Annotated in this window: 48 protein-coding genes and 1 other RNA gene (1 of these 49 only partly in view); 25 read left to right on the top strand and 24 right to left on the bottom strand. The window is 69.0% G+C overall.

The genetic code is table 11. From position 1 onward, the window contains the following. Positions 1–502: 502 nt before the first annotated feature. Positions 503–1486 carry a mechanosensitive ion channel family protein gene (locus tag V8201_RS03145; protein WP_037532708.1) on the bottom strand — a complete coding sequence of 328 codons (984 nt, stop codon included), beginning with the start codon at positions 1484–1486 and terminating at the stop codon, positions 503–505. Between the two features lie 52 nt (positions 1487–1538). After that, positions 1539–3212 carry an SLC13 family permease gene (locus tag V8201_RS03140; RefSeq protein ID WP_373276455.1) on the bottom strand — a complete coding sequence of 558 codons (1674 nt, stop codon included), beginning with the start codon at positions 3210–3212 and terminating at the stop codon, positions 1539–1541. Positions 3213–3528: 316 nt separating this feature from the next. Between V8201_RS03140 and V8201_RS03135 the strand changes: the two genes are divergently transcribed. After that, complete coding sequence (locus tag V8201_RS03135) at positions 3529–3753, top strand: DUF2171 domain-containing protein (protein ID WP_037532707.1); 225 nt, start codon at positions 3529–3531, stop codon at positions 3751–3753. A gap of 159 nt (positions 3754–3912) precedes the next feature. On the opposite strand, the gene V8201_RS03130 is transcribed toward V8201_RS03135, so the two are convergent. The 7 genes from V8201_RS03130 to ssrA form a co-directional block, all read right to left on the bottom strand. After that, the gene (locus V8201_RS03130) at positions 3913–5319 is read right to left on the bottom strand and encodes a DUF2254 domain-containing protein (protein ID WP_271299279.1); all 1407 of its coding nucleotides are present in this window, start codon (positions 5317–5319) and stop codon (positions 3913–3915) included. 482 nt (positions 5320–5801) lie between these two features. Next, positions 5802–6287 carry a response regulator gene (locus tag V8201_RS03125; protein WP_271299280.1) on the bottom strand — a complete coding sequence of 162 codons (486 nt, stop codon included), beginning with the start codon at positions 6285–6287 and terminating at the stop codon, positions 5802–5804. After that, positions 6245–8488 carry a PAS domain-containing protein gene (locus tag V8201_RS03120; protein ID WP_336544452.1) on the bottom strand — a complete coding sequence of 748 codons (2244 nt, stop codon included), beginning with the start codon at positions 8486–8488 and terminating at the stop codon, positions 6245–6247. The genes V8201_RS03125 and V8201_RS03120 overlap by 43 nt, the downstream gene beginning before the upstream one ends. A gap of 523 nt (positions 8489–9011) precedes the next feature. Then, positions 9012–9365: a hypothetical protein gene (locus V8201_RS03115; protein ID WP_152542165.1), complete on the bottom strand. Its 354-nt coding sequence runs from the start codon at positions 9363–9365 to the stop codon at positions 9012–9014. Then, positions 9362–9697, bottom strand: coding sequence for an isoprenylcysteine carboxylmethyltransferase family protein (locus V8201_RS03110; RefSeq protein ID WP_336544532.1), 336 nt, complete (start codon positions 9695–9697; stop codon positions 9362–9364). The genes V8201_RS03115 and V8201_RS03110 overlap by 4 nt, the downstream gene beginning before the upstream one ends. Before the next feature lie 32 nt (positions 9698–9729). Next, complete coding sequence (locus tag V8201_RS03105) at positions 9730–10929, bottom strand: YihY/virulence factor BrkB family protein (protein WP_336544451.1); 1200 nt, start codon at positions 10927–10929, stop codon at positions 9730–9732. A gap of 314 nt (positions 10930–11243) precedes the next feature. Next, positions 11244–11587: a transfer-messenger RNA gene (gene ssrA, locus V8201_RS03100) on the bottom strand. 42 nt (positions 11588–11629) lie between these two features. On the opposite strand from ssrA, the gene V8201_RS03095 reads away from it, so the two are divergent. Continuing rightward, a complete protein-coding gene (locus V8201_RS03095) occupies positions 11630–12061 on the top strand; it encodes an RrF2 family transcriptional regulator (RefSeq protein WP_037532698.1) in 432 nt (143 codons plus the stop codon). Between the two features lie 7 nt (positions 12062–12068). Here the strand turns inward: V8201_RS03095 and mscL are convergent, their stop codons facing one another. Then, positions 12069–12503, bottom strand: coding sequence for a large conductance mechanosensitive channel protein MscL (gene mscL, locus V8201_RS03090; protein ID WP_037532696.1), 435 nt, complete (start codon positions 12501–12503; stop codon positions 12069–12071). A gap of 110 nt (positions 12504–12613) precedes the next feature. On the opposite strand from mscL, the gene V8201_RS03085 reads away from it, so the two are divergent. The 4 genes from V8201_RS03085 to V8201_RS03070 are packed head-to-tail and all read left to right on the top strand — an operon-like array spanning position 12614 to position 15327. After that, positions 12614–13219 carry a LemA family protein gene (locus V8201_RS03085; protein WP_037532693.1) on the top strand — a complete coding sequence of 202 codons (606 nt, stop codon included), beginning with the start codon at positions 12614–12616 and terminating at the stop codon, positions 13217–13219. Between the two features lie 53 nt (positions 13220–13272). After that, positions 13273–14127, top strand: coding sequence for a TPM domain-containing protein (locus V8201_RS03080; protein ID WP_336544450.1), 855 nt, complete (start codon positions 13273–13275; stop codon positions 14125–14127). Position 14128: 1 nt separating this feature from the next. Then, positions 14129–14800, top strand: a complete 672-nt coding sequence (locus tag V8201_RS03075; protein ID WP_336544449.1) for a TPM domain-containing protein — start codon at positions 14129–14131, stop codon at positions 14798–14800. Further along, positions 14797–15327: an NUDIX hydrolase gene (locus tag V8201_RS03070; RefSeq protein ID WP_336544448.1), complete on the top strand. Its 531-nt coding sequence runs from the start codon at positions 14797–14799 to the stop codon at positions 15325–15327. Before V8201_RS03075 ends, V8201_RS03070 begins: the two co-directional genes overlap by 4 nt. A gap of 374 nt (positions 15328–15701) precedes the next feature. On the opposite strand, the gene V8201_RS03065 is transcribed toward V8201_RS03070, so the two are convergent. Beyond that, positions 15702–15983: an ETC complex I subunit gene (locus tag V8201_RS03065; RefSeq protein ID WP_037532684.1), complete on the bottom strand. Its 282-nt coding sequence runs from the start codon at positions 15981–15983 to the stop codon at positions 15702–15704. Positions 15984–15992: 9 nt separating this feature from the next. Continuing rightward, positions 15993–18479 carry an ATP-dependent helicase HrpB gene (hrpB, locus tag V8201_RS03060; protein WP_336544447.1) on the bottom strand — a complete coding sequence of 829 codons (2487 nt, stop codon included), beginning with the start codon at positions 18477–18479 and terminating at the stop codon, positions 15993–15995. 37 nt (positions 18480–18516) lie between these two features. Between hrpB and V8201_RS03055 the strand changes: the two genes are divergently transcribed. Continuing rightward, a complete protein-coding gene (locus V8201_RS03055; RefSeq protein WP_336544446.1) occupies positions 18517–18837 on the top strand; it encodes a hypothetical protein in 321 nt (106 codons plus the stop codon). 91 nt (positions 18838–18928) lie between these two features. Further along, the gene (locus V8201_RS03050) at positions 18929–19879 is read left to right on the top strand and encodes a cation diffusion facilitator family transporter (protein WP_336544445.1); all 951 of its coding nucleotides are present in this window, start codon (positions 18929–18931) and stop codon (positions 19877–19879) included. A 184-nt stretch (positions 19880–20063) separates the two neighbouring features. On the opposite strand, the gene V8201_RS03045 is transcribed toward V8201_RS03050, so the two are convergent. Beyond that, positions 20064–21074 (bottom strand): polyprenyl synthetase family protein, encoded by a 1011-nt coding sequence (locus V8201_RS03045; protein ID WP_037532676.1) that lies wholly within the window; start codon positions 21072–21074, stop codon positions 20064–20066. Positions 21075–21173: 99 nt separating this feature from the next. Between V8201_RS03045 and V8201_RS03040 the strand changes: the two genes are divergently transcribed. Next, on the top strand, positions 21174–21452 hold the full coding sequence (locus tag V8201_RS03040) for a chorismate mutase (protein WP_037532673.1): 279 nt from the start codon (positions 21174–21176) through the stop codon (positions 21450–21452). A 98-nt stretch (positions 21453–21550) separates the two neighbouring features. Continuing rightward, on the top strand, positions 21551–22195 hold the full coding sequence (tmk, locus tag V8201_RS03035) for a dTMP kinase (RefSeq protein WP_336544444.1): 645 nt from the start codon (positions 21551–21553) through the stop codon (positions 22193–22195). On the opposite strand, the gene V8201_RS03030 is transcribed toward tmk, so the two are convergent. From V8201_RS03030 to V8201_RS03015, 4 genes are all read right to left on the bottom strand, one after another. Next, a complete protein-coding gene (locus V8201_RS03030) occupies positions 22192–22968 on the bottom strand; it encodes an enoyl-CoA hydratase (RefSeq protein WP_037533202.1) in 777 nt (258 codons plus the stop codon). The genes tmk and V8201_RS03030 overlap by 4 nt on opposite strands. 60 nt (positions 22969–23028) lie before the next feature. After that, positions 23029–24522 (bottom strand): alginate export family protein, encoded by a 1494-nt coding sequence (locus V8201_RS03025; protein WP_336544443.1) that lies wholly within the window; start codon positions 24520–24522, stop codon positions 23029–23031. A gap of 9 nt (positions 24523–24531) precedes the next feature. Next, a complete protein-coding gene (locus V8201_RS03020; RefSeq protein ID WP_336544442.1) occupies positions 24532–25881 on the bottom strand; it encodes a dicarboxylate/amino acid:cation symporter in 1350 nt (449 codons plus the stop codon). A gap of 215 nt (positions 25882–26096) precedes the next feature. Beyond that, entirely contained in the window at positions 26097–26594 is a 498-nt protein-coding gene (locus V8201_RS03015; protein ID WP_336544441.1) for a methylated-DNA--[protein]-cysteine S-methyltransferase, read from the bottom strand. A 421-nt stretch (positions 26595–27015) separates the two neighbouring features. Here V8201_RS03015 and V8201_RS03010 point away from each other — a divergent pair, with 421 nt between their 5' ends. Then, positions 27016–28605 carry a DUF5597 domain-containing protein gene (locus tag V8201_RS03010; protein ID WP_336544440.1) on the top strand — a complete coding sequence of 530 codons (1590 nt, stop codon included), beginning with the start codon at positions 27016–27018 and terminating at the stop codon, positions 28603–28605. Between the two features lie 133 nt (positions 28606–28738). Next, the gene (locus tag V8201_RS03005; RefSeq protein ID WP_336544439.1) at positions 28739–31597 is read left to right on the top strand and encodes a TIM-barrel domain-containing protein; all 2859 of its coding nucleotides are present in this window, start codon (positions 28739–28741) and stop codon (positions 31595–31597) included. A 331-nt stretch (positions 31598–31928) separates the two neighbouring features. Here V8201_RS03005 and V8201_RS03000 read toward each other — a convergent pair whose 3' ends face one another. Further along, on the bottom strand, positions 31929–32909 hold the full coding sequence (locus tag V8201_RS03000; RefSeq protein ID WP_373276446.1) for an alpha/beta hydrolase: 981 nt from the start codon (positions 32907–32909) through the stop codon (positions 31929–31931). Then, complete coding sequence (locus V8201_RS02995) at positions 32906–35368, bottom strand: glycoside hydrolase family 3 protein (RefSeq protein WP_373276445.1); 2463 nt, start codon at positions 35366–35368, stop codon at positions 32906–32908. The genes V8201_RS03000 and V8201_RS02995 overlap by 4 nt, the downstream gene beginning before the upstream one ends. Before the next feature lie 255 nt (positions 35369–35623). Between V8201_RS02995 and V8201_RS02990 the strand changes: the two genes are divergently transcribed. From V8201_RS02990 to V8201_RS02975, 4 genes are all read left to right on the top strand, one after another. Then, positions 35624–37120, top strand: coding sequence for a tryptophan halogenase family protein (locus tag V8201_RS02990; protein ID WP_336544438.1), 1497 nt, complete (start codon positions 35624–35626; stop codon positions 37118–37120). After that, positions 37117–38568 carry a tryptophan 7-halogenase gene (locus V8201_RS02985; RefSeq protein WP_271299295.1) on the top strand — a complete coding sequence of 484 codons (1452 nt, stop codon included), beginning with the start codon at positions 37117–37119 and terminating at the stop codon, positions 38566–38568. The genes V8201_RS02990 and V8201_RS02985 overlap by 4 nt, the downstream gene beginning before the upstream one ends. Beyond that, entirely contained in the window at positions 38565–40034 is a 1470-nt protein-coding gene (locus V8201_RS02980; protein WP_037532658.1) for a tryptophan halogenase family protein, read from the top strand. The genes V8201_RS02985 and V8201_RS02980 overlap by 4 nt, the downstream gene beginning before the upstream one ends. A 295-nt stretch (positions 40035–40329) precedes the next feature. Beyond that, positions 40330–42894, top strand: coding sequence for a sensor domain-containing protein (locus tag V8201_RS02975; protein ID WP_336544437.1), 2565 nt, complete (start codon positions 40330–40332; stop codon positions 42892–42894). Between the two features lie 259 nt (positions 42895–43153). On the opposite strand, the gene V8201_RS02970 is transcribed toward V8201_RS02975, so the two are convergent. After that, a complete protein-coding gene (locus V8201_RS02970) occupies positions 43154–43570 on the bottom strand; it encodes a DUF3597 domain-containing protein (protein WP_037532656.1) in 417 nt (138 codons plus the stop codon). Positions 43571–43704: 134 nt separating this feature from the next. Here V8201_RS02970 and V8201_RS02965 point away from each other — a divergent pair, with 134 nt between their 5' ends. Further along, on the top strand, positions 43705–44298 hold the full coding sequence (locus tag V8201_RS02965) for a DUF4142 domain-containing protein (protein WP_336544436.1): 594 nt from the start codon (positions 43705–43707) through the stop codon (positions 44296–44298). Positions 44299–44419: 121 nt separating this feature from the next. Here the strand turns inward: V8201_RS02965 and V8201_RS02960 are convergent, their stop codons facing one another. Together V8201_RS02960 and V8201_RS02955 are read right to left on the bottom strand one after the other, a co-directional pair. Continuing rightward, positions 44420–44713 (bottom strand): CsbD family protein, encoded by a 294-nt coding sequence (locus V8201_RS02960; protein WP_336544435.1) that lies wholly within the window; start codon positions 44711–44713, stop codon positions 44420–44422. Between the two features lie 74 nt (positions 44714–44787). Further along, positions 44788–45159 carry a reverse transcriptase-like protein gene (locus V8201_RS02955; RefSeq protein WP_271300898.1) on the bottom strand — a complete coding sequence of 124 codons (372 nt, stop codon included), beginning with the start codon at positions 45157–45159 and terminating at the stop codon, positions 44788–44790. A gap of 84 nt (positions 45160–45243) precedes the next feature. Between V8201_RS02955 and V8201_RS02950 the strand changes: the two genes are divergently transcribed. Together V8201_RS02950 and V8201_RS02945 are read left to right on the top strand one after the other, a co-directional pair. Further along, a complete protein-coding gene (locus tag V8201_RS02950; protein ID WP_037532651.1) occupies positions 45244–45564 on the top strand; it encodes a hypothetical protein in 321 nt (106 codons plus the stop codon). Continuing rightward, a complete protein-coding gene (locus V8201_RS02945) occupies positions 45561–46628 on the top strand; it encodes a spore photoproduct lyase family protein (RefSeq protein WP_336544434.1) in 1068 nt (355 codons plus the stop codon). Before V8201_RS02950 ends, V8201_RS02945 begins: the two co-directional genes overlap by 4 nt. Positions 46629–46831: 203 nt before the next feature. On the opposite strand, the gene V8201_RS02940 is transcribed toward V8201_RS02945, so the two are convergent. Continuing rightward, a complete protein-coding gene (locus V8201_RS02940) occupies positions 46832–49330 on the bottom strand; it encodes an ABC transporter permease (RefSeq protein WP_336544433.1) in 2499 nt (832 codons plus the stop codon). Continuing rightward, on the bottom strand, positions 49327–49989 hold the full coding sequence (locus V8201_RS02935; RefSeq protein ID WP_336544432.1) for an ABC transporter ATP-binding protein: 663 nt from the start codon (positions 49987–49989) through the stop codon (positions 49327–49329). The genes V8201_RS02940 and V8201_RS02935 overlap by 4 nt, the downstream gene beginning before the upstream one ends. A 17-nt stretch (positions 49990–50006) precedes the next feature. On the opposite strand from V8201_RS02935, the gene V8201_RS02930 reads away from it, so the two are divergent. The 6 genes from V8201_RS02930 to glgX all read left to right on the top strand — a co-directional run. Next, positions 50007–50717 (top strand): arylesterase, encoded by a 711-nt coding sequence (locus V8201_RS02930; RefSeq protein ID WP_336544431.1) that lies wholly within the window; start codon positions 50007–50009, stop codon positions 50715–50717. Between the two features lie 60 nt (positions 50718–50777). Next, complete coding sequence (locus V8201_RS02925) at positions 50778–51023, top strand: glutaredoxin domain-containing protein (protein ID WP_271299304.1); 246 nt, start codon at positions 50778–50780, stop codon at positions 51021–51023. A 467-nt stretch (positions 51024–51490) separates the two neighbouring features. Beyond that, positions 51491–54658 carry a helicase-related protein gene (locus V8201_RS02920; protein ID WP_336544430.1) on the top strand — a complete coding sequence of 1056 codons (3168 nt, stop codon included), beginning with the start codon at positions 51491–51493 and terminating at the stop codon, positions 54656–54658. A 426-nt stretch (positions 54659–55084) separates the two neighbouring features. Then, positions 55085–55636, top strand: coding sequence for a DNA-3-methyladenine glycosylase (locus V8201_RS02915; RefSeq protein WP_037535833.1), 552 nt, complete (start codon positions 55085–55087; stop codon positions 55634–55636). A 149-nt stretch (positions 55637–55785) separates the two neighbouring features. After that, positions 55786–56031 (top strand): hypothetical protein, encoded by a 246-nt coding sequence (locus V8201_RS02910; RefSeq protein WP_271299307.1) that lies wholly within the window; start codon positions 55786–55788, stop codon positions 56029–56031. A gap of 125 nt (positions 56032–56156) precedes the next feature. Then, positions 56157–57671, top strand: partial view of a glycogen debranching protein GlgX gene (gene glgX, locus V8201_RS02905; RefSeq protein WP_336544429.1) — the 5' portion only. It continues 603 nt past the right edge of the window; 1515 of the gene's 2118 nt are visible here — the first part of the coding sequence; its start codon is at positions 56157–56159; the stop codon falls past the right edge of the window.

The following is a 57671-nucleotide window of genomic DNA, read 5'->3' as shown; positions in this document are numbered from 1 at the left end:
TCGAACAGTGCGGTCGTAGTGTCTCGTCCGAGCCGGGCGTCAGAATGCAACGCCCCGCGACCGCCCGCAGCGGCACCCGGTCGACCGCGGCCGTCCACAGCAGCACGGCAATCGCGCCTGCACGCCACTGCGAGCAATCCTGTCGTTCGGCGGTGGCGGCGACCGGCAGGCCGGCCGCGCCCACTGCGCTTCCGTTCCCGGCGCTCGGGAATCCGGATCGACGTGGCGCCGGCTGCATGCGCCGGCTGATCCAGCGTTGCCATGGTATCCGCAGCGGCGATGACCGGCCGACAGGCTCGCGGCGGAGCGATGCGCACACCCCCGCCGTTCGCCCATATGCGTCCACGGGGCGCCTTTATCCGGCCGATGGCGAGGGTGGCGTGCGGCACCGGCGAGACCGGGGCGATCATGCGGTCTTGGACCCGGGCGACCGTCACGCCGTCAGCGGCAACGCCGGTGCGGCGTCGGAGCAGGTGGCCGGCAGCGGCGTCATTCATGCCCGTCAGCCATGTTCATCCGCCGTCCGGTCCGCGGTGTCCGCACGCCCGACAGGCCGTGCGCGGGGCGGATTGGCGCCGGCGGGCCAGCCTTCCCGCTGCCGCGTCCGGTCGCCGTCTGTCTCTTCGGTCTGGTCGTGGAAGAGGATCTGCTGCGTCGGGAACGGCAGGTCGATGCCATTGTCCGCCGCGGCCTGCCAGATCGCCAGGATGACGCGCGCGCGCAGGTGGACGAGGTTGGTCCGCTTGGAATCCGACCACCAGCGCGCCCGCAGCGTCACCGAGCTGGCGTCCAGTCCCCAGGGCAGTACCTCCGGCGCCGGGTCCGCCTCGACGCCGTCGACCTTGGCGATGGCTTCGGCGAAGACCGTCATCGCGCGATCGGGCTTGTCGCCATAGCCGATGCCGATGTCGAACTGGTCACGGCGCACCGGAAACGCCGTGTTGACCATCACGGGCGAGGTGTAGACGTCCGAATTGGGGATGATGACCCGGCGACCGTCATAGGTCTTGATAAGGGTCGCACGGCTCTGGATATGCTCGACGGTACCTTCGAAATCCTTGACCACGATCTGGTCGCCGCGCCGATAGGGGCGGTTGATGAGCAGCAGGATGCCGGCCAGCAGGTTCTGGAGGATGTCCTTGAACGCAAAGCCGATCGCGACCGAGCCGATACCGAGGCTGGAGATGATCGTCGCAGGCTTCACGCTCGGGAACACGATAACACAGGCGATCAGCACGGCCGCGGCCACGATCAGACCAAAGGTCAGCGAGGCGAGGACCCCGCCGAGGTCGACCAGCCCCTTGTGGTGGAAAGCCCGCCGAACGCCGTTTGCGATCAGCTTGCCGGCGAACCAGGCGATGATGACGAAGACGATGCCGCCGACGATATTGGGCAATTGCAGGAAGAAGTCGTTCGATGCGACGTGCAGCTTCGCCGTGATCAGGTCGATCGGGTTTCTCGCCGGCGGCGGTGTGACGGACTGCATCGTTGCAGAACGGGGTGTCAAAATCGTTGTTCCGCAAGCGATACGGCTGGCCTCACGGAACGAGCCATGCGATCGCGAAACAGGTCGCCGCGCCGACGACGATGTTCATCGGCAGGCCGATCTTGACGAAATCGGCGAAACGATAGTCGGCCGCTGCATAGACCATGGTGTTGGTCTGATAGCCGATCGGCGTCGCGAAACTGGCCGATGCCGCGAACATGACCGTGACGATCAGCGCACGGGGATCATTGCTGCTCGCCTGGGCGAGGCCGATCGCGACCGGCGTCATGATGACGGCGACGGCGTTGTTCGTGACCGTCTCGGTCAACAGCGATGTCAGGAAATACAGGACCACGATCACGAGCAGCGGGGACAGTCCACCGATCCACGGTCCGATCGTATCGACGACGAGCTTCACCGTGCCGATCGCCTCCAGCCCGCTGCCGATGCCGAGCATCGCAAAGATGAGGACGAGGACGCTGCCGTCGATCGATCGCCACGCCTCTTCGGGATCGATGCAGCCGGTGACAAGCACGATGCCCACGCCGATCAGGGCGAGGAGAACGACCGGCATCGCACCGAGCGCCGCGAGCGCGATCACGCCGGCGAGCGTTCCGATCGCGATCGGGGCACGACGCCGGCGGAAGCGGCGGACGTGGCTGGTATCCTCCGCGATGAGGTTCGTGTTCTCGTGCAATGCCGCAAGAGCGCCGGCATCGGCGGCGACGAGCAGACTGTCGGCCGCGCGCAGGCGCACGCTGCCGAGGTCGGGTCCGGGCAGATGCCGGGCGCGCCCGATCCCGAGCACGCGGGCAGGCAGGTTGGACAGGAAGGGGATGTCGCGCAGCTCACGCCCCAGTGCGGGATGCGACGGCGCGATCGTGAGGCCGATCAGGCGCACGTCGTCGGCCCGCTCATCCTCGGCGAGGCGTATCGGACGACCGACATTCTGGAGGCCGACGATCACGCCCCGGCTGCGGGCGAGCCCGTCCAGTTCGTCGGCCGAACTGGCCACCACCAGGCGATCATCGCGGGTGATCCGCAGGTCGGGGGGCGGCTCGCGCAGCAATTCGCTGCCGCGCCTGATCGCGACAAGGCGGACGGCATCACGCTTGAGGAAGGACAGGTCCGCAAGGGTCGGGCGCTTCGCCGCTTCCTCCTCCGACAGCGTCAGCTCGGTCAGGTAGCGCAGCTGATGGCGGTCCGCGATGTCATTGTCCGGCCGCGAGGGCAGCAGCTTCGGTCCGAGCACCAGCATGGTGGCGATCCCGGCCGCCATGGCGACGAGGCCGCCGCCGGTGATCTCGAAGATGCCGAATGGCGCCTGTCCGTTCGCGCGGGCGACGCCGTCCACCAGCAGGTTGGTCGAGGTGCCGATCAGCGTCAGCGTCCCGCCGAGGATCGAGAGGTAGGACAGAGGGATCAGCAGCCGGGTCGCCGGAATGCCGACGGTCTTCGCCAGTCGGCGCACCAGCGGGATGAGGACGATGACGACCGGCGTGTTGTTGATGAAGGCCGGGGCGGTCGCGGCCCCGGCGAGCATTTCGGCGACGGTCCGCCGCGGTGCTGCTGACGCGCGGCGGACGACGACACTGGCAAGCGCCTCGATCGTGCCGGTGCGGACCAATGCGCCCGACAGGACGAAGAAGGCGGCGATCGTGATCGGCGCCGGATTGGCGAAGGCGGCCGTGACCAGGGCGGGGGTCAGCCAACCGCAGACGATCATCGCGCCGGCTCCGACAATTGCGATCGTGACCGGCGGAAAGCGTTCGCTCGCGAAAGCGGCGAACAGCGCAATGACGAATAGCAGACCGATCACCGGCTGATGCGCTTGGAGCGCTGATGCGATGACGTCGAACACATCCCCGCCCATTCTGGTCCGCTACGGCGTCATCAACGTGAGGCGGACCGATCGCCCCCGCCACCCGACGATATCGACGGGCAGCGCCCTGCCCGTCCAATGCTTTGATGCATCCGTTTGTCGAAAAGCATGAACCCAGACACCGTCCGCGACGTTCGTACGGCGTCAACAAGGAGGTACCATGTTCGAGAAGCTGCGGATCAAGGAGCATATGGAGATCGCCGGTTCGGACGGCGAACACGTCGGCACCGTCGACAAGGTCGAGGGCGAGACGATCAAGCTCACCAAGACCGATTCGTCCGACCATCAGCATCACACGCTGCCGTTCGACATGGTCGACCGGATCGAGGACAATCGCATCTACCTGAAGGTCACGAAGGCAGAGGCGCAGGCAGCGAAGGCCTGACGTCCAGGGGCGCCACGAGCCCCAAGGGCTTGGTGGCGCTACCCTGACCGCGAACACGAGGGCGGCCGATCATCGGCGACGCCCTGTTTATTTACCTCATCGCGTCCGGCCCGAAAAAGGGACGGACAAACCCCGGCCGATGGCGCCTCCGATCGCTGGTCAGGCTGTACCGGCGAGCCAGGCGGTGCCGTCACGCAAACGCCGCTTGTAATCGGGCTCGGCCAGCGCCGCGCGCAGCTCGTCGGCCCGGTGCCGGACCCGGCGCAGGTTGAAACCCTTCAATCCGTCATTCGCCAGCTCTTCGAGCTTGTCGGCATAAGCGCGGATCGTCGCGAGCCGATCGGGCTCGTCGCAGTCGAGCGACACCTCGCCGAGCGCATTGAGATAGCGCAGCGCCGCGACCATGTCGGCTGCGCAATATTGCGCGAGCGCGCCGAACGAACGATCCATCAGCGAGGCGAAGGTGACCGGATGGGCGATCACTCGCAGCGCACCGTCGTCGTCGACACGCAGGTGCGACGGCAGCGACCGGCCGGCGAGATCGGAAAGCGCCGCGCTCAGCCAGTCGAGACAGGTCACGGCGGTGAAGGGATCGTTGACGCCGGGCGAGAGGGCGCGCGCGGCGATCTCGACCAGCTCGTCGACCAGAAAGCGCAGATCCTGCAAGGCGGAACGGCGCGATCCGATCGCGACGGCATCGCGGAGCGCGTCGGCGCATTTGTCGTCGCATCGTCCCGGCGGCCACGCTTCCACCAGCGCCCGGCCGATATGGACGAAGTCGCCGGGCTGATATTGCAGCCTCAGCACCAGCCCGTTCTCCCGAGCGACCCGCATCACCGTCTCGTCGTCGAGAAACTGGATATAGCCGGTGTCCTTCGCCGTCACGACGAAGCGATCCGCGCCCACCGCGGCATCGGCAGTATCACGGAAGGTGGCAGGCAGCTTCTCTGCGGTCGAGTCATGATCGTCGGGCGCCTCGCCGATGAAACGGGGAAAGCGATCGTCGATGCCGCGCAGCAGCCGGTCGCCGACATCTTCGATGACGCTGTTGATGTGGATCTTCGACGGGACGTGATGGATGAAGTAGATCAGCACCGCGATCGAGCAGAGTGCCAGCAGGACACCGACGAGCAGCGCCAGATTGGGCACGAAACCATAGCCGCCGGATTCCTCGGCCGAGCGGATCGTGCGCAGCACCAGCAGGCAGTAGAGGAACGTCGCGATGAAGGTGCCGAGCGTCACCTGATTGCCGCGGTCGCGCATGAAATTGGTGAGCAGTCGCGGGCCGTATTGGCCCGACGCATAGACCACCGCCGCGATCGTCACCGAAAAGACGGTGCCGGCGACGGTGATCATCGATCCCCCGACCGACGACAGCACCTGCCGCGCCCCGTCGGGGTGCGAGGCATAGACCCAGGCATATCCGCCCATCCACGACGATCCGAGCGTCGCATCGAGCGTCACCATGCCGATGGCGAGCAGCACCGCGCCGATCGCCATGATCGTCGGCACGAACCAATAGCTGGAGCCGAGATAGTCGGCGAGACGAAGCAGGCCGGCTTTCATCGGCAGTACCTTTCGGAAAGACCCGGCCTATTCGGTCTGCCGGGTCTGAGGGACCCAAAGAAGAGCGGCGGCCTGGTCGGCGACGATCGCGTCGCGTCGCTCCTGCCGCATCGTGGCCTCGTCCTTATCTGCCGCCCTGACCGCATCGGCACGGGCCCCGCCCGTGTCACGCACGTTATCGGACCGAGCGTCGTCGGAATTCCTGACGCGATCGGTGCGCCTGTCGGACGGGCCTTTCCCACAATGGCTCAACGGTAGAGCGGCAGGAAGACGCCGACCGCGATACTATCCGTCATGGGTCGACTCCCGAGAATAAGGGCGAGCCGCTCGCCCCGGCGCACCGAGCCCGCGATCCGGTCTAGAACAACCAAAGAGCCAATCCCCCGGTTCCGGCGAGCCCCTTCCGGGAAGCGACTGATGATCTTCGGGCGAGACGGTGCGCCCAATGCCGGATCAGCAGCCCACGTAGCGCACGCAACATACTATGGCGTCGACGTCTTGCAGGACAGCCGCTCCGTCGCTTCGATCAACCGGGCAACGGCCATACCGTCGTAAGGCTTGGTGAAAAATACCCCGTCACCCGGCAGCTCCGACCTGTTCGGACGGCCCCTGCCGGACGCGATGATGAGCTGGATGTCAGGCCGACGCTCGTGCACCTTCCTCGCCAATACCAACCCGTCGAATGGGCCAGGCATATGAATGTCTGTGAACAGCACGGTGATCTCCGGATGCTGGTCGAGCGTACACAATGCGTCTTCGCCGCCGTCGGCTTCGATCACCGTGAACCCGACATCTTCGAGAACATCGACGGCATACATGCGGATCAGTGTCTCATCATCGACGACGAGGACGACGGCCGATGGGTGGGGACTATCCATCATGGGCCAACATGCCGCGCGTACGATACGTTCCGGATCGGAGCGACCTAACTCTCGACGATCGCTGCCAGCGATGAGCGCACCGTCCATCGGACACCGCTCGGTTCATAGTCGATGACCGCCTTGCCACCGAGATCGCGGCCGAGGCTCTGCATCAATCGTGTCCCGAAGCCGACCCGCGTCGGCTCCGTGACGACGGGTCCGCCATGCTCCTTCCAGACCAGCTCGAACACCGGTTCGGCCTCCTGGATCACGGTCCACCGCAAATCGACATGACCCTCCGGAACCGACAGGGCGCCATATTTGGTCGCGTTGGTGCCGAGTTCATGGAGCGCCATCGCCAGCGCAAGAGCGGCGCGTGCACTGAACCGGACCTGCGGGCCGGATACGCGGATACGCCGCGAGCGACCGCCCTGGAGCCGGATCGCACCGTCGACGATCGTGTCGATCGGCGCGGCGGACCAGCTCGTCCGCGTGAGCAGATCGTGCGCTTCGCTCAGCACCTGGAGGCGATTGCCGATCGTGTCGCGCGCCTCGGCCGGCGTTGATGCGTTGCGCAGCGACTGGCTGACGATCGCCTGGACGATCGACAAGGTGTTCTTGATGCGATGCTGAAGCTCGTTGTTGAGCAGCGCCCGATGGTCCTCGGCGGCCCGCAGCTCGGTGACGTCTCGCACCGTTCCCAGAAAGCGTTTGGCCATGCCGACGACCACCGCCCCGATGGCATGGACATGGCGTTGACGCCCCGCCGCGTCGATCGTCCGGAACCCGACGTCGAGCATACCGTCCGTCGTCACCGCCTCGCGGACGACCGCGTTGACCCGCTCCCTGTCATCGGGATGGACCTGACGGATGAAGGAGTGCTGGAAATCGAGCGGCTCGTCGGGCGTATGACCGAGCAACTCCCGCGTGCGGGCATCCCATTGCAGGTTGCCGAGCTCGAGCGTCGACTCCCATGTGCCGAGCTCACCCGCCTCTAGCGCCAGGCGCATCCGGGTTTCGCTGTCCGCCAGCGCCAGCTCGGCCAGCTTGCGGTCGGTGGTATCGATCGCGACGCCGGGAAAGTGGGTCGCCTTGCCGCTGCCGTCATACGCGCAGCGCCCCTGCGCCATGACCCAGCGCACCGCCCCATCGTGGCGGAGGACCCGATATTCTTCGGCAAACTCCCCGGTTTCCGCGATACACTGGCGGATCGCCTCGGCCACCCGCTCGCGATCGTCGGGATGGATGCCGGCGACGAAGGTCGCCAGTGGCACCCCGCTTTCGCCGAGCTCCGGATCGACAGAATAGAAGGCGCAGAATTTGCTGTCGGCGCGCAGCGTATCGGTCCGACTGTCCCAGTCCCACGAACCGACGAAGCCCGCCGCTTCGAGGGCGATCTTGAACCGCTCCTCGATCGCCTTCAGCCGCTCATATTCCAGCCGCTGCTCGGTGCGGTCGCGCAGGATCTTGATGAAGCCGATCGGACGATCCGCTTCATCGGTCAGCGGCATCATCTCGCCATTGGCCCAGAAGCGTTCGCCGCCCTTGCGCAGATGCCAGCGCTCGTCCTTGCCGCGCCCCTGCGCCAGGGCGGCGCCCATTTCCTTTTCGGGGATCCCGTCGTCGCAGTCTTCCGGGGTGAAGAAGCGATGGCACGGCAAACCGCACATCTCCTGCTCGGTCCAGCCCATGATCCGCGCCGCGCCCTCGTTCCAGCTCGTCACCGTGCCGTCGAGGCGCATCGACACGATCGCATAATCCACCGCACTGTCGAGGATGAAGCCGTGTCGCTGATCGACCTGCCGGCGCTCGGCCAGCTGCTTGCGTGCGGTCAACAGGGCCATCACCTGGCGCGACAACGCCAACAACGCCTGCCGCTGGTCTGCGTTGAGCTGGCGTGGTTCATAATCGACGACGGCAAGGGTGCCGAGCTTCTCGCCATCGGATGCGACCAGCGGCGCACCGGCATAGGACCGGAAACCGGCCTCTCCGGTGACGAGCGGATTACGGGCAAACCGGTCGTCGTTGTTCAGATCGGGAATCTCGAACACGCCATCCTGTTCGATGGCATGGGAGCTGATCGACCACGCACGGGGGATGTCGGCCAGATCCAAACCGATCGGCGCCTTGAACCACGTCCGCTGGTCATCGACCAGCGATATGAAGGCAATCGGCGTTCCGGCGACCTGCGCCGCGATACGGGTTATGTCATCGAGGCCCTGTTCGGTCTTTCCAGCCAGGACATCATAATCGGTCAGGGTCGCCAGACGGCGTCGTTCACCATCATAGGTGCTGCTGTTTTCGCTCATGGTCCCCCGTGCCAGTGCGAAAGCCCCCGAGGCGATCACCGTCTGATTCCAAGCTTATAAGACGCCTAGCACGATCCATCCGGGTCAGCGAGACATGGCAGGCACCGGTATGACGATGGAGGCGGAACGGCTCCATGGCGTCCCATTCGTCCTGCATCATGGGGCATGACGATCCTCCGGATCGACCGGCGCGCAGGCGACTTCGAGGCATCGACACCGCTCCGAACCCGGTCCGATCACCGATCGCGCCGTGACGTCTGGCGCTGATCGAGCCTCGAATCCGACATAGGCAATCCGCCGCGCCCATCGAACCGATCGAACGGGGTGGATGCTACCACGAACGGCGTCCCGCCGCGCGGCCAAGGGCGTTTCGAACACCCTCTCCACGCCCCGATCCACGTCCGTGACGCCTGACGGGCAGGTGTTCGACACGGCAATCGCCCTGTCCGTCCACGCAGCGTGTATCGCGCGGCTCACCAGGGACGCTGCGGAACCGTTGGCGCGGCCGATGACCGCGCGGCCATCAGGCCATCGCCATCATCACCGATGTCGAGGCGAGCGCTCCCGCGAACAGCCGCCGCGCGGCCGGGCAGCCCTTTACCCGGCACGGCGCAAGGCGTGCGAGCTGATCCGGATCGGCGATCAGCTGACACAGCAGGGCCTCGTCGCCGTCAGGGCCGAACGGGCAGCCGCGGCACAGCGGCCGGCCGAGACAGGCTTCGCCCAGCGTCATCACGCTGTCGATCACCGGTGCGAGCATGTCATAGCCCAACGGCGCGAGCAGCGCGTGCAGCCGCTGCTGGACCGGACCACGCTCGTCGCGCGTGCGGCGCCAGCAGCGCGCGGCGCGGGCGATGACGGCGGGCGGCATCGTCATCGCCCCAGCCTCGGCCAGAGCCGACCGACCCGCACGCAGTAGCGCGCATAATGCTCGCCGAACTGGTGACGCATCATCGCCTCCTCCTGCGGCACCCGCAGCCACCACATGGCGGCAAAGGCCGGAACGACGAGCAGCCCGGCGATGAGATTGTGGACCAGCAACGGCTGGCAGAAGGCCGCCAGCCAGATGCTGACGTACATCGGATGCCGCCACAGCGCGTAGACGCCGCCGGTGACGAGACGATGCCCTTCGCGCAACTCCAGCCCCGGACTCCAGTTGCGGCCGTATCGACCGGTCTCACATGCATCAGCCGCCCTCCAATCTGCTATTGCGAATCTATAGCAGATTGGAGGGCAAGATACTAGCTCCCCGACGCTCGCTCGCGACCGAGCCAGGCGGCGAACGCGGTGGCGCCGAGCACGGCGATACCGGTGCGCGCCTGGCCGCGCTTGCGGATCAGGCGCAGGCCGAGCGTCGCCGCCGCGCTGGTCACCAGCCCCGCCTTGCCGATGCCGGCGACCTGCCCGGCGCGGGCCATCGCCCGGCTCGCGCCGAACTCCTCCGCCGCGCTGACGGGTGCCGCCGCCGCATTCTCGTGGCGTTCGCCCCGCTTGGCACCGTCACCGGCGACATGGTCGGCGACCCAGGAGCCACGCGTACCGATTGGCTGCGGCGTGCCGGTGGTGGTATCGGCGGCAACCTGATGCTCGAATTCGGCGTTGAGCTCGGCGCCGACGATCAGAATGAAGGCGGACAGATACATCCAGGTCAGCATCACGACGACCGCGCTGAGCGAGCCGTAGGTCGCATTATAGTTGCCGAAATTCGCGACGTAGAGGCCGAAGCCGAGGCTGAGCAGCAGCCAGCCCGCCGCGCTGAACAGCGACCCGGGAGTCAGCCAGCGCCAGCGCGCCTGCGTCCGCGACGGCCCGAACCGGTAGAGCGCCGCCGCCGCCGACGAGCCGGCGAGCAGCAGCAGCAGATAGGAAGCGAGCTTGCCACCGACGAGCACCACGCCCGGCGCGCCGGGCAGCAGCGCCTCGAGCTTGGCGAGCGCGGCGATCGCCAGTGCGGCGACCAACGCCACCACCACCGAAGCGGCGGTGATGCCGAGCGCGAGCAGATTGACCTTGATCAGCCCGCGCTTTTCCTCCTCCTCATAAGCGATGTTGAGCGCGGTGATCACCGCCCCCGCGCCGTTGCGCGCGCCGAACAGTGCCAGCGCCAGCGCGATCAACAGGCCGAAGCCCTTCTTGCCGTCGGAGGATTGCACGACGCTGAGCAATTGCTCGCCGACCAGCCGGGCGGCATCCGCCGGCATCACCGCGGCGAGCCGGTTGACGTCGTCGATCACCGTCTGCGTATCGGCGATCAGGCCATAGCTCAGCACCGTGACGCCGAGCAGCGGCACCAGCGCAAGGAAGCCGTAGAAGGCGACCCCCGCTGCGATCAACCCGACATTGTCGCGGCCGGTTTCGTCCCAGGTGCGCTTGAGCACCGCCTTCCAGCCCCCGGCCGGCAGGGACCAGGGGCTGAGCGCCCGTTGCTGGCGGTTGTCCATGCTTTATTCCCCCGGTGTCCGATCGGCGCTCAGGCCGTACCAGGGTCGAACCGGCCGCGCCGCGCACGGTTCCGTTACGATGTCCTGCCGAAGCCCGAGGGCCTCCCCCGCGATGATTCGGCTCGACCTGCGACGCCTTGCCGGCCTGACGATCGGATATGGCCGTGATGATGCTGCACGAGAGGGCGTCCGGCTCGGACGCCCGCGGGCTGGCCGGCGCAATCGCCATGAGGTCGCGGATCGCCTACAAAGGCGACCACCCGGCACGGCTGATAGGGTGGGGAGCTTCTGTTGCCCGGTGCTCCCCGTACCGCTGGATTCCCCTTCTGTTGCCCGGTGGGGTCCAACCGCGCTATTTTGGAGTAACCTTAGGCCGTGAGGCCCTCAGTTACGCCGCAATCGCGAGTGCTTCGTTATCGTTGGCACTTGTGTAATGGGCCGTTGCGGTGGTCCCATTCCGAGCGAAAGACAGCGCCCTTCAACACACGTCGATCCTAGTTCGGCCCCGTCATCGCGGCTGATCGCTCAACTGCGGTGGTGGAGCCGCCGGGTACTGCCCCCGGGTCCGCTGCGTCTATTCAACGCCACCGTTTATCGCCATAGCCGGCTGGAAGCCGGCAACCGTCATATAGGTGCAACGCGTCGCCGCCGCAATCCGCGCCTTTCACTCGCCACATTATCACGCCATAGGGCGCGCATCATGTTGACCCAGCGTTCCCGCTACGCGTTGCGCGCGATGCTGTTCCTCGCCCAGGCGCCGGTGGCGAGCCCGCCGATTCCGATGGGCCGGATCGCGATCGCTGCCAACGTCCCGCGCAAATTCCTCGAACTGATCCTCGCCGACCTGCGCGATGCCGGGCTGCTCACCAGCACGCGCGGCAAGATGGGCGGCTATGTCCTGTCCCGTCCCGCGCAGTTGATTTCGCTCGGCGAGGTGATCCGCGTCATCGAAGGGCCGCTCGCGCTCGTCCCCTGCGTCAGCCGCACCGCCTATCGGCCGTGCAAGGATTGCGTCAGCGAGGCGGATTGCGCGATCCGCCATGCGATGATGCGCGTCCGTGACGAAACCGCACGCATCCTCGACGGCACCAGCCTCGCCGACGCGACCGCCGAGCACCTCGTCGCGGCCTGACCGCGCCTCAGACGCGCGGCCGTGCCTTCAGCTCGTCGCGGATCTCGCGCAGCAGCGTGACATCGGCGGGCTCGGCCGGCGCCGGCGCGGCAGGCTTGGGGATCAGCCGGTTCACCGCCCGGACGATCAGGAAGATGATGAAGGCGACGATCAGGAAATTCGCCGCCTGGGTGATGAACGCGCCATAGCCGAGCAGCGGCACGCCCGCCTTCTTGAGCGCGGCATAGTCGCTGAGCGATCCGGCGTAATTCGCCGGTACCGGCCCCATGCGAAGGAAATATCCGGAAAAGTCGAGTCCACCGAAAATCTTGCCGATCACCGGCATGATCACGTCCTCGGTCAGCGAGGTGACGATCCGGCCGAACGCCGCGCCGATGATCACCGCCACCGCCAGATCGAGCACGTTGCCGCGCGCGATGAACGTCTTGAACTCCTTGAGCATGATCCCGCGTCCCTCGTTAGCCATCCCAGAGGGAGCGAGACTAGGCGGCGATTTCCCCTTCGCCAAGCCCGTCCGCTGTCCTATATGCCTAGCACAGATACTTGAGGAGGATGTTCATGTCGTCGCTTCGACCCGTTGCCGCTTTCGCCCTGGCCGCCACCGCCTCGGTGTCGCTGGCCGGCTGCGGCATCAACTCGGTGCCGACGGCGGAGGAAAACGCCAAGGCGCGCTGGGCCGATGTCCAGAACCAATATCAGCGCCGCGCCGATCTGATCCCGAACCTCGTCGCCACGGTCAAGGCGGCCGGCGCGCAGGAGAAGGATATCCTGGTCCAGGTGACCCAGGCGCGCGCCAGCGCCAATCAGGTCAAACTGTCGGGCGATCAGCTGACCGATCCCGCCAAGGTGCAGCAGTTCGAACGCGCGCAGAACAACGTGACGATGTCGTTGCAGCGGCTGCAGGAAGCCTATCCCGAGCTCAAGTCGCAGGGCAATTACACCACGCTGATGAGCCAGCTCGAAGGTACCGAGAACCGCATCACCATCGCGCGGCAGGATTACAACAATGCGGTGCAGGCCTATAACACGCGCATCCGCACCTTCCCCGATGCGGTCGGCGCGAAGATCTTCTACGGTGCCAAGCCGCTGACGCCGTTCGCCGCGACCGCGCCGAATGCCCAGAACGCGCCCACCGTCAACTTCGGGAATGCGAGCTGAGGGTGCCCGCCCCCCTCGCCCGGACCGCGACGCTGTGGCGGGCAGCGCTGCTGATGCTGCTGGCGTGGCTGATCGTCACGCCGGCGGCGGCGCAGACCTTCCCCAAGTTCACCGGCCTCGTCGTCGACGCCGCCGACGTGCTGCCGCCCGATCGGGAAGCGGCGCTGACCGCCAAGCTGGAGGCGTTGCAGAAGCAGACGCACCGGCAGCTGGTGGTCGCGACGATCCCGGACCTTCAGGGGTATCCGATAGCGGATTACGGCTATCGACTGGGGCGGAATTGGGGGGTTGGTCTTCGCGACGTCAACAATGGTGCGATTCTGATCGTGGCACCGAACGGCGCCGCCGGGCAACGGGGCGTGCGGGTTGAAGTCGGCCGAGGAATGGAGCCGATCATCACCGACGCTCTAAGCAGTGTCATCATCAACCAGACTATGATCCCCAAACTTCGGGCCGGCGACATTCCCGGAGCGATCAGCGCAGGCGTCGACGAGCTTGCGCGTCAAATGCAGGCAAGTCCCGAAGAGGCCCGGTCGAGACTCGACGCCTCGGCCAAGCAATATGATGCCACGCATCGGCGTAGCCGCACCAGCCAGAGCGGCGGCGGCGTGCCGTTCGGCGTGATCATCTGGGGAATCATTCTGCTGTTCGTGCTGGTGCCACTGTTGCGCGGCCGGAAACGTGCCGGCCCGTGGGGCCGACGCTATGACCATGATGGCGGCAGTGCGCTGCCGATCGTGCTGTGGGGTCTCGCTAATGAGATCGGCCGTTCGTCGCAGGGCGGTGGCTGGAGCAGCGGCGGTGGCGGCGGATCAGGCGGCGACGGCGACGGCAGCTGGGGCGGCGGCGGCTTCACCGGCGGCGGCGGCGGCGATTTCGGCGGCGGCGGCGCGTCTGGGAGTTGGTAGGATGGAACTGACCGACGATGATCGCGCGCGCGTCGCCACCGCCGTGGCGCTGGCCGAACGCAGCACCGCCGGCGAGATCGTCACGATCGTCGCGCGGCGCAGCGACAAATATCATGACGTCGCCCTGCACTGGGCGGTGCTCGCCATGCTGCTCGTGCTGGCGCTGCTCGCGCTGGACCCGACTGCGGCGGTGTGGCTGCATGGGCTGGTCGCCGACCCGTGGGAGGGCGTACCGAGCGCGGGGAGCCTGTTCACCGTCGCGCTGGTGCTGCTCGCCGTCACCTTCCTCGTCGTGCGGCTCGTGCTCGCCTGGATGCCGCTGCGGCTGGCGCTGACGCCGGGCAGCACCGCGGCGCGCCGCGTCCACGAGCGCGCGCGCATGCTGTTCCGCACCGCCGCCGAGGCCCGCACGCTCGAGGCGACGGGCGTGCTCGTCTACCTCTCGCTCGACGAACATCGCGCCGAGATCATCGCCGATCATTCCATTCACAAGCGCGTCGCGCCCGACGTGTGGGGCGCCGCGATGGCGGCACTGATCGCGGCGACGCGCGACGGCCGCCCCGGCGACGGCATGGCCGAGGCGGTGCGCCAGATCGGCCTCGTCCTCGCCGAGCAATTCCCGCCGCGCGCCGACGACACCAACGAACTGCCGGACCGATTGATCGAGCTATGACCACCGATACCACCGTCTGGACGGGCAAATATCTCTCGGTCAAAAAGGCCGGGACCTGGGAATATGCCGAGCGCGTCGGCGCGATCGCCGCGGCGGTGATCGTCGCGATCGACGGTGACGGACAAGTGCTGCTCGTCGAACAGCATCGCGTGCCGCTCGGGCGGACTTGCCTCGAACTGCCCGCCGGACTGGTCGGCGACGAGAGCGCGGGCGAAAGCGTCGCCGACGCGGCCCGGCGCGAGCTCGAGGAGGAGACCGGCTATCACGCCGCCGTCGTCGAGGAACGCGGTGAATTCTACTCGTCGCCGGGGATGACGTCGGAAAGCTTCACCTTGGTGCTGGCGACCGGACTGACCCGCACCGGTGACGGCGGCGGCGATGCGCAGGAGAATATCACCGTCCACCGGGTCGCGCCGGAATCGGTGGCGGGTTTCGTCGCGGCGAAACGGCGCGAGGGCGTCGCGATCGACGCGAAGATGCTGCTGCTGCTCGGCAGCGGGCTGATGGATGAGGTGATCGGGCGGTAGCGCGGGGATGGCGCGCATGGCGCCAGTCTTCATGAATACGGCCGAAAGCGGGAACTCTGCCTAGGTCGTTCTGGCAAGCGACCCGAGATACCCATGCCGGCGAGACCTTTGCGAAGTCTCATAGTTGGCCGGAGACGCGTCGTCATCCCGGACGCGTTCCGAGGTCCACCGTGCCGCGAAATATCCGGCCTACGCTCGTGCGGGACCGCGGATGCCGGACCACGTCCGGCAGGACGGCGAAGGTTTGCAGAGGTTCCGCAAGAGCGGGGATCACCGGGCAGGCAGAGCAACGGCTCTTTGTTCCTGGAACCCTGGGCTCCTGCCTGCGCAGAAGTACGGGAGCGGCCGTTATCCGCCGGCTTGCGCGCCCAACCTTACCGGAAATTGTCCGCGTAGGCCTGCAGCTTCAGCTTGCGCTCCGGCGCCGGGATCAGCTCGTAGTCGAAGCCCTGCGCCTCGCAATAGGCGATCGCCGCCTCCTGCGTCGGGAAGCTCAGCCGTACCTGCTCGCGCGTGTCGCCGCTGCCGGCCCAGCCGGTGAGCGGATCGGGACGCTTGGGTTCGGCGGGCTCGAATTCGAGGCTCCACGTCATCGTCCGGGCTTTACCGGACTGCATCGCATTCTTGGGGCGCTGGAAGATACGGGCGGTAGGCATGGCGGTTCCTTAGCGTGTCCCGAGGCTGCGTGCATCCGCCTTTTTGGTGCGCAGCGTCGCCGCCGCCGCGGCGGGATCGTCGGGCCAGGGATGTTTGGGGTAGCGACCGCGCATCTCCTTGGCGACGGCGTTCCAGCTGCCCGCCCAGAAGCCGGGCAGATCGCGCGTCGTCTGGATCGGCCGGCCGGCGGGCGAGGTCAGGCTGAGCACCAGCGGCACGCGCTGCGACCCGATGCTCGGATGCTCGGCCAGACCGAACAGCGCCTGGACGCGCAGCTCGACCTTCGGCCCGCCCTCCGCCGCATAGTCGATGGCGTGCGTGCTGCCCGCCGGGCTGGTGAAATCGGCGGGGGCGAGCCGGTCGACCTGCCGCATCCCGTCCCAGCCGATCAGGGCACGCAGCGCATCGGTCAGCGCGCCGCCGGGAATGGCATCGAGCCGGCGACGGCCGACGAGCAGCGGCGGCAGCCATTCGTCGAGCCGCTCGACGAGCAACGCGTCGATGTCGATGCCGGCATAACGCGCGCGCGCCTTGAGCGCCTCGCCGCCCTCGCGCCACGGCAGCAGGTCGAGCCCATGCGTCCGCACCCCGTCGAGCAGCGCATCGGCGATCGCGGCGGGATCGGCCTGCGAATCGGGTCCGGACGACAGTCGCAGCGCGCCGAGCCGTCGCTCGCGCAGCGTCGTCACGCCGCCGGTCGCGGGATCGAAGTCGACGGTGCGCCGCGTCTCGATCCGCGCGCCGAACAATCGCTCGATCGTCGCCAGCGTGATCGGCGCCGCCGCGAGGATGCGCGCGCCCGAGGCGGCGCCCTGCGTCTCCGCCACCGCCAGCCAGGCGTGCCGCGCCAGCGCGCTGGTCGGATCGAGGCGGAAGCCGCGCCCGCCGGCCGACGCCCAATGTTCGCCGCTCGCGTCGCGGGCGCGGGCAATCCGGTCGGGAAAGGCAAGCGCGATCGGCACCTCGATCGCCTCGTCGCTGCCCTCGCCCCCGCCGACCAGCTTCGCCCAGCGCGTGGCGAGCTGGCGCGCCGCCTGCGCCTTGGTGCCGCGCTCGCCCCGCCAGCGGCGCAGTCGCGATTCGAGATCGGCGTCGCTGCCGCCAAGTCCGCGCTCGCTGAGCAGCACCGCGACCTCGGCGGCAATCCGCCCCTGCCCCATGTCACCGGCGCGCAGCAGCATATGCGCGAGCCGTGGCGGCATCGGCAGCGTGGCGATGCGGCGGCCATGTGCGGTCGGGCGGCCATCGGCGTCGATCGCCTCCAGCGCGGTCAGCCGCTCGCGCGCCTCCGCCACCGCAGCGGCGGGCGGCGGATCGAGGAAGGCGAGATCGCGCGGATCATTGACGCCCCACAAGGCCGCGGCGAGCACCAGCCCCGACAGATCGGCCTCCAGGATCTCCGGCGGATCGAAGCGCGGCAGGCCGCCCGTCCCCGCCTCTTCCCACAGACGATAGGCGACGCCGGGGCCGAGCCGCGCGGCGCGACCGGCACGCTGCGTCACCGCCGCCTGACTGGCGCGCTCGGTGACGAGCCGGGTCATCCCCGCCGCGCGGTCGTAACGCGGCCGGCGGGCCAGCCCCGAATCGACGACGATGCGGATGCCGTCGAGCGTCAGGCTGGTCTCGGCGATCGAGGTGGCGAGCACCAGCTTGCGCCGGCCGTCGGGTTCGGGCCGGATCGCGGCCCGCTGCGCGGCGGGATCGAGGCTGCCGTGCAACTGATGCAGGACGATGGCGTCGGGCAGGTCGGCGAGTCGCTCGGCGGTGCGCTCGATCTCGGCGACGCCGGGCAGGAAGGCGAGCAGCCCGCCCTCCGCCTCGGCGAGCGCGCGGCGGATCGCCGAGGCCATCACGTCCTCGATCCGTGCGTCGCCGCTGCGGCCGAGATGGCGGAGGGCGAGCGGATGGCTGCGCCCTTCGCTCTCGATCACCGGCGCATCGCCGAGCAACGCCGCGAAGCGGGCGCCATCGAGCGTCGCCGACATCGCGACGATGCGCAGATCGGGACGCAGCGCCGCCTGCGCATCGAGCGCGAGCGCGAGGCCGAAGTCGCCGTCGAGGCTGCGCTCGTGCACCTCGTCGAACAGCACCGCGGCGACGCCGGCGAGTTCGGGATCGGCCTGGATGCGCGCGACGAAGATGCCCTCGGTCACCACGGTCACCCGCGTCGCCGTCGAGCGGCGGCTGTCCATCCGCGTCGCATAGCCATAGGTGCCGCCGACCGCCTCTCCGGCAAGCGCCGCCATCCGCTCCGCCGCGGCGCGCGCGGCGAGCCGGCGCGGCGACAGCAGCAGGATCTCGCCGTCGCACCACGGCTCGGCGAGCAGCGCGGGCGCCACCGCCGTCGTCTTGCCCGCGCCGGGCGGCGCGACCAGCACGGCGTTGGCGCCGGCCCGCAGCGCGGCAAGCAGATCGGGCAGGACGGCGAGGATCGGCAGGTCGGTCACGATCGCGCCGCCATGGCATGGATCGCCCCGCGACGCGACATCCGCCATCTGCTACGGCCGGGACGCAAGCATGAAGGAGATGGTTATGGGTCTGTTGGACGGCATCCTCGGCCAGGTGGCCGGCAATCCGGAAATCGCCAATCTCGCCGAACGCATCGGCCTGTCGCCCGAACAGGTGACGGCGGCGATCGCGGCGCTCGGCGCGGCGCATACCCAGCCCGGCGACACCGTCGCGGGCGCGGCGGATTCGACCGGCCTGTCGCCGGACGTCCTGCAGCAGATCCTGACGCATCTCGGGGGCGAAGGCGCGCTCGGTCGCCTCGGCGCGTTGCTCGGCGGGGCAGAAGGCGCCGATGGCTCGGGCGGCCTCGGCAGCATGCTCGGCGGGCTGTTCGGCAAGGCCTGATCCCGGCGTCACGCCGGAATGGCGATCGCGCGCGTCCTAGTATCTCCTGCCCGCGCGATGGTAAGCAGCCGCGGGCAGCGAGGCACGATCATTGAGCGGACATGCGCACGACCATTCGCACGGTCATCATCACGGACACGACCATAAGGGCCATAGCCACGGGCATGGCCACGGCCACAGCCACGCGCCGGCATCGTTCGACCGCGCCTTCGCGATCGGCATCGCGCTCAACATCGCCTATGTCGTCGCCGAAAGCGGCGCGGGCCTGTGGACCGGATCGGTCGCGCTGCTCGCCGATGCCGGGCACAATCTGTCCGACGTGCTCGGCCTCGCCGTCGCCTGGGGCGGCGCGGCGCTGGCGCGGAGCGCGCCGACCAAGCGCTTCACCTACGGGCTGAAGGGATCGACGATCCTCGCCGCGCTCGCCAATGCGGTGTTCCTGCTCGTCGCGCTCGGCGCGATCGTCACCGAGGCGGTGCAGCGGCTCGGCAATCCGCCGGCGGTGACCGGGCTTACCATCTCGCTGGTCGCGGGAATCGGCATTGCGATCAACGCCTTCACCGCGTGGCTGTTCGCGCGCGGGCGCAAGGGCGACATCAATATCCGCGGCGCCTATCTGCATATGCTGAGCGATGCCCTGGTCTCGGCAGGCGTGGTCGTGGCCGGCATCGCGATCTGGGCGACGGGGTTCGGCTGGATCGATCCGCTGGTCAGCCTCGTCATCGCCGCGCTGATCTTCTGGCAGACCTGGGGCCTGTTGCGCGAGACGGTCGAGATGTCGCTCGCCGCGGTGCCGCGCGCGATCGACTATGACGCAGTGACCGAGGCGCTGGAGGCGCTGCCCGGCGTGGCGCGGGTGCACGATCTGCACATCTGGCCGATGTCGACCACCGAACCGGTGCTGACCGCGCATCTGGTGATGCCGGAGGGGCATCCGGGCGACGGCTTCCTCGTCGCGGCGCGCACGATGCTGCGGGAGCGATTCGCGATCGGGCATGCGACATTGCAGGTGGAGATGGGCGGCGAGTGCGCGGCGTGCTGAGGGGGTGACAGACGCCTCCGACGTCATCATCCCCGCGGCGGCAAAACCTCTGCAAAAATCCTTGCGCCGCCCTCACCCCGGAGCTGTTCCGGGCCAATATACCGCAAAACGAACGGCTTATGCTCCTGCGGAGCCGTGGATGCCGGAGCAAGTCCAGCGTGACGGAAGGGAGAGCGCCCTCCCTTCAATAGGCCCGCGCCACCGCGAATTCGACCGCTTCGATCATCGCGTCCTTCGCCTTGCTGTTGGCGAAGCTGCCGATCGCGTCGATCGCGCGCTGGCCGTAGTGGCGGGCACGCGCCAGCGTATCGTCGACCGAGCGGGTGCGGCGGACCAGATCTATCGCCCGCGCGAAATCCTCGTCCGACTGGCGCCGGCCCTCGATCGCGTCCTTCCAGAACTTGCGGTCGTCGGCATCGCCGCGGGCATAAGCGAGGATCACCGGCAGCGTCATCTTGCCTTCGCGGAAGTCGTCGCCGGCGTCCTTGCCCATCGTTCCGGCGTCCGACACGTAATCGATCGCGTCGTCGACGAGCTGGAAGGCGATGCCGAGATTGCGGCCATAAGCGTCGAGCGCCAGTTCCTCGCCTTCGGGTCGTTCGGCGACCACCGCGGCGATGCGGCAGGCCGCGGCGAACAGCGCCGCGGTCTTGGCGTTGATGATGTCGAGATAGCGATCCTCGCCCAAGTCGACGCGCCGCGCCGCGGTGAGCTGGTTGACCTCGCCCTCGGCGATCACCGCGCTGGCGTTCGACAGGATCTTCAGGACCTTGAGGCTGCCGTCCTCGACCATCAGCTCGAAGCTGCGGCTGAACAGGAAGTCGCCGACCAGCACGCTCGCCGGATTGCCCCAGATGATGTTGGCGGTACGCTTGCCGCGGCGCAGGTCGGAGCCGTCGACCACGTCGTCGTGCAACAACGTCGCGGTGTGGATGAATTCGACCGAGGCGGCGAGCCGGTGGTGGCGCGTGCCGGTATAACCGATCAGCCGCGCGCTGCTCAGCGTCAGCATCGGTCGCATCCGCTTGCCGCCGCCGGCGATCAGATGGCCGGCAAGTTCCGGTATCAGCGGAATTTGCGACTGCATGCGATCGAGGATCACCGTGTTGACGGCGTTCATGTCCCCGGCGACGAGCTGGAGCAGGGGCTCGAGCGACGGCGTGCGGTTGTCGAGGCGGTGGATGGTGGCGGTCATCTCGCCCCGCGCTCTGCCGGGTGCGCGAGGCGAACGCAAGCCTTGCTCGCAGACGCAACACATACCATGGAGGCGACGGGCCGACCGGAGGAGCCAGGCGTGAGCGACGACGTGTTGCAGGGGTATCGCAAGAGCATCGATAATATCGACGCGGCGCTCGTCCATCTGCTCGCCGAGCGGTTCAAGGTGACGCAGGCGGTCGGCCGCCACAAGGCGACGAGCGGCCTGCCCGCCGCCGATCCCGGCCGTGAGGAGCGGCAGATCGCCCGGCTGCGCCGGCTCGCCGAAGAGGCGGAGCTCGACCCCGAGTTCAGCGAGAAGTTCCTGCGCTTCATCATCGACGAGGTGATCCGCCACCACCAGCAACTGGCCGGCTGAGCGCACCACGATCCCGTGCCAGCCCTGTCCAATCCTCTCCGCCCCTTGCCGGGCCGCGCCCCCTGCCCCCGCCCCGGTCCCGCCGGGAGCCGCGGCTGATGGCGGGCGTGTTCATCGCGGTCGAAGGCGTCGACGGGTCCGGCAAGACCGGCGTCGTCCGCCGGCTCGTCGCCGGATTGCAGGCGCGCGGCCATGACGTGGTCGGCACGCGCGAACCGGGCGGCACGCCGCAGGGGGAGGCGCTGCGCAGCCTGCTGCTCGCCGGCGAGGACGCGACCTGGGATCCGCGCGCGGAGCTGCTGCTGATGACCGCGGCGCGCGTCCAGCATGTCGCGCGCGTCGTGCTGCCCGCGGTCAGCGCCGGACGCGTCGTCGTCTCGGATCGCTACGTCGGCTCGACGCTCGCCTATCAGGGCGCGGGACGCGGCATGTCGGAGGCGCTGATCCGCGACCTCCATGCCGCGGTCACCGACGATCTCTGGCCCGACCTGACACTGGTGCTCGACGTCGATCCGACGATCGGCCTGACGCGCAGCCGCAAGCGCCTGAGCGACGGGGCGATCGACGAAGGGCGGTTCGAAAGCCTCGACCTCGCCTTCCATCAGCGCATCCGCGAGGCGTTCCTTGCCCAGGCGAACGCCGCGCCCGATCGCCATGCGGTGATCGACGCGAGCGGCGCGCCCGGCGCGGTCCAGGCGCAGGCGCTCGCCGCCGCCGAACGCTTTCTCGCGCGCGCCGGCTAGCGGCCGGTCCAGGCGCCCGGACGCTTCTCGACGAAGGCGGCCATGCCTTCCTGCTTGTCGGCGGTGGCGAACAGGGCGTGGAACAGCCGCCGTTCGAACTGGACGCCCTGCGCCAGCGTCGTCTCGAACGCGGCGTTAACCATCTCCTTGTTGGCGAGCACCGCGAGCGGCGCCATCGCCGCGATCGTCGCGGCGGTCTTCACCGCCTCCTCGACCAGATCGGCGGCGGGAACGATGCGGCTGACCAGCCCGGCGCGCTCCGCCTCGGCGGCGTCCATCATCCGGCCGGTCAGGCACATTTCCATCGCCTTGGCCTTGCCGACCGCGCGCGCCAGCCGTTGCGACCCACCCATGCCGGGGCTGACCGCGAGCTTGATCTCGGGCTGGCCGAATTTGGCGGTCTCCGCGGCGAGGATGAAATCGCACATCATCGCCAGCTCGCAGCCGCCGCCGAGCGCATAGCCGGCGACCGCGGCGATGATCGGCTTGCGCGTCGCGGTGAGCCGTTCGTAGCCCGAAAAGTGGTTGCGGCCATAGACGGCGGCGAAGTCGAGCGGCTGCATCTCCTTGATGTCCGCCCCCGCGGCAAAGGCCTTGGCGCTGCCGGTGAGCACCGCGCAGCCCTGCCCGTCGTCGGCGTCGAAGTCGGCGAGCGCGGCGAGCAGATCGTCCAGTACCCGTGCGTTAAGCGCATTGAGCGCCTCCGGCCGGTTGAGCGTGATCAGCGTGACGCGCTCGCGCCGTTCGACGAGGATGGTGGCATAGTCGGACATCGGGCTCTCCTTTTGCCGCGCGTCTTGGCGCGTGACCGCGGCAACGTCCATCCCGAACGGTCAGAAGCGGAAGCTCAGCCAGCCGGCCATGAAGTCGGAACTCTTGAACCCGGCCTTGCTCAGCGACGGGCCGGCGGCGAGATGCTCGTAGCGGCCGGTGAATGACAGCCGCGGGCTGATCGCCCAGATCGCCTGCAGGCGCATGACGTCGCCGATCTTGGCATCGCCGATGCGCTGCGTCCCCGCGAACGGCTGGCCGTTGGCGCGATAGACCGCGTCGGTGACGCTGTCGCGCCAGGCGAGCTGATATTCGGCGGTGACGCGCACCCGTTTGAGCGGCGAGACGGTGACGTTCGGCGCGACCGCGATCAGGTTCGATGCGGTGAGGAACAAGCCATAGCTGTAATAGATGTTGTTGCCGAAGGGCGCATAGGCGTCGCGCAGCTTGCCGTTGCCATAGCCGCCACCGCCGCTCGCATAATCGAAGTGGATGCCGATGCGCGGCGCGGTCGCTGGCTTGCCGAGGCGATAGGTCTGCGCGAGGAAGATCTGCCAGGCGTCGATATCCTGATCGATATAGCGGCCGGACTGGTGGTTGACCGTCCAGTCGATCGTCAACGGCCCGGCATCGCCATAAAGACGCGTCCCGGCGTAATAACGCGTCGCCGGCCCGATCCGCCCGCCCCACGCGCCGACGCTGTTGCGCCGCCGCCAGAAGAACGGATCGACATAGAGTTTCGAGCCGCCGAACCAGTGCGTCGGCGCGGCAAAGCCGAAGGTCACGCCGGAGAAGCGCCGGGCGGGATCGCTGATGTCGTCCTCCGCGCCGAGATCGCCATATTGCGTCGGCTTGAGGTCGAACAGGTCGACGCGCACGCGGCGGCCGCGGGCCCAGGCACGGATGCCGTTGAGCGTGTAGCGGATCGTATTGTTGTCGCGCTGCGAGACGAGCAGATTGGCGCCGTCGGTGAATTCCTGCCGCCCGTAGCGCGCGCCGATCGCGACACCGGAAACCTCGGCATCCCCCTCGACGAACGCCTGCTGGACGACGAGGTCGTTGCGCAACGTCGCGGCGGGCACGCCGAGTTCGACGCCGGAGATGCCGCCATGTGCGATCTCGGCAAAGGCGCGGAAATGCGGACCGACGTGGAGATCGGCACCTCCCACCAGCCGGTTGATGTCCTGCCGCTGCGCGCGCGAATCGCGCAGATTGGGGTTGGTGGTGTGGTTCACCCGCAGCCGCGCCTCGCCCGACAGCGTCAGATAGACGTCGCCATCGGCATCGATCGGCAGGAATTTGAGCCGGTCGAGGATATCATGGCGCTTGGCCGGATCGCGATAGCTGCTCCAATCCTCCGCCCAGCGCGACAGGTTGAAGCCGTTGGTGGTGGCGCCGTCGCCGGCCGCGGCCGAAGGGTAGCTGGTGACGGTCGGCGTCGCCGGATTGCGCGTCTGCCCCGCTTCGCTCGGCGGGACGTTGGTCTGGGCGATCGCGCCGGTCGCGAGGACGAGCGAGGCGGTGGCGCCGGCGAGGGCGCAGCTGCGGTAGATCATGATCGGTCCTTAGGCGGCGGGAACGGCGTCGGCGGGAAGCTGATCGACGCGCAACGCGCGGCCGTGCAGCGCGGCGTCGAGCTGGGCGTGGTCGAGCCGCCCCTCCCAGCGCGAGACGACCACCGTCGCCACCGCATTGCCGATGAAATTGGTCAGGCTGCGGCATTCGCTCATGAAGCGGTCGACGCCGAGGATCAGCGCCATGCCGGCGACCGGTACGCTCGGCACGATCGACAGGGTCGCGGCGAGCGTGATGAAGCCCGCCCCGGTCACCCCCGCCGCGCCCTTCGACGACAGCATCGCGACGCCGAGCAGCAGCAATTGCTGGCCGAGCGTCAGGTCGACGTTGCACGCCTGCGCGATGAACAGCGCCGCCAAGGTCATGTAGATGTTGGTGCCGTCGAGGTTGAACGAATAGCCGGTCGGCACGACCAGCCCGACGATCGACTTGGGGCAGCCGGCGCGTTCCATCTTCTCGATCAACGCCGGCAGCGCGCTTTCCGACGAGGAGGTGCCGAGCACCAGCAGCAGCTCCGCCTTGAGATAGGCGATCAGCCGCAGGATCGAAAAGCCGCACAGCCGAGCGACGACGCCGAGCACGACCAGCACGAACAGCAGGGAGGTGAAGTAGAAGGTGCCGACCAGCAGCGCGAGATTGGCGAGCGTGCCGACGCCATATTTGCCGATGGTGAAGGCCATCGCGCCGAACGCCCCGATCGGCGCCGCCTTCATGACGATGCTGACCACCTTGAAGAAGGCGAGCGAGATATCCTCCAGCACGTGCAGCACCTTGGTGCCGCGATCACCGATCAGCGCCAGCGCGATGCCGAACAGGATCGAGACGAACAGCGTCTGGAGGATATTGCCCTCGGTCAACGAGGACAGGAAGGTGTCGGGGATGATGCCGGTGAGGAAGCCGGTGATCGTCGATTCATGCGCCTTCTCGGCGAATTCGGCGACCTTGCTCGTGTCGAGGCTGGCGGGATCGATGTTGAGCCCCGCGCCGGGCCGGACGACATTGGCGACGATCAGGCCGACGATCAGGGCCAGTGTCGAGAAGAACAGGAAATAGAGGAACGCCTTGCCCGCGACGCGGCCGACCGCGCCGAGATCGCGCATCCCGGCGATGCCGGTGACGATGGTGAGGAAGATCACCGGCGCGATCACCATCTTGACCAGTTTGATGAAGGCATCGCCGATCGGCTTCATCGCCTCGCCGGTCTGCGGCGCGAAATGGCCGAGCAGCACGCCGGCGACGATCGCAATCAGCACCTGCAGGTACAGCTGCTTGTACCACGGCCTGGCGGCGGGCGGTGCGACGGGACCTCCGGACGGCGTCGCGGCGACGGTGATGCTCATGAGATGCCTTTCATCCTCTGTAACGGCGCGTACCGGCTCTTGCTGGCCGTGGAGCGTCGCAGGAGAATGCCGTGTCCCGCCCGCCGCAGGCAATGACCACCGCGAATGATTAAGATCATTGTATTACAGTGACTTAGCGATCACCGCGGCGACAGTTGGCGCGATGGTCGGGGAGCGTCGCGGCGAATGTGTGCCGAAAGTTGCACAGCGCTGCGTTACAGCGGCAACTCGCCCGCCCGGCGCTCCAGCGCGAGCAGCGTCGCCTTCGCCTTCAGCCCGCCGGCGAAGCCGGTAAGCTGGCCGGTGCTGCCGACGACGCGGTGGCAGGGTGCGATGATCGACAGCGGGTTGCGTCCGTTCGCGGCGCCGACCGCCCGCGATGCCGCGGGTCGTCCGATCGCGCGGGCCAGCGCGCCGTAACTGCGCGTCTCGCCATAAGGGATGGTCAGCAGCGCCGCCCACACCTCGCGCTGGAACGCCGTGCCGCGCCAGTCGAGCGGCAGGTCGAACGTCCTGCGGCCGCCATCGAAATAGCTGCGCAACTGCCCCGCCGTGGCGACGAGGATCGGGTGATCCTCTGCCGCCGTCGCCGGCTCGAGCGCGACCCTTCGCGGATCGTCATCGGGCCACAGCACCGCAACCAGCCCGACGTCGCTCGCGACCAGCGTCAGCGTGCCGACGGGCGATTCGAGCGAAGCGGTGGCGAGCGGCATGGCAGCGGTATAGCAGCAGCGGCGGCCGCGCGGGACTGGGGGATTGCAAGGCACGGTAGCGACAGAGCAGCGATCGCGGCACCGGCATGATCGCGGCGGTGCGGTCTTCCTGCCACTCGGCCACATAATATCACGAAGCAGCAATCGTCCGACATCAGCGCTGGTCCGAACAGCTCGCGCGAGCCTCCGCGACGATCGGCAGCGACACCACGGCAGCGGTCATAAACACCGCATATCAACGCTTTCCTGCCCCCTGCCCGCGCATCTACGACCATGACCTTATGTCTTACTTATCGACATTCCGGCCGCGCTTTGGTAGCGCCACCATAACAGACGGACGCCGCGGCGGCCGACGCGAACCGGGAGGATGACGATGATGGGCAGGACTGCGCGGTGGCTCGCTGCGCCTTTGCTGGCGACGATGCTGGCTGGACAACCGGTCGCGGCGCAGACCGCCGCGCCGCTGCCCAAGATCATCGCGCGCGATGGCCGCCACGCGCTGCTCGTCGACGGCGCACCCTTCCTGATGCTCGGCATCCAGGCGAACAACAGCAGCAATTACGCCGGCATGCTGCCCAAGGTCTGGCCGATGGTCGAGCGGATCCACGCCAACACGCTCGAAATTCCGGTCGCCTGGGAACAGGTCGAGCCGGTCGAGGGGCAGTTCGACTTCTCCTATGTCGACGCCCTGCTCACCGGCGCGCGGACGCATGACACGCGGCTGGTGCTGCTCTGGTTCGGCACCTGGAAGAACACCGGGCCGAGCTATACCCCCGCCTGGGTCAAGAGCGATCCCAGGCGCTTCCCGCGGATGCGCAAGGCGGATGGTTCGACCCACCCGACCTTCACCCCGCATGCGCGCACCACGCTGGAGGCGGACAAGCGCGCTTTCGTGGCGCTGATGCAGCATCTCAAGGCGAACGATCCCGACCACCGCGTCATCATGGTGCAGGTCGAGAACGAGACCGGCGTCTATGGTCAGAACCGCGATCTGTCGCCTACGGCGCAGGCGCTGTTCCGCCAGCCGGTGCCGGCGGCCCTCGCCAAGACGACCGGCAAGCGCGGCGACTGGACGACCGTCTATGGCAAGCTCGCCGAGGCGGCGTTCAACGGCTGGTACGTCGCGCGCTATGTCGACGAGATCGCCGCGGCGGGACGGGCGGTGCTCGACCTGCCGATGTACGCCAATGCCGCGGTCGGCAGCCCGTTCGCGACGCCCGGCGAGGACGGCGGCGCGAGCGGCGGGCCGAACTGGACGATCATCGACGTGTGGAAGGCCGCCGCCCCGCATCTCGATGTCGTCGCGCCCGATCTCTACAATGCCGATCCCAAGACCTATGCCGCCTTCCTCAAGCTCTACGGCCGCCCCGACAATGCGCTGATGATCCCGGAGACGGGCAATGCCGTCGCCTATGCGCGCTATCTGTGGCCGGTGCTTGGCCATGGCGGCATCGGTTTCTCGCCGTTCGGCTTCGACGATACCGGCTATGTCAATTATCCGCTCGGCAGCAAGGTGATCGACGCGGCGACGGTCGCCGCCTTCGGCGACAAGTTCGCGCTGATGGCGCCGAACGCGCGCGGCTGGGCGAAGATGTCGCTGGCGCATCCGACCTGGGGCAGCGCCAAGCCCGCCGACGCGAGCGACGAGACCGGCACGATGGGCCGCTGGACGATCACCGCGCAATATGGCCAGTGGCAGTTCGGCGACCGCGATTCGCAATGGCTCAAGTCCGATCCCAATCCGACCCGCGACCAGCCGGTCGGCGGCGTCGCGGTGGCGCAGCTCGGGCCGGACCAGTTCCTGCTCGCCGGCTCCGACGTCCGCGTCAAATTCGACCGGGCGAGTGCGGTCAAGGGCGAAAACAGCCAGTATCTCAGCGTCGAGGAAGGCAGCCTCGATGCCGCCGGAACGTGGACGACCTTGCGCGTCTGGAACGGCGACCAGACGGATTACGGCCTCAACCTGACCAAGCCGACGCTGCTGCGCGTGACGCTCGGCACCTATCGCTAGCCTCCCCGATGTTCCGTCCGGGCCGAGCCTGTCGAAGCCCCGCTATCCACCGGCGACCCCGCGCCGGTGGCCCTGCCCTTCGACAGGCTCCGGGCGGACGGATTTCTCTTCCCTGCCGATCAGGATCAGACCGATGACCTTCCGTTTCCTCGCCCGCGCCGTCGCGGGTCTTGCCGTCTCCGTTTCCGGCGCGGCGCTCGCCGCCGAGGTGCAGCGCATCGACCAGGGCGTCGTCGTCACGCCCGACAGCGGTCCGGCCAAGCGCGTCCGCGTCGTCGCTTATGGCGATGACAGTTTCCGCGTCACCGCCGTTCCCGGCACCGACCTCGCGCTGCCCGACAGCCTGATGGTCGTCGCCAAGCCGCATGGCGCGCCGCAGATCAGCGAGAGCGCCGGCGCGGTGACGCTGCGCCTCGCCAAGGCGAGCGCCGAGATCCGCCTGTCCGACGGTCACCTCACCGTTCGCGACGCCGCGGGCAAGGTGCTGCTCGACGAGGCGCCCCGCGCCGCGTTCGGCACGAGCGTCGAGGGCAAAAATTATCTGGCGACGCAGCAGCAGTTCAACCGCGCCAGCGACGAAGGCTTCTACGGCCTCGGCCAGCATCAGAACCGGCAGATGAACTACAACGGCGAGGACGTCGAACTCGCCCAGCACAATATGGACATCGCCATCCCGTTCGTCGTCTCGACGCGCAATTACGGGCTGCTGTGGGACAATAATTCGATCACCCGCTTCGGCAATCCCAAGCCTTATGCGCTGGTCGGCGACGGGCTGAAGGTGGCGAGCAACGGCAAGCCGGGCTGGACCGCGCAATATTATCTCGGCGACCGGCTGGCGGCGACGCGGCAGGAAGCGACGATCAACTATCAATATATCAAGGATCAGGCGCGCTGGCCGGCCGAGGCCAGGGCGCAGACCGTCGCCTCCGCCGACAGCGGCCAGAATACCGCCGGCAAGGTGGTCGGCAAGCAGCGCGTCGTGTGGACCGGCACGGTCGATCCGACGATCACCGGCACGCACAAATTCCGCGTCTATGGCTCGAGCTATTTCAAGGTCTATGCCGACGGCAAACTGGTGCTCGACCGCTGGCGGCAGAACTGGAACCCCTGGTACCATAATATCGACCTGCCGATGACCGCCGGCAAGCCGGTGGCGATCCGCATCGAATGGGAGCCCAACGCCGGTTACATGGCGTTCTTCCACAATGATCCGCTGCCCCAGGCGGATCGTCATTCGCTGTGGCTGTCGTCGGAGGCGGGCAAGGCGGTCGACTATTATGTCGTCGCGGGCAAGGATATGGACGATGTCGTCGCCGGCTATCGCGGGCTGACCGGCAAGGCGCCGATGATGCCGCAATGGGCCTATGGCTTCTGGCAGAGCCGCCAGCGCTACGAGACGCAGGAGCAATTGGTCGGCGTCGTGCGCGAATATCGCAAGCGGCAGATCCCGCTCGACAATATCGTCGAGGATTGGTTCTACTGGCCGCAGGACCAGTGGGGCAGCCACCAGTTCGACAAGATCCGCTTCCCCGACCCCAAGGGGATGGTCGACGAGGTGCACAAGCTCAACGCGCAGCTGATGATCTCGGTCTGGCCGAAATTCTATCCCAATACCGACAATGCCAAGGAACTCGCCGCCAAGGGCTTCCTGTATCAGGGCAACCTCAAGCTGAAGAACAAGGACTGGGTCGGGCCGGGTTATCTCAACACCGACTATGATCCCTATTACCCGGAGGCGCGCAAGATCTACTACCGCCAGGTGCGCGACAATCTCGTCAAGCTCGGCATCGACGCCTGGTGGATGGACGCGACCGAGCCCGACATCCATTCCAACCTGTCGATCGACGAGCGCAAATACGTCATGGGTCCCAATGCGCTCGGGCCGGGCGGCGCCTATTTCAACAGCTTCCCGCTGGTCCATGCCGCCGGCTTCGCCGAGGGGCTGCGCGAGACCAATCCGGATACGCGGCCGTTCATCCTCACCCGCTCGGGCTTCGCCGGCTTGCAGCGCGCCAGCGCGGCGCTCTGGTCTGGCGATGTCGCCGCACGATGGGACGATCTGCGCGACCAGATCTCGGCGGGCGTCAATCTGTCGATGTCGGGCGTGCCCAACTGGACGCACGACATCGGCGGCTTCGCGGTCGAGGATCGCTATACCAACGCCGAGCCGGCCGCACTGCCCGAATGGCGCGAGCTCAACCTGCGCTGGTTCCAGTTCGGCGCGTTGAGCCCGCTGTTCCGCAGCCATGGCGAGACGCCGAAGCGCGAAATCTACGAACTGAGCGCGAGCGATCCGGCGATGGCGGCATCGATGCTCTGGTACGACCAGCTCCGCTACCGGCTGATGCCCTATATCTACACCACCGCGGCGGATACGTTCTTCAAGGACGGCAGCATCATGCGCGGGCTGGTCATGGACTATGCCGCCGACCGCAAGGCGTGGAACGTCGACGACGAATATCTGTTCGGCCGCGATCTCCTCGTCGCGCCGGTGACCGCGTTCAAGGCGCGCTCGCGTGCGGTGTATCTGCCTGCCGGGGCCGACTGGTACGATTTCGCCACCGGCCAGCATTATGCCGGCGGTCAGGCGATCACCGCGGCGGCACCCTATGAACGGATGCCGCTGTTCGTTCGCGCCGGCGCGATCCTGCCGACCGGGCCGGCGGTGCAATATGCGCGCGAACAGCCGGGCGGGCCGATCGTCCTCCACGTCTTCACCGGCAAGGACGGCGCCTTCTCGCTGTACGAGGACGACGGTGTCTCGCAGGGCTATGCCAAGGGCAAGTACGCGCGCGTGCCGGTGGCGTGGAACGAGGCAAGCCGCACGCTGACGATCGGCGCGCGCACCGGGGACTATCCGGGCATGCCCGCGACCCGCGCGATGTCGGTACGCTTCCACACGCCGGGCAAGGCCGAGCCGGTCGACTTCACCGAGAATGGCGCGACGCGGGTGACGTATAGCGGCAAGCCGGTGACGATCCGGATGAAGTAAGGCGCCCTGCCCGCTCGGAGGCGAAGAGCGTTTCACAGGTGATCTGAGCTCCCGCGTAGGCGGGAGCCCAGTGTCTTCCGCCACAAGCGGGCGCTCTGCTTGGCCACTGGATTCCCGCCTTCGCGGGAATACTCAGCGGCTTTTTCGACCATCCCGGCGAAGGCCGGGATCCAGATGGGCAGACCGTCGGATACTGTTGCCGACCTTCACCCAACTGGACCCCGGCCTCCGCCGGGGTGGGCCTGATTTGAGCCGGACGGATTTTCGAAGACGCATCGTGACCGCGGGAATGCTGGACGAGATAACCGACGGCCGACCGACGGCCTGCCCGCTACCCCGCGAACACCCCCTTGCGCCGCGCATAGGCCGCGAACAGCGTCGGCCAGGCCGCGGCGGGCATCGTCTTGGCGAGGCGGGTGCCGAAGCCATGGCCACCTTCGTCGAACACGTGCAACTCGGCCGGGCGCTTCGCGGCGAGCAGCGCGGCATACATGTTGAGGCTGTTGGCGATCGGCACCGTGTCGTCGTCGCTGGCGTGGACGAGGAAGACCGGTGGCGTCTCCGCCGTGATGCGCCGCTCGACCGAGGCGGCCGCGACGGTCGCCGCATCCGGCGTCGGCCCGAGCAGATTGTCGCGCGAGCCGCGGTGGGTGATCGCCGCGTCCATGCTGATCACCGGATAGATCAGCCCGGCGAGATCGGGGCGCGCCGACAGACGGTCGGCGGCATCGATCGGGGCATAGGTCGCCTCGCCATGCCGAGTCGCCAGCGAACCCGCGAGATGACCGCCCGCCGAAAAGCCGAGCACCGCGACGCGCGTGGGATCGACGCCGAAGCTCGCCGCGCGGCTGCGGATCAGCCGCATCGCGCGCTGCGCGTCCTGCAGCGGCACCAGCCGGCGGTCGTTCCAGCCCTCGCCCGGCAGGCGATAGAGCAGGATGAAGCAGGTGACGCCCAGCGCATTGAGCCAGCGTGCCTGCTCGACGCCCTCATTGTCGTAGGAGAGGAAGCCATAGCCGCCGCCCGGCACCAGCAGCACCGCCGCGCCGGTGGCGCGCGCCGGGCGTTTGACGACCAATGCGGGCGCGTCGATCCCGGTCACCCAGCGGTCGTCGAAGCCCGCGGTCTTCGAGCGTTGCTCGATCTTGCGGGTGATCGCGGTGCCGCGCGCGCCCGGAATACGCCCCGGCCACAGCGGCACGACCTCCTCGCCCGCCGCGGTCTGCGCGCCCGCTCCGCTCGCGGCGGCGGCGAGCGTCAGCAGCGTTGCGCCGCCGATCAGCCCGCGCCGCGACCAGTCGGCGCCGCTCACTTGCCACCGCAGGCGATGGCGTTGGTCGCGCTGCCGATGCGAATTGTCGACACGTCTACACCGAGCGCGGCACTGCTGGTCAGCGCGAACGGCTTGGTCACCTTGCCCATCGTCAGCCCCTGATTGGCGAAGCAGCGCAGCGGCACCGCGACGCTGGTCCAGTCGCCGACGCGCATCGCCCCGGTCAGCGGCACGGTCGCCGTCTTGGCGGTATCGGCGACGTCGAGCGTCACCGTCCCCGCCGGCGCGGCGGTGACGCGATATTCGACGATCAGGCTGAGGTCGCCGTTGGTCTCGCGGGTCAGGTCGATCGGCGTCGCCTGTTCGATCGCGACGCTGCCGGCGCCGCTAAAGGCGAGACGCAGACTATCCTCCTGCCCGCGCCGATCGGTGCGCGTCTGGACCACCGCGCCGCTCGGGCCGATGCGCGCACCGCCGACGACACGGCCGCGCACGAACAGCGCGTTCTGATCCGCCGCCGACACCTTGGGCTTGGTCTCGTCGAGCCGGCCAAGCGTGGTGTGATCGGCATAGGTCATGCCGAAGCCGATCGGGAACAGCGGGTCATAGCCGGGATCGCGCTTGTTGAGCACGTTCTGGTCGATCCGCTTGGGCCAGCTGAAGCTCAGCTTGCCGTGGAAGTCGGCGACCGGGCGGCCGTTCTTGCCGGCGATCAGCAGGTCGGCGACGCCGCCGCCCTCGGTGCCCGGCAGGAAGGCAGCGACGAAGGCGTCGGCGGCGTTCATCTCGGGATTGACCCACATCGGCCGGCCCGAGAGGAACACCGCGACGGTCGGCACGCCCGCCGCCTTGAGCTTCTTGAGCAGCGCGAGGTCGCTCTTGTCGTCCGGGCTGTACTCCAGGCTCGGACGGTCGCCGGTGAATTCGGCATAGGGCGTCTCGCCGAAGACGACGATCGCGACGTCGGGCTTGGCGGTGAAGGCGCCGTCGACAGCGAGCGTCGCCTTGCCGCCGGCCGCCCGCGCCGCGGCGTCGATCCCCGACCAGATCGACTGGCCGTTGGGGAAATTCTTGTTGGTGACGTCGGTGCCCTGCCAGGTGATCGACCAGCCGCCGGCCTGCTGGCCGATGTCGTCGGCGCCGCGGCCGGCGACGAGGATGTTGGCGCCCGGCTTCACCGGCAGCACGTTGCCGTTGTTCTTGAGCAGCACCAGCGACTCGCGCACCGCCTGCCGCGCGATGGCGCGATGTTCGGGCGCGCCGAGCAGCGCGAACTTGCCCGACATCGGCCGCGCCGAGGGGCGACCATTGTCGAACGTGCCGGCGATCACCTTGACGCGCAGGATGCGACGCACCGCATCGTCGAGCCGCGCGGCCGGAATCGTTCCCGCCTTCGCCTCGCGCAGCGTATTGGCGTAGAGCTCCTTCCACTTCGGGCCGGAGTACATGAACATGTCGAGCCCGGCATTGATCGCGGGGGCGCAATCCTCGTTGGTGCAGCCGGACACCTGCCCGTGCGCGTTCCAGTCGCCGATGGTAAAGCCCTGGAAGCCCCAGCGATCCTTGAGCACGCCGGTGAGCAGGCTCTTGTTGCCGGTCATCTTCTCGCCGTTCCAGCTCGAGAAGCTCGGCATCACGGTGAGCGCACCGGCGGGCAGCGCGGTCATATAGCCGGCGGCGTGGACGTCGCGCAGCACCGTCTCCGACACGCGCGTATCACCCTGGTCATGACCACCGGTGCCGCCGTCGCCGAGGAAATGCTTGACCGAGGAGATGACGTGGCCGGGCTTCATGAAGTCCTGCCCGATCGTGCCCTGGATGCCCTCGACCATCTGGCCGGCATAAGAGGCGACGATCGCCGGATCCTCCGAATAGCTTTCGTAGGTGCGGCCCCAGCGGTCGTCCTGCACCACCGCGACGGTCGGCGCGAAGCTCCAGTCGATGCCGGTGGCGGCGGTCTCGAGCGCGGTGACCGCGCCGATCTTCTTGATCAGCGCCGGGTCGCGCATCGCGCCAAGGCCGATATTATGCGGGAACAGCGTCGCGCCGACGATATTGTTGGCGCCGTGCACCGCATCGGTGCCCCAGATCACCGGCACCACCGGACGACCGTCGCTGCGCTTGACCGAGGCGTCGTAGAAGGCGTCGAACAGCTTGAGCCATTCCGGCGCGGGGGCGAATTCATCGCCGTTGGGCGCCGAATTGCCGCCGTTGAGGATCGAGCCGAGCTTGTAGGTCTCGAGATCCTTGGGCGTGATGCTGGCGATATCGACCTGGATCAGCTGGCCGACCTTGTCCTCGATGCTCATCTTGGCGAGGATCGCGGCGACGCGCGCCTCGACCTTCGGGTCCTGCTTCAGCTGCATCGGCAGCACCGGCCATTGATCGGGATGCGCGGTCGCGGCGGCGGGCAGCGCGGCCTGTTGCTGCGCCAGCGCCGGCATCGCGCCTGCGATCAGCGCCATCGCCGCACCTGCCGTAGCGAACCTCAAAGCCATCATTCTCTCCCTGCGCGCACGCCTTTTTGACAGCGGAACCAAGACCGTGCCGGGACGCCCTTGTCAACGTTGACAATGTCCGTGGCGGGTAAGCGTGTGGCCGCATCCCGCCACCCTCGGCCTGTTATTCGTCCGAGCCCTGTCCGCCATCTGGCACCAAGCGCGAATTTCCCGATGGAGATCAGGACCCGAACGGGCATAAGGCAGCGGTATCAGACGCGCCGCCGACGGCGCGGGAACGCAAGGGGAGGACAGGTGGCGGGCGAGGAGCGGATCAGGGTGGTGATCGTCGGGGGCGGCACCGCCGGCTGGATGACCGCCGCGGCGCTTGCGACGCTGGCGCCCGGCGCCGCCGAGGTCCACCTGATCGAGTCGGCGGAGATCGGCATCGTCGGCGTCGGCGAGGCGACGCTGCCGCACCTGCGCGCCTTCGTCACCCGGCTCGGCATCGACGAGGCGGCGTTCATGGCGGCGACCCATGCGACGTTCAAGCTCGGCATCGAATTCCGCGACTTCGGCGCGATCGGCGATGCCTATATCCACCCGTTCGGCAGCTATGGCCGGGCGCTCGACGGGGTCGGCTTCCACCATTACTGGCTGCGCCGCCATCATGCCGGCACGGTGCCGCCGATCGGCGACTATTCGACCGCGGTGGCCGCGGCGGCGGCGCTGCGCTTCACCCGGCCGGGTGCCGATCCGCACGATCTCGCCAATGCCTATGGCTATGCCTATCAGTTCGACGCGACGCTGTTCGGCCCCTTCCTGCGCAGCCATGCCGAGGCGCGCGGCGCGAAGCGCACCGAGGGCCGCGTCGTCTCGGTCGAGCGCGACGGCGAGAGTGGCGACATCGCCGCGGTGACGCTTGCCGACGGCACGCGGATCGCGGGCGACCTGTTCATCGACTGTTCGGGCTTTCGCGCGTTGCTGATCGGCGGGACGCTCGACGAGGCGTGGGAGGATTGGTCGCACTGGCTGCCGTGCGACCGTGCGGTCGCCGCGCCCTGCGCCTCGCCCGAAGGCGGGATCGAACCCTATACCCGCGCCACCGCGATGGCGGCGGGGTGGCGCTGGCGCATCCCCCTCACCCACCGCATCGGCAACGGCTATGTCTATGCGAGCGAGTATCTGAGCGAAGGCGCGGCGACCGATGCTTTGGTCGCCGCGATGGAGAACCCGCCGCTCGCCGAGCCGCGCCACCTGCGCTTCCGCGCCGGGCGGCGGCGGCGCAGCTGGGTCGGCAACGTCGTGTCGATCGGGCTCGCCTCGGGCTTTCTCGAACCGCTCGAATCGACCAGCATCTATCTGGTGCAGATGGCGATCACCCAGTTGATCGAGCATTTCCCGGCGGCGCGGGTCTGCGCCGCCGATCGCGACGGCTTCAACACATTGGTCGATGCGGAATACGACCGGCTGCGCGACTTCCTGATCCTTCATTATCACGCGACGATGCGCGACGATTCGCCGTTCTGGGATCATGTCCGCACGATGACGATCCCCGACAGCCTCACCGCCGCCATAACCCTGTGGCGACAGACCGGGCAGGTCGCGCGCTACACCCACGGCCTGTTCCTCGAACCGAGCTGGATCGCGGTCTATCTCGGTCAGAACATCGTTCCCGAGGGCTGGGACCCGCGCGCCGACCTGCCCGACGGCGCGTCGCTCGACCGGGCGCTAGCCGCGCTGCGTGGCGGCATCGCCGGTGCGGTCGCGGCGATGCCCGATCATGCCGCCTATCTCGGAGCCACGGCGTGAACCGGCGCGAAGCGCTGCACGACATCGTCGTCGTCGGCGGCGGGATCGTCGCGCTGACCGCCGCCATCGCCTTCGCCCGCGCCTTGCCGCGCGCGACGGTCAGCCTCGTCGCGACCAAAGCCGATCCGGCGGCGCTCGCCGACCGGTTGCCGGCGGTGACCCCCGCGGTCGCCGAGATGTTCGAGACGCTCGGCCTCGACGAGGCGGCGCTGGTCGCGGGCGGCGTCGCGACGCACCGGCTGGGCGAACGGTTCGCCTGGGGCGAGCCGGCGTTCACGGTCGGCGAAGGCGACGGCGTCGCCAATCTCGCCGGGGCACCGCCGCACCAGCTATGGCGCGCGCATGGCGAGGGCGCGTTCGAAACGCTGGTGCCGGCGGCGGTGCTCGCGCAGGCGGAGCGGTTCGCCCCGCCCGCCGAGGACCGCGCGTCGCTGCTGTCGTCGCTCAACTACACGCTGCGGCTCGATCCCGAGGCGCTGACCCCGGCGCTGCTCGCCGCGATGCGCGCAGCCAGGGTGCGGCTGATCGCGCCGACCTCGCTGTCGGTCGAGCGGCAGGCGGGACAGACCATCGCCCTGCTGGTCGACGGTGGCACGCGGCTGACCGCGGATCTGTTCATCGACGCGAGCGGACCGGCGGCGTTGCTCGCGGCCGAGGATGCGGCCTGGGTCGACTGGCGCGCGACCCTGCCCGTCGACCGGCTGCTGCTCGCCGCCGCCGCGGCCAGGCCCTCGCCGCTCGACCGCTATGAGGCGGGCAGCCATGGCTGGGGCGCGCGCTGGCCGCTGGCGCGGCGGACGCTCGTCGGCTTCGCCTATGCGCGTGAGACGACCAACGACGCGCGCGCCGCCAAGGAACTGCCCGGCCCGGCGGAGCGGATCGCGCTCCATCCGCGACGGCAGGTCGCGCCGTTCGCCGGCACGGTGCTGGCGATCGGCGATGCCGCCGCGGCGCTCGGGCCGCTCGGCTGGCCCGGCTATACGCTGGCGCTCGCGCAGCTCGAACTCGCGCTGTCGCTGATGCCGGCGCGCACGCCCGAACCGTTGCTGATCGCGGAATACAACCGCCGCGCGACATTGCGCGCCGAACGCCTGCATGCCTATGCCGCCGCTTTCTATCTCGCGGGAACGGCAAGGCGCGGCAGCTTCTGGCATGCGGCGCGCAAGGCCGAGCCGCCCGCCGAGCTTGCCACCGCGCTCGCGCAATTCGGCCAGCGCGGCACGCTGCCGCCGGTCGAGGAGGAGATGGTCGCGCCGGCGCAATGGTGGCAGGCGCTGATCGGACTGGGCGTATCGCCGCAGCGGCGCGATCCGGTCGCGCTGTCGGTGCCGCGGGTCAGCGCCATCGCGGCGATGACGCAGCTGCGCACCGCGATCGCCGCGCTGCCCGCGCAACTGCCCCCCTATCCCGCCTGGCTGGCGCAGGCCGGCGGAGCGCGCAGCCGATGAACCCGCCGATCCGCAGCGTCGTGATCGTCGGCGGCGGCACCGCCGGCTGGATGGCCGCCGCGGCGGCGGCCCGCTTCCTCAACGACGGGCAGCGGACGATCACCCTGATCGAATCGGAGGCGATCGGTACGGTCGGCGTCGGCGAGGCGACGATCCCGCCGATCCGCGGCTTCAACGCGCGGATCGGCCTCGACGAGGCGAGCTTCCTGCGCGCGACCGGCGGCACGCCGAAGCTCGGCATCGAGTTCGTCGGCTGGGGCGCTCTGGACGAGCGCTACATGCACCCCTTCGGCACCGTCGGCCATGAGATCGAGGGGCTCAACTTCCATCAATTGTGGCTCCGCCTGCGCGACCGGGCGGAGATCGGCAGCTACGGCGATTATGCGATCGCCGCGGTGGCGGCGCGGGCCGGACGCTTCGCGCCTCCTGCCGGCGATCCGCGTTCGCCGACCGGTCAGCTCGATTACGCCTATCATTTCGACGCCGGCCTCTATGCCGCGCTGCTGCGCGGTCATGCCGAGGCGCAAGGGGTGACGCGGATCGAGGGCCGGATCACCGGCGTCGAGCGCGACGCGCGCGGCCATGTCGCCGCCGTGCGGCTGGAGGGCGACCGCCGCGTCGCGGGCGAGCTGTTCCTCGACTGCACCGGCTTCCGCAGCCTGCTGCTCGGCGAGACGATGGGCGTCGCCTTCGAGGATTGGTCGCACTGGCTGCCCTGCGATCGCGCCATCGCGCTGCCGACCGCGCGGCAGGGGCCGCTCCTCCCCTACACGCGGGCGACAGCGCATGATGCCGGCTGGCAGTGGCGCATCCCCTTGCAGCACCGCACCGGCAACGGCCATGTCTATGCCAGCGCCTTCACCGACGACGAAACCGCCGAGCGGGTGCTGATGGCGAACCTCGACGCCGCGCCGACCGCCGAACCGCGCCGCCTGTCGTTCCGCGCCGGCCGGCGGACAAAATTGTGGGCGGGCAACGTCGTTGCGCTCGGACTGGCCGGCGGGTTCCTCGAGCCGCTCGAATCGACCAGCATCCACCTGATCCAGGACGGAATTTCGAAGCTGTTCGCGCTTTTCCCGGACCAGGGCTTCGGCACGGTCGAGCGGGACGAATATAACCGGCTCATGGGCGATCAATATGCCGCGATCCGCGACTTCATCATCCTCCATTATGCCGCGACGCGCCGCGACGATACGCCGTTCTGGCGGCATGTCGGCACGATGGCGCTGCCCGAGACGCTGATCCGCAAGCTCGCGCTGTTCCGCGAAAAGGGCCGCATCTTCCGCTACGACGACGAATTGTTCACCGTGCCGAGCTGGGTGGCGGTGCTGCTCGGCCAGGGCATCGTGCCGAGCGGCTACGACCCGATCGTCGATGCGCTCGACGCCGATCGCGTCGCCGGCGCACTGCGGCAGATGCGACGCGGCTATGCGGCGGCGGCAGCGGCGATGCCGGCGCTGGGCTGAAGGGCTCCCGTCGTTTCGCATCGACCACGCCACCCCCGCCGGCCGCTCCTGTCCAGCCTTCGCCGGCAGTCTTGCGGCTTTTCCCAAATGCCTGCGCAGCCAATCAAAGGTTATAGATAGGTCTGCATCGACGACATAGACCGTATACGAACAGGAAAGTCCCCTTGCATCCGGCGCAATATAGGCGCTGTTGTCGTCAACATTTGGCGTAGCGGCAAATAATCCAAAGCGGTTCAATTACCGTTCGTTAAGCGGTGCGCCCTCACCTCGCCATGATCGACGAAAGGGGACGCAGGTGGAGCGTTGGGAGGACGGCGACTTCGGCCATGACACGGCGGACGTCGACGACACGCCGGAAGAGACGCAGGCGATCCGCAACGCGGTGGCGCGGGCGCTGGCGCTCGATCGCGAATTGCCGCTCGCCGCAGTGCTCAGCCGGGCGCGGATCGGCCTGTTGCATCGCGACCGGCAGCGGCGCGTCGTCGCGGTCAACGATCGCTTCTGCGAACTGGCGGGGCGGGATGCCGCGGCGCTCTCCGGGCTGGCGGTCGAGGCGTTGCTGCATCCCGACGATCTGTCGATGGTCACCGCCCTCTATGCCCGACATCAGATACGATCGACGCCGTTCGAGGTCGAGGCGCGCTTCGTCCGCCCCAACGGCAGCAGCCTGTGGTGCGACATCAACGTCTCGTTCGTCTGCGACGCCGCCGGCGTCGCGGTATCGACGATCACCATCGCGCAGGACATTTCCGCCCGCCGAGCCGCCGAGGAGCGGATGCGCGAAAGCGAGGAGCATTACCGTCATACCGTCGAACTGAACCCGCAGATCACCTGGACCGCCGGTCCGGGGGGCCAGATCGAATCGGTCAGCTCGCGCTGGGAGACGGTGACCGGCGGCAAGCCGAGCGAGGCGCTCGGTGCGCGCTGGTTGGTCGCGCTCCATCCCGAGGATCGCACGCCGACCGAGGCGGCGTGGCGCAAGGCGATCGCCAGCGGCGCGCCGGTCGACATCGAATATCGCCTCCGCTCGCCCGAGGGGGATTTCCGCTGGTTCCGCAGTCGCGCGGCGGCGCGCTGCGATGCCGCGGGCGCGACGATCCGCTGGTACGGGACGCTCGAGGACATTCACGATCGCAAGCTTGCCGAACGCGCGCTGCGCGACAGCGAGAAGCGTTTCCGCCTTGCCGCCCATGCCGCCGGGCTCGGCATATGGGACTATAACGCTCTGACCGGAACGCGCGAATGGTCGGACGAGCTGAAGGCGATGCTCGGCCTGCCCCTGGAGACGCCGGCGGCAGTGGCGATCGCGCTCGCCCGCGTCGTCCCCGCCGACCGCCACCGCCTGCAGGCCCTGATCGCCGCAGTCGAGGCGGGCGACGGCAATCACCGGTTCGAGACGACGCTGCGCATCCTGCGCGCCGACACCGGCGCCGAACGCTGGATCAAGACCGGCGGCTGGCGGATCGAGGCGCCGTCGGGGCGGCTCAGCCGGGTGCTCGTCACCACCCGCGACGTGACCGAGGAACGCACCGCACAGGAGCGCATCCGCTTCGCCGCGCATCATGATTCGCTCACCGGCCTGCCCAATCGCGCGACCTTCAACGAGCGGCTCGAAACGGCGATCGCCAACAGCCGGCACCATGGCGGCGGCGTCGCGCTGGTGTTGATCGACGTCGATCACCTCAAGGAAACCAACGATACGGTCGGCCATGATGCGGGCGACGCCGTGCTCCGCGCGCTCGGCGAGCGGGTACATGGCGTCCTGGGCGATGGCTGCATGGTCGCGCGGCTCGGCGGTGACGAATTCGCCGCGGTGATCGAGAGTCCGGGCGAGGCGGCGGCGGAGGTCGCACGGGTGCGCGCCGCGCTCGCCGCGGTCCGCGAGCCATTGTCCTATGACGGCCGCATCCTCGATTGCCAGGCGACCGCGGGCGGATCGCTGTTCCCGGCGCATGGCGCGACCGCGACCGAATTGCTCAAGGCGGCGGACATCGCGCTCTATGCCGCCAAGGCGAACAGCCGCGGCGAGTTGCTGATGTTCGAACCGCCGATGCGCGCCGACCTGCAACGCCGCTCGTCTATGCTGAGCATCGCGCGCGACATCATCCGCGACGATCGCATCCTGCCCTATTACCAGCCCAAGATCGCCTTCGCCTCCGGCACCGTCTGCGGGTTCGAGGCGCTGCTACGCTGGCACCATCCCACCTATGGCGCGCAGCTGCCGGCGACGATCGCCGCCGCGTTCGAGGATTACGATCTGGCGCAGGGGCTGAGCGAACGGATGCTCGGCGCGATCGTCGGTGACATGCGGCGCTGGCTCGATGCCGGGCTCGATTTCGGCCGGATCGCCTTCAATTTGTCGCCCGCCGAGTTCCGCCGCGACGACCTGACCGATCGCATCCTCGGCCGGCTGGCCCGCGCCGGCGTGCCCGCCGACCGGCTCGAACTCGAGGTGACCGAGACCGTGTTCGTCGGGCGCGGCGCCGAATGCGTCGCGACGATGCTCGAGACCTTCCACCGGGCCGGAGTGCATATCGCGCTCGACGATTTCGGTACCGGCTATGCCTCGCTCACCCATCTCAAGGCGTTTCCAGTCGATACGATCAAGATCGACCGCAGCTTCATCAACCATCTCGATCGCGATGCCGGCGATGCGGCGATCGTCGATGCGGTGGTCGCGCTCGGCCACCGGCTCGGCATGACCGTCGTCGCCGAAGGGATCGAGACAGAGGCGCAGGCGCATCATCTGCTCGCGCTCGGCTGCGACATCGGCCAGGGTTTCTGGTTCGGGCATAGCGGCCCGGCGGACACCGTGCCGTCGGTGCTGGCGCGCCGCCATCTAGTGCGCGTAGCGGGCTGAACGGTGGCAGGGCTTCGCAGGCATGACCGCTGCGGAGCCTCTTCCGATATGCCGGACCTGCTCCGGCATCCGCGCTCCCGCGAGAGCGTAAGCCGCTGATTCTGCGACACGGTTGACTCCGGGACACGTCCGGTGTGACGGCGCGATCTTGGTGAGGAGACCGCTGGGCTCCCGCTTGTGCGGGAGCAGTTCGGGCCATCACACATGACGTCCCGAACAGCGGCGGACCCGGGTCGGGACCCGTATCCGCCGCCGCGCCTCAGTTGCGCATGCTGTCGGGGACGATGCCGCCGTTCTCTGCCAGCTTCGCCATCACCGCGCGGTGGAGGGCGATGTTCTGCTCCGCGCTGCCGTCCTCGCCGGCATGGACGCCGAGTTCCTGCGCCAGCTCCTTGCGCGCGGCGAGGCTCGAATCGAGGTCGAGCAGCTTGAGCAGATCGACGATCGACGACTGGTAATTGCCGCCGCCATTGCGCATCGACGCCATCTCCGACAGCACCGCGCCGACATCGACCGGCTGGGCGGCGGGCGACGGCGTCGGGACGGGCGCGGGCTGCGCGTCGGGAGCGGCGGCGGGGGCTGGGGCCGGCGTCGGTTCGGCCTGCGTGGTCTGCGGCGCAGGCGCCTCGCTCTTGTGGTGGAAGATCTTGCCCATGATGTTGCCGAAAATGCTCATCGCACGTCTCCTTCAGATGGATTTCTAGACGGATTTCGGGGTGGGAACGCGCCGGCCGCCGCTTCCGCTCCGTGATCGCAAAGGAACGCTGCGGGAGGCCGATACGTTGGCGGCGGGCAACATGGGAGATGACGATGTTCAAACCAGCCTTGATGATCATGTCGGCGTCGGCACTGGCATTGGCGGCCTGCGGTCAGAAGACCAGCGACACCGCCGTCGCCAACGACAGCCCGACCTTCGACGCGGGCAATGCCGGCGTCGCCGATACCAATAGCACCGCAATGGCGACACCGGCGGCAGTGACCGGCAACCAGGCGTTCGTCAACATGGCGGCGGCGAGCGACGCGTTCGAGATCACCACCTCGAAGCTCGCGCTCGACAATGGCGCGTCCGCGGCGGTCAAGAAATACGCCAACCAGATGATCTCGGCGCACACCGCCTCGACCGACAAGCTCAAGGCGACGACGGCGTCGCTGAGCCCGGCGCTCACCCCCGATCCCACGCTCAGCGCGGCGCAGCAGGCGACGGTCGACTCGCTTAAGGGCCTGAAGGGCGCGGCGTTCGATACGGCCTATATCCAGGCGCAGCAGGAGGCGCACCAGCAGACGCTCGACACGCTGAAGGGCTATGCGGCGACCGGAGACGTGGCGGCGCTCAAGACCTTCGCGACCGGCCTGGTGCCGACGGTGGCGGCGCACCTCAACATGGCAAAGGGCCTCAAAGCCTGACGACAGAAAGGGGCGCCGACCGAAGCCGGCGCCCCCTGTCTAACGCCAGGACCCAATGACCGGTCCCGCCGACATCCGACCTGACCCCGGACGGAACCGAAGCGGGGCGGTGTGGCGCGGATCAGGCCGACGTCTTGCCGCGCAGCGTGTTGAGGATCGCCAGACCGACGACACCGGCAAGTGCGGCGGCGGCGAACGGACGCTCGTTGGCGAACTTGCGGGCCTTATCGGCGAGCGGCGCCGCGGTCTTGGCGACGGTTTCCTTGGCATCGCCGAAGGTCTTCTGCACCGAGCCGGTCAGCTGGTCGGCCACGCCCGAGGCCTGCGTCTCCTGATCGCCCGTCGCCTTGCCAAAGCCTTCCTTGAGCTTGCCGGTCAGGTCGCCTGCGGTGCCTTCGATCTGATCCTGGTTCATCGTCTCACTCCTCGTTGATGATCATGCCCAACGCGTAACGATCGCAGTGTTTCCGCAGGCGCGAACATGGCGGATCAGCGCGGGTGGCGGCGGGCGAGCGCGATCCCGGCGAGGTTCTTGGCGCGGGGGACGTAGCGCAGGTGGACCCGTCCGATCCCGGCGGTGGCGGCGCGGAAGGCGGCGAGATGCGGCTGCATCGCTGCGTTGCGGCATCGCCAGCGGCCGAGCGCCTGTTCGACGACGGTACGCGAATCGCCGAGGAACAGCGCATCGTCCGCCCCCGCGGCACGGGCGAGATCGGCGGCGGCGAGCAGCGCGAGCCATTCCGCGGTGCAGCTGTCGCCGGGGCCGAGATCGTCGCGGAGATGCACTTCGCCGCCGGCCACCACCGCGGTCTCCATGCCGCCGGGGCCGGGGCGCAGTCCGCCGTCGAAATAGAGCGTCATCCGATCCACGCCGCATCGCTTCGCCGAGCCGCGGGGCAAAGGCAAGCGATGCGACGCTTGCCCGCTCTGATGCGTTGCACCGCAATGCGCTCCCCTCCCCCGACGACTCCCGATGGCCGCTATATCGTCGTGCGCGGCCGCCTGTGGCGCCGGGCCGACCCGTCGCTGCCGCCCGAACGGCGCGAGGCGCTCGTCCACGCGTTGATGCAAGCGCGGCGCGCGGTCGGCGGCGCGCGCCGCGCCGGTGATGCCGAGGCGGAACAGGCCGCGCATGCCGGGGTCGATGCCGCCAAACATGCACTCGGCGAGCGCGGGCCGGTCTGGTGGCACGACGGGACGCCCGATCTCAACCGGCATATGGCGAAGAACACGCCTTATGCCGACTGGTTCGCGGCACTGGCATGAGCGCCGCCCGTCCCGCCCGGCCGTGGCTGCCGCGCCGCGTCCTCGTCACCCGCTCGGCATTGGCGTTCGACCATGGCCGCGCCATCGCCGAGCGCGCCGAAGGGCTCGGCATCCCGGTCGAGCGGCTGCCCGCCGACCGGCTCGCGCTCGGCCTGCCCGACGATCCCGCCGCCGCCTATGCCGCGGCGAAGAAGACATTGGCGGTGGTGGTCGCACCGCCGGGCAAGCTCAGGTTCCAGCCGATCGCGCCCTCGGCGGACTGGCGCGTCGACCTCGCCGAAGGCTGCCCGGCGCATTGCAGCTATTGCTATCTCGCGGGGTCGCTCAAGGGGCCGCCGATCACCCGTGCCTATGCCAATCTGCCCGACATCATCGCCGCGCTGCCGCGCTATCTCGGCGAGGGCACGATCACCTCGCGCTCGCGCGCCCGCGCCGACGAGGGCACGACGTATGAGGCGAGCTGCTACACCGATCCGCTCGCGCTCGAACATCTCACCGGCTCGCTGTCGGCGCTGATCGCCGCCTTCGGGCGCTGGCAGGCGCCGGTGCAGCTGCGCTTCACCACCAAGTTCGACGCGGTCGCGCCGCTGCTCGACCTCGATCATCAGGGGCGGACGCGGATGCGCGCCTCGATCAACCCGGCGCCCTATGCGCGGTTCGAAGGCGGCACGAGCCCGGTCGCCGCGCGGCTCGCCGCGCTCGCCGCGATGGCGCGGGCGGGCTATCCGGTCGGACTGACGATCGCGCCGATCATCGCCGCGGCGGGCTGGGAACAGGCCTATGGCACGTTGCTCGCCGAGGCGGGGGCGGCGCTGGCGGACGTCGAGGATTGCACGATCGAGCTGATCACCCACCGCTATACGCCGGGATCGAAGGCGGTGCTGGAGAGCTGGTATCCCGGATCGAAGCTCGACATGGGCGCCGCCGGGCGGGTCGAGAAGCGGACCAAGTTCGGCTCGGTCAAATATGTCTATGACGCGGCGACGATGACGGCGCTGCGCAGCTTCTTCACCGCGGAGGTGGCGCGATGGCTGCCTAAGGCGCGGGTGCTGTACTGGACGTGAGAGGGCGGGAACGGCGGTCGCAGCGGCTGCGCAAATGCGGTCATCGTAGACTGACGAAACAACGACAGCAGCGCACCTGCGGCAGTCCCGCCCTTCGACAGGCTCAGGGCTGACGGATACGAGGGACTCTGCCCCTCCCCGTTCGTGCTGGAGCCTGTCGAAACACGCGCTGCCGCAAGCGCACTGCCCGATCGAGCCCCCGCTCACACCGACCGCAACGCCCGCGCCGGCCGGACGCTGAGGATCGGCCACGCGCCTGCCAGCCCGACACCCAGCGTCACGCCCAGCCCGGCGAGCAACGTCACCGCCACCGCGACCGGATCGGGCGACCAGGCGAAGGTGAAGATCCGCACCACGACATACCATGCGCCGCCGAGACCGAGCGCCAGCGCGACCAAGGTCACCAGCGCGCCGAGCACAGCATATTCGAGCGCCTGCGCCGCAAGCAATTGCGCCCGCGTCGCGCCGAGCGTGCGCAGGATCACCGCATCATAGGTGCGCGCCTCGCGCGCGGCGGCGATGGCGCCGATCAGCACCGCGATTCCCGCCGCCACCGCGACTCCCGCCGCCGCCGCGATCGCCGCGGCGACCTGTCCGACGAGGTCGCGCACCTGCCCGAGCACGCCGCGCACCTCGATCACCGACACCGAGGGGAATGGCGCGAGCAGCGCGCGTGTCACCCGTCCCTCGCTGCCGCGCGGCAGGTCGATCGTCGCGGCGAGATTGTGCGGCGCATCGGCGAGCGCATCGGGCGAGAAGACGAGGACGAAATTGAACCCCAACGTGTCCCACTGGATGCGGCGCAGCGAGGCGATGCGCGCGGTGCGCTCGACGCCGAGCAGGCTGACGGTGAGCGGGTCGCCGATATGCAGGTCGAGCGCCTGCGCCAGCCGCTCGTCGATCGAGACGAGCGGCGGTCCCGCATAGTCGCGTGGCCACCAGCGGCCGGCGGCGAGCGTGCTGCCTTCGGGGATGCTCTCCGCATAGGTCAGGCCGCGCTCGCCGCGCAGCGCCCAGGCGCCCTCGGGCAGCGTCTTGAGATCGGCGACGCGGATATTGCGATAGCCAGTGATCGTGCCGCGCAGGATCGGCACGGTGCGGATCTGCGCCGCCGGCACCGCGGCGGTGACGATGCGGCGGAACTCGGCCTCGCGCGGGCGGGGCACGTCGAGCGCGAACAAGGCGGGCGCGCGCTGCGGCACGTTGGTGGCGATATTGGCGTCGATGCTCGTGCGGATCGCGGCGAGCAGCACGAACAGCGTCAGGCCGAGCCCGAGCGCGACGACCAGCGCCTCGGTCCGTGCCCCCGGCCGGTGCAGCGCGGCGATGGCGAGGCGGAGCAAGGGCCGGTGCGGCCGCGGCAGCCGGCTCGCGCCGAAGCGCACCAGACGGCCGAGCCCGAACAAGAGCAGCAACGCCGCCGCCACCGCGGCGAGAAAGCCGGCGGCGATCCCGGGCTGTGCCGCGGTGCCGATCGCCAGTGCGAGCGCCGCTCCACCGGCGGCGAGCGCGACGATCCGCCCCCGCCACGAACTCGCCCGCATCGGCGCAAGCGCCCCGCGCAGCAATCCCGCCGCCGGGGTCGCCCCCGCCGCGGCGAGCGGCGGCGCGGCGAAGGCGAGCGCGATCAGCGCGCCGTACAGCGCCGCGCGGAGCAGCGGCCACGGCTCGGGGCTGAGCGTCGGCAGCACCGGCAGCGCGCCGGCGAGCAGGCGGCCGAGCAGCGGCACCGCGGCGCTGCCGATCGCCAGCCCCGCGACGATGCCGGCCAGCGCCGCGGCGCCGACCTCGATGGCATAGACGCGCGCGACATCGGCGCGGGTCGCACCGAGCACCTTGAGCGTCGCGATCGCGCCGCGCCGCGCGGTGAGGAACGAATCGACGCCGTTGCCGACGCCGATCCCGGCGATCGCCAGCGCGGCGAGCCCGACCAGGGTGAGGAACTCGCCCATCCGATCGACGAACCGCGACGCCCCCGGTGCGGCACGCTCGCGCGTCTTGCTCTCCCATCCCGCGGTGGCGAAGCGGCTGGTGAATTGCGTCGCAATCCGCGCCGGATCGTCGCCCGCCGGCAGGCGCAGGCGATAGCGCGTCTCGTACAGGCTGCCCGGCTGGACCAGCCCGGTCCTGCCCAGATCGACGCGCGCGATCAGCACCACCGGGCCGAGCGTGAAGCCCTCGCCGAGCCGGTCGGGCTCGTCGGCGATGACACCGCCGACGCGAAACCGTGCCGTACCGATCGTCAGCATCGCGCCGGCACGCAACCGCAAGCGCTCGGCCAGCGCGGGCGCGATCCATGCCTGTCCCGGCGGCGGCGTGGCGACGTGGCGGCCGTCGGCGAGCGTGACGCGGCCGTAGAGCGGATAGGCGGCATCGACCGCCTTGAGCTGGATCGGCGCCGAGGCGTCGCCGGCGATCGCATTGGCCTGCATCCGCACCGTCGTCGAGACAGTGCCCAGCCGCGCCAGCGCGGCACGCTCGGCGGCACTGGCCTCGCGCTGCGACACGGACAGTTCGACGTCGCCGCCGAGGATCACCGCGCCGCGCGCGGCGAGCTCGCGCGCCACCGCATCGGCGAGCCCGCCGATCGCGGCGAGCGCGGCGACTCCGAGCAGCAGGCAGACGACGAGGAGCCGCAATCCGCGGAACCGCCAGTCGAGCTCGCGCCGCGCCAGCCGCCAGGCGAGCGACCAGCCGCTCACCCGATCCGCCCGTCGGCGAGCGTGACGATCCGGTCGCACCGTTCGGCGAGGCGGCGATCATGGGTGATCACCACCAACGTCGCGCCGAGCACGGCCCGCCGGTCGAACAGCAGGTCCATGATCGCGCTGCCGGTCTGCGTATCAAGGTTGCCGGTCGGTTCGTCGGCGAAGACCAACGGTGGCCGCGGCCCGAGTGCGCGGGCGATGGCGACGCGCTGCTGCTCGCCGCCGGAGAGTTGCGCGGGATAATGGTCGAGCCGGTGGCCGAGGCCGACCGCCTCCAGCTCGGCGGCGGCGCGCGGCCAGGCATCGGCGACGCCGGCCAGCTCCATCGGCACCGCGACATTCTCGTGCGCGGTCATCGTCGGCAGCAGGTGGAAGGCCTGCAGGACGATGCCGATCCGGCCCCGGCGCGCCCGCGCCAGCGCATCCTCGTCGAGCGTGCCGAAATCCTCTCCGGCGACACGTACGCTGCCGCCGCTCGCCCGTTCGAGCCCCGCCAGCACCGCCATCAGCGACGACTTGCCGGAGCCCGACGCACCGAGCAGCGCGACGCTCTCGCCGGCGGCGACCGACAGGTCGATGCCGCGCAGGATCGCGGTCTCGCCGAGGCGAAGCGTGACATCGCGCGCCTCGATCACCATAGACGTCATGTTCATATCGGGAGACCAAGGCCTTGCAGGGGCGGACAAAACGCTATGCGGCAGCGACGCTGCTCGGCCAAGCCCTGATCCTTGCCGGCTGCGACCGGCAGGCGGCGGCGCCCGATCCGGCGCCGAGCCCCGCCGCCACACCCGTCGCGGTCGCGCGGCCGGTCGGTCCGGAACGGCTGATCCTCGCCTTCGGTGACAGCCTTTACGCCGGCTACGGGCTCGACCGCGGGCAAAGCCTGCCCGACGCGATCGAGGCGCGGCTGCGGCGGCAGGGGATCAACGCGACGATCGTCAACGCCGGCGTCTCGGGCGACACCACCGCCGCGGGGCGGCAGCGGCTCGGCTTCGTGCTCGACAATCTGCCGCGCCCGCCCGACCTCGTGCTGCTCGGGCTCGGCGGCAACGACGTGCTGCGGCAATTGCCCGCGGCGGAGACGCGCGCCAACATGACCGCGATGCTCGACGAGCTGCACCGCCGCAAGCTGCCGGTGGTGCTGACCGGGATGAAGGCGCCGCCCAATCTCGGCCGCGCCTATGTCACCGCGTTCGACGGCATCTGGCCGGATCTCGCCAAGCGAGACTCCGCCGGCCTCTATCCCTTCGTGCTCGACGGGGTGATCGGCGACCCCGCGCTCATGCAGGCGGATCGCGTCCATCCCAATGCCGCCGGCGTGACACGCATCGCCGACCGGCTGACGCCGCTGGTCGCCGCCGGCCTCAAACCCGCCGCCTGACGGAACGCCCGCCGCGCTGTTGCGCTATAGCGGCGAGTTTCAGTCTGGAAGGATCGACCCATGGCCGAGAGCCGCACCGCCACCTTGTACCGCATGGTCCTGCCCGACCATACCTGCCCGTTCGGCGTCCGCGCCAAGCAGATCCTGCAATCCGAAGGCTTCACCGTCGATGATCGCATCCTGCGTTCGCGCGAGGAGGTCGACGCGTTCAAGGCCGAGCATGACGTCGCGACGACGCCGCAGATCTTCATCGACGATGAGCGGATCGGCGGCAGCGACGATCTCGAGCGGTATCTGGCGAAGTAACGATTGTGTAGCTGCCGGGGCGATGGCGTCCCGGCAGCTTAGATACGCCGACGAATGGCTTCGGCAGCGACAAAGGCGATGATGTTTCGTCCGGCTGGCCTTAAAAAATAGTCGTGACTTTTGCCGGAGGCGCGCCGTCAAAATCGCCAGTATTCCCGCGCAGGCGGGAATCCAGTGGCCAAGCAGATTAACGGCCGTCGCATCAAGAAAACTGGACCCCGCTTTCGCGGGGGGTACGGCCCCTGTTTGTGAGCGTCCCGAGCGCATTCGAGATCTCGATCTTGAAGGCCGAGAACGCAAGAAGGCGGGCGTGGCCTTGCATGACTACGCCCCCCCCACACCTCCATCCCTGGCCCGGCGGCAACGCCCCCCCCTGACACGCCGCACACCCGCCCGGCTCCCCCACCTCGATGGAACGTCACCGGCGACCGGCCGTTCGGGAAGCCCTCCTGCAAAAGGCGTCCAAAATGCCGGCCAGCCCTGCCGATATTCTCTCTCCGGCTGCCGATGCGCCTGCCGATCCGATCCTCGGCATCGCCGAAACCGCCGCCGCGCTCGCCGAACGGCTGGACGACGGCGACCTGCTCTATGCCGTCGCCGACGAGGCACGCGGGATCGCGCTGACCCATGCGCTGACGCTGGCGGTGCCCGATGCGACGGTGGTCTTCTGTCCCGGCAGCGACGCGCTGCCCGGCGACGCCGCCCCCGCCTCTCCCGGCAACGTCGGCCAGCGTGTCTCGGCGTTGCGGCGCATCCGCCTGCTGATCGAGGCGGACGAGCGGCCGCGGATCGCCTGTATCACCACCGGCGAAGCGCTCGCCCGCGCCTATCCGGCGCCCGACGCCTTCGCCGCCGCACCGCCGCGCGTCGCGGTCGATACGCCGGTCGACCTCGAAGCGCTGTTCGCCGACCTGACCGGAATCGGCTATACGTCCGACGAACGTGTCGACGAGCCGGGTGAGGTTGCGCTGCGCGGGCAGGTGCTCGACGTCTATCCCGCCGATGCCGGACTGCCGCTGCGCATCGAGGCGGTCGACGGGCGTGTCGAGAGCCTGCGCTGCTTCGATCCTGCCGACCAGCGCACCACCGGCAGCATCGATGCGCGCGAGCTCGGCCGCGTCGCCGAACCGCCGCTCGCCGACGCGGGCGTGTCGCTCGCCGACCATCTGCCGGACGCCGCGATCGGGATCGAACCGGGCGCGGACGAGCGGCGGCGACGCTTCCTCGCGCTGGCTGCCGACGCCGCCAAGCGCCGTCCCAAACGCGCGATCGCCGACACGCTGAGCGATGCGCGCTGGCGCAAGACGGCGGGCGAGCGGCTGATGGCACCGCTGGCGCGCGCGGGCGATCCGCCGGCACGATTCGTCGAGAGCAAGGCGCCGATGCGCGCCTTCGCCAAGGCCGCACGCGGCGCGATCGAGGCGGGCGAGCGCGTCGTCATCCTCGGCAGTGCGCGCGACCTGCGCTTCCTGCAACGCCGGATCGCGCGCACGCTCAAGCTGCCGGTCACGCCGGTCGAGGCGTGGCGGTCGGTAGGCGATGCCGCGCCGGGCAGCCTGCTGGCGCTGCCCCTCGCCGCCGACCGCGGCTTCCGGCGCGAGGACATCTGCGCGATCGCCGCCGCCGACCTGCTCGGCAGCCGCGCCGAACGCGACGATGCGACCAGCCCGATCGCGCATACCGGCCTGTTCGACTTCGGCGAGATTCGCGTCGGCGACGTCGTCGTGCACGAGGATCATGGCCTCGCCGTCGTCACCGGCTTGCAGGCGCTGCCCGATCAGGCGGGCGACGCGATCGCCCTCACCTACGCCGACGACGGCGTCCGCCTCGTTCCCGTCGCGGAGGCGGACCGGATCTGGCGCTACGGCGCGGATGCCGAGGCGGTGACGCTCGACAAGCTCGACGGCGCGAGCTGGCAGAAGCGGCGCGGCGCGATCGACGCGGCGATCGCCGAAAGCGCCCGCGGCCTGACCGAACTCGCCGCCGAACGCAGCCGCCGCGATGCGCCCAAGCTGGTCGCCGATACCGACGCCTATGAACGGTTCGCCGCCGGTTTTGCCTTCACCGAGACGCCCGATCAGGCGCGCGCGATCGCCGCGGTGCGCGACGATCTCGCCGCGGGCAAGCCGATGGACCGGCTGGTGATCGGCGACGTCGGCTATGGCAAGACCGAAGTCGCGCTGCGCGCCGCGGCGATCGCCGCCCTGGCCGGGCATCAGGTGGCGATCGCCGCGCCGACCACGGTGCTTGCCCGCCAGCATCTGGAAAGCTTCGCCGCGCGCTTCGAGGGGACGGACATCGCGGTCGCCGGCCTGTCGCGGCTGAGTTCGGCGACCGAGCGCAAGCAGGTCAAGGCCGGGCTTGCCGACGGATCGATCCGCATCGTCGTCGGCACCGGGGCGGTCGCCGGCAAGGGAATCGCCTATCAGGACCTCGCCCTCGTCATCATCGACGAGGAACAGCGCTTCGGCACCGCCGACAAGACGCGGCTGCGCGATCTCGGCGCCGGCCACGTGCTGACGCTGAGCGCGACGCCGATCCCGCGCACCCTGCAGACCGCCCTGATCGGCCTTCAGCAACTGTCGGTGATCGCGACGCCGCCGGCGCGGCGGCAGCCGATCCGCACCTCGGTCGGTGCGTTCGATCCGGCGGTGGTACGCACCGCGCTGCTACGCGAACGCAGCCGCGGCGGCCAGAGCTTCGTCGTCGTGCCGCGGATCGAGGATATGGCGCCGCTCGCCGAGACGCTCGCCAAGTCGGTGCCCGAGCTCGACATCGTCCAGGCGCACGGCAAATTGCCCGCCGCCGAGATCGACGAGGCGATGGTACGCTTCGCCGGCGGCGATGGCGACGTGCTGCTCGCCACCAACATCATCGAGGCGGGGCTCGACGTGCCGCGCGCCAATACGATGGTGATCTGGAAGGCCGACCGCTTCGGCCTGTCGCAGCTCCACCAGTTGCGCGGGCGGGTCGGGCGCGGCCTGCGGCGCGGTCAGGTGCTGCTGCTCACCGATCCCGCCGCGACGATCGCACCGCGCACGCTCAAGCGGCTCAAGACGCTGGAGGCGTTCGACCGGCTCGGCGCCGGCTTCGCGATCAGCGCGCGCGATCTCGACATGCGCGGCGCGGGCGACCTGCTCGGCGAGACGCAGGCGGGGCATATGAAGCTGATCGGCATCGACCTGTACCAGCATCTGCTCGAAAGCGCGCTGCGCACCGCGCGCGGCGAGACGGTGGAGCGGTGGAGCCCGGAGCTGCACCTCGGCCTCGACGGCTGTCTGCCGCCGACGTGGATGCCCGAGGAGGAGCTGCGCGTCACCACCTATGCCCGCCTCGCGCGGATCGAGGAGGCCGAGGGGCTCGACGCGCTGGCGGACGAGCTGGAGGATCGGTTCGGCGACCTGCCCGACGAGGCACGGCTGCTGTTCGCGGTGGCGCGCATCCGGGTGGCGGCACGGGCGGCCGGCATCGCCCGGATCGACGCCGGCCCCGCCGCGATCGCCTTCACCCCGCGCGCGGCGATGCCGGCACCCGAGGGGCTGGAGGAGAAGAACGGACGGCTGCTGCTCGCCGAACGGATCGCCGATGCGCACGAACGGCTCGACCGGATCGCGGCGGTGCTGGAGGATTGGTGACGGCGGCGGCTGCGCGGGGTAAGGCGGGGCCGCCGGCCCGTGCCGGGAACGCCTCACCGAAGCCCAGAAGCGCTCCGTCACCCCGGACCTGTTCCGGGGTCCACCGGTCCGCGAAATCGACGGCTGAGACTCCTGCGCCACCGTGGATGCCGGAACAAGTCCGGCATGACGGAGGGAGTGGTGCAGAGGTCTCGCGTACGCCGAAGGCCATGATGTTTCACGCCGCAGGTGGTGGTCTGCTTGGCCACTGGGTTCCCGCCTGCGCGGGAACACTGATTGGGTGTGACGGCGCCGCTCGATACCACGGCTTCGGCGCGACGGGCGTGACGAACCGTGATCCGATTGCATCATCCTTTGTGCAGGTGACCTGATGCGCAGTGCCGCAAACCCCTTGCACCCGCGTGCGCCCCGCGCCACCGCCCGCCGATGCCCCTCCCCACCGCCTTCTTCGACCGCGACGTCGCGACCGTCGCGCGCGCGCTGATCGGCGCCGATCTGCGCGTCGATGGCGTCGGCGGCGTGATCGTCGAGACGGAGGCCTATGATGCCGACGACCCCGCCTCGCACAGCGTCAACGGGCCGACGCCGCGCAATGCGGCGATGTTCGGCCCGGCCGGCCATGCCTATGTCTATCGCAGCTACGGCATGCACTGGTGCCTCAACTTCGTCTGCCGGCCGGGAAGCGCGGTGCTGATCCGGGCGATCGAGCCGGTCGCGGGCGTCGAGACGATGATCGCGCGCCGCGGCCTTGCCGGGCCGCGCTTGCTCTGCGCCGGACCGGGGCGTCTGTGCCAGGCGCTCGGCGTCGACCGGGCGCTCGACGGCGCGCCGCTCGATGCGCCGCCGTTCGCCCTCGAACCCGCAGCGCGTGACGAGGATATCCACGCCGGCGCCCGGATCGGCATCACCCGCGCGGTCGACACGCCGTGGCGCTTTTGTCGAACAGGCTCGCGCTTCCTCAGCAAGCCGGCGCGCTGATCCCAGCAATCGGCGTGACGGCCCAGATGTTGGCAATTCGTTACGGCGACGACACGCCGAAACCCGCCCCTCCCCTCCTGCAGCGCAATTGGCACGGCAGATGCAATGTTCCGGATACAGCCAATCGGGCTGATCTTTGGGAGGACATCATGCTCATCACCACCGTCGCCGCCGCGCTCCTGTCGGTCACCAGCGCACCCCAGCCGACTGCCACGCCGACCCCGATCGCCGCCCCCGTCGCCCCCGCTCCGGTGGTCGTCGCCGCCGCGCCGGCCCGCGCCAATCCGCGCGTCTGCCTGGTCGACGAAGTCACCGGATCGCGCCTGCCGATCCGCACCTGCAAGTCGCTCGACCAGTGGCGCGCGCTGGGCCTCGACCCGCTCGCCAAGCGCTGATCCGTCACGGGCCGGCGTATCGGCCGCATCGATACGCCGCCCGCGCCCGGGTGTACACGTCGCGCGGAGCTTCCCCGCCGCACCTGCGTTGGGCGGTGCAGCATCTTCAAGGGGGTCCTCTCACCGTGCACGCCTTACCCGACCGGCTCGACGCCGGTTCGCCCTATCCCTTGGGCGCAACGTTCGATGGTCTTGGCGTCAATTTCGCGGTCTATTCCGCCAATGCGGACCGGATCGAACTGTGCCTGTTCGATCCGTCGGGCAAGCGCGAATTGCAGCGCATCACCCTGCCCGAATGTACCGACGAGGTGTTCCACGGCTATCTGCCCGATGCCGCGCCCGGCCTGCTCTACGGCTATCGCGCCCACGGCCGTTACGAGCCGGAGAACGGCCACCGTTTCAACCCGAACAAATTGCTGCTCGATCCCTATGCGCGGCGGCTGCACGGCCAGATCAAATGGACCGACGCATTGCACGGCTACAAGGTCGGCCACGCCCGGGAGGACCTGAGCTTCGACAAGCGCGACAGCGCGCCGGCCATGCCCAAGGCGGTGGTGGTCGACGATCATTGGGACTGGTCGCGCGATACCAAGCCGAACACCCCCTGGTCGGAAACCGTGATCTACGAGGCGCACGTCAAGGGGCTGACCAAGCTGATGGAGCTGGTGCCGCCGCGTGAACGGGGCAGCTATGCCGCACTCGGCCATCCGGCGGTGATCGCGCATCTCAAGCGGATCGGCGTCACCGCGCTCGAGCTGCTGCCGATCCACAGCTTCACGCAGGACCGTTTCCTGCAGGAAAAGGGCCTCAAAAATTATTGGGGTTATAACACGCTCGGCTTCTTCGCGCCCGAACAGGCCTATATGTCGACCGACAGCCAGGACGAGCTGCGCCGCGCCGTCCACCGCCTGCACAAGGCCGGGATCGAGGTGATCCTCGACGTCGTCTACAACCATACCTGCGAAGGATCGGAAAAGGGCCCGACGCTGTCGTGGCGCGGGCTCGACAACGCCAGTTACTATCGACTGGTGAAGGATCAGCCGCGCTATACGATCAACGACACCGGCACCGGCAACACGCTCAACCTCAGCAAGGCGCGAGTCATCCAGATGGTGACCGACTCGCTGCGCTATTGGGCGACGAGCTTCGGCATCGACGGCTTCCGCTTCGACCTCGGGCTGACGCTGGGGCGCGAGGACGATGGTTTCGATCCGGGCGCGGCCTTCTTCGACGTGGTGCGGCAGGACCCGGTTCTCGGCCGGCTCAAGCTGATGGCGGAGCCGTGGGACGTCGGCCCCGGCGGCTATCAGCTCGGCAACTTCCCGCCCGGTTTCGCCGAGTGGAACGACCAATATCGCGACACCGTCCGCCAGTTCTGGCGCGGCGATGCCGGGCAGCGCGGCGATCTCGCGGCGCGAATGGCGGGATCGGGCGATCTGTTCGACCGGCGCGCGCGGCGGCCGTGGGCGAGCATCAACCTGCTGTCCGCGCACGACGGCTTCACCCTCGCCGATACCGTGACCTACGAACAGCGCCACAACGAGGCGAACGGCGAGGACAATCGCGACGGCCACGACAACAACCATTCGCGCAACTGGGGCCACGAGGGGCCGACCGACGATGCCGCGATCAACGACGCG

The organism is Sphingomonas kyungheensis (assembly GCF_037120395.1).
GTDB lineage: Bacteria > Pseudomonadota > Alphaproteobacteria > Sphingomonadales > Sphingomonadaceae > Sphingomonas > Sphingomonas kyungheensis.
This window is presented reverse-complemented; position numbering and strand designations above follow the sequence as displayed.

Coding starts and splice junctions, on each gene's coding strand:
- V8201_RS03015 (WP_336544441.1), bottom strand. CDS start 26,594: ATGCCGCTCGCCACCGCTTCGCTCGAATCGCCCGTCGGCACGCTGACG.
- V8201_RS02960 (WP_336544435.1), bottom strand. CDS start 44,713: ATGAACCAGGATCAGATCGAAGGCACCGCAGGCGACCTGACCGGCAAG.
- V8201_RS02945 (WP_336544434.1), top strand. CDS start 45,561: ATGAGCGCCGCCCGTCCCGCCCGGCCGTGGCTGCCGCGCCGCGTCCTC.
- V8201_RS03055 (WP_336544446.1), top strand. CDS start 18,517: ATGGGTCTGTTGGACGGCATCCTCGGCCAGGTGGCCGGCAATCCGGAA.
- V8201_RS02920 (WP_336544430.1), top strand. CDS start 51,491: ATGCCGGCCAGCCCTGCCGATATTCTCTCTCCGGCTGCCGATGCGCCT.
- V8201_RS03005 (WP_336544439.1), top strand. CDS start 28,739: ATGACCTTCCGTTTCCTCGCCCGCGCCGTCGCGGGTCTTGCCGTCTCC.
- V8201_RS02965 (WP_336544436.1), top strand. CDS start 43,705: ATGTTCAAACCAGCCTTGATGATCATGTCGGCGTCGGCACTGGCATTG.
- V8201_RS02910 (WP_271299307.1), top strand. CDS start 55,786: ATGCTCATCACCACCGTCGCCGCCGCGCTCCTGTCGGTCACCAGCGCA.
- V8201_RS02925 (WP_271299304.1), top strand. CDS start 50,778: ATGGCCGAGAGCCGCACCGCCACCTTGTACCGCATGGTCCTGCCCGAC.
- V8201_RS03085 (WP_037532693.1), top strand. CDS start 12,614: ATGTTCATGTCGTCGCTTCGACCCGTTGCCGCTTTCGCCCTGGCCGCC.
- V8201_RS03010 (WP_336544440.1), top strand. CDS start 27,016: ATGCTGGCTGGACAACCGGTCGCGGCGCAGACCGCCGCGCCGCTGCCC.
- V8201_RS02980 (WP_037532658.1), top strand. CDS start 38,565: ATGAACCCGCCGATCCGCAGCGTCGTGATCGTCGGCGGCGGCACCGCC.
- V8201_RS03135 (WP_037532707.1), top strand. CDS start 3,529: ATGTTCGAGAAGCTGCGGATCAAGGAGCATATGGAGATCGCCGGTTCG.
- V8201_RS03140 (WP_373276455.1), bottom strand. CDS start 3,212: ATGATCGTCTGCGGTTGGCTGACCCCCGCCCTGGTCACGGCCGCCTTC.
- mscL (WP_037532696.1), bottom strand. CDS start 12,503: ATGCTCAAGGAGTTCAAGACGTTCATCGCGCGCGGCAACGTGCTCGAT.
- V8201_RS02970 (WP_037532656.1), bottom strand. CDS start 43,570: ATGAGCATTTTCGGCAACATCATGGGCAAGATCTTCCACCACAAGAGC.
- V8201_RS03145 (WP_037532708.1), bottom strand. CDS start 1,486: ATGCAGTCCGTCACACCGCCGCCGGCGAGAAACCCGATCGACCTGATC.
- tmk (WP_336544444.1), top strand. CDS start 21,551: ATGGCGGGCGTGTTCATCGCGGTCGAAGGCGTCGACGGGTCCGGCAAG.
- V8201_RS03045 (WP_037532676.1), bottom strand. CDS start 21,074: ATGACCGCCACCATCCACCGCCTCGACAACCGCACGCCGTCGCTCGAG.
- V8201_RS03070 (WP_336544448.1), top strand. CDS start 14,797: ATGACCACCGATACCACCGTCTGGACGGGCAAATATCTCTCGGTCAAA.
- V8201_RS03115 (WP_152542165.1), bottom strand. CDS start 9,365: ATGACGATGCCGCCCGCCGTCATCGCCCGCGCCGCGCGCTGCTGGCGC.
- V8201_RS03025 (WP_336544443.1), bottom strand. CDS start 24,522: ATGATCTACCGCAGCTGCGCCCTCGCCGGCGCCACCGCCTCGCTCGTC.
- V8201_RS03020 (WP_336544442.1), bottom strand. CDS start 25,881: ATGAGCATCACCGTCGCCGCGACGCCGTCCGGAGGTCCCGTCGCACCG.
- V8201_RS02915 (WP_037535833.1), top strand. CDS start 55,085: ATGCCCCTCCCCACCGCCTTCTTCGACCGCGACGTCGCGACCGTCGCG.
- V8201_RS03030 (WP_037533202.1), bottom strand. CDS start 22,968: ATGTCCGACTATGCCACCATCCTCGTCGAACGGCGCGAGCGCGTCACG.
- V8201_RS02955 (WP_271300898.1), bottom strand. CDS start 45,159: ATGACGCTCTATTTCGACGGCGGACTGCGCCCCGGCCCCGGCGGCATG.
- V8201_RS03065 (WP_037532684.1), bottom strand. CDS start 15,983: ATGCCTACCGCCCGTATCTTCCAGCGCCCCAAGAATGCGATGCAGTCC.
- V8201_RS03075 (WP_336544449.1), top strand. CDS start 14,129: ATGGAACTGACCGACGATGATCGCGCGCGCGTCGCCACCGCCGTGGCG.
- V8201_RS03130 (WP_271299279.1), bottom strand. CDS start 5,319: ATGAAAGCCGGCCTGCTTCGTCTCGCCGACTATCTCGGCTCCAGCTAT.
- V8201_RS02995 (WP_373276445.1), bottom strand. CDS start 35,368: ATGGCTTTGAGGTTCGCTACGGCAGGTGCGGCGATGGCGCTGATCGCA.
- V8201_RS03105 (WP_336544451.1), bottom strand. CDS start 10,929: ATGGACAACCGCCAGCAACGGGCGCTCAGCCCCTGGTCCCTGCCGGCC.
- V8201_RS03120 (WP_336544452.1), bottom strand. CDS start 8,488: ATGAGCGAAAACAGCAGCACCTATGATGGTGAACGACGCCGTCTGGCG.
- V8201_RS02935 (WP_336544432.1), bottom strand. CDS start 49,989: ATGAACATGACGTCTATGGTGATCGAGGCGCGCGATGTCACGCTTCGC.
- V8201_RS02950 (WP_037532651.1), top strand. CDS start 45,244: ATGCGCTCCCCTCCCCCGACGACTCCCGATGGCCGCTATATCGTCGTG.
- hrpB (WP_336544447.1), bottom strand. CDS start 18,479: ATGGCGGATGTCGCGTCGCGGGGCGATCCATGCCATGGCGGCGCGATC.
- V8201_RS03080 (WP_336544450.1), top strand. CDS start 13,273: ATGCTGCTGGCGTGGCTGATCGTCACGCCGGCGGCGGCGCAGACCTTC.
- V8201_RS03125 (WP_271299280.1), bottom strand. CDS start 6,287: ATGGACGGTGCGCTCATCGCTGGCAGCGATCGTCGAGAGTTAGGTCGC.
- V8201_RS03095 (WP_037532698.1), top strand. CDS start 11,630: ATGTTGACCCAGCGTTCCCGCTACGCGTTGCGCGCGATGCTGTTCCTC.